At 65.4% G+C, this 55505-nt stretch carries 54 protein-coding genes (1 of these 54 running past the window's edge); 21 read left to right on the forward strand and 33 right to left on the reverse strand.

Going from position 1 to position 55505, the window contains the following annotated elements:
• The 9 genes from OIK44_RS23200 to OIK44_RS23240 all read right to left on the reverse strand — a co-directional run.
• The coding region (locus OIK44_RS23200; RefSeq protein ID WP_273674331.1) for a CheR family methyltransferase at positions 1-906 on the reverse strand (906 nt) is incomplete at its 3' end.
• Positions 903-1361: a chemotaxis protein CheW gene (locus OIK44_RS23205; RefSeq protein WP_273674333.1), complete on the reverse strand. Its 459-nt coding sequence runs from the start codon at positions 1359-1361 to the stop codon at positions 903-905. The genes OIK44_RS23200 and OIK44_RS23205, both read right to left, overlap by 4 nt.
• Positions 1362-1372: 11 nt before the next feature.
• Positions 1373-3184 (reverse strand): methyl-accepting chemotaxis protein, encoded by a 1812-nt coding sequence (locus OIK44_RS23210; RefSeq protein WP_273674335.1) that lies wholly within the window; start codon positions 3182-3184, stop codon positions 1373-1375.
• 162 nt (positions 3185-3346) lie between these two features.
• Positions 3347-4579 carry an argininosuccinate synthase gene (locus tag OIK44_RS23215; protein ID WP_273674337.1) on the reverse strand — a complete coding sequence of 411 codons (1233 nt, stop codon included), beginning with the start codon at positions 4577-4579 and terminating at the stop codon, positions 3347-3349.
• Between the two features lie 33 nt (positions 4580-4612).
• Positions 4613-5533, reverse strand: coding sequence for an ornithine carbamoyltransferase (argF, locus tag OIK44_RS23220; protein WP_273674338.1), 921 nt, complete (start codon positions 5531-5533; stop codon positions 4613-4615).
• Between the two features lie 228 nt (positions 5534-5761).
• Complete coding sequence (locus OIK44_RS23225) at positions 5762-8593, reverse strand: ATP-binding protein (RefSeq protein WP_273674339.1); 2832 nt, start codon at positions 8591-8593, stop codon at positions 5762-5764.
• Between the two features lie 121 nt (positions 8594-8714).
• Positions 8715-9605, reverse strand: a complete 891-nt coding sequence (gene rsgA / locus OIK44_RS23230) for a ribosome small subunit-dependent GTPase A (protein WP_273674340.1) — start codon at positions 9603-9605, stop codon at positions 8715-8717.
• Entirely contained in the window at positions 9602-9967 is a 366-nt protein-coding gene (locus OIK44_RS23235) for a 4a-hydroxytetrahydrobiopterin dehydratase (RefSeq protein ID WP_273674341.1), read from the reverse strand. The genes rsgA and OIK44_RS23235 overlap by 4 nt, the downstream gene beginning before the upstream one ends.
• 14 nt (positions 9968-9981) lie before the next feature.
• Positions 9982-11250 (reverse strand): M48 family metallopeptidase, encoded by a 1269-nt coding sequence (locus OIK44_RS23240; protein WP_273674343.1) that lies wholly within the window; start codon positions 11248-11250, stop codon positions 9982-9984.
• A 52-nt stretch (positions 11251-11302) separates the two neighbouring features.
• Between OIK44_RS23240 and orn the strand changes: the two genes are divergently transcribed.
• Positions 11303-11887, forward strand: coding sequence for an oligoribonuclease (orn, locus tag OIK44_RS23245; RefSeq protein ID WP_273674344.1), 585 nt, complete (start codon positions 11303-11305; stop codon positions 11885-11887).
• On the opposite strand, the gene gcvA is transcribed toward orn, so the two are convergent.
• The gene (gene gcvA / locus OIK44_RS23250) at positions 11877-12797 is read right to left on the reverse strand and encodes a transcriptional regulator GcvA (protein WP_273674345.1); all 921 of its coding nucleotides are present in this window, start codon (positions 12795-12797) and stop codon (positions 11877-11879) included. The two genes, orn and gcvA, sit on opposite strands and share 11 nt — an antisense overlap.
• 193 nt (positions 12798-12990) lie before the next feature.
• On the opposite strand from gcvA, the gene OIK44_RS23255 reads away from it, so the two are divergent.
• Positions 12991-13887 (forward strand): DMT family transporter, encoded by an 897-nt coding sequence (locus OIK44_RS23255; protein WP_273674346.1) that lies wholly within the window; start codon positions 12991-12993, stop codon positions 13885-13887.
• Positions 13888-13927: 40 nt separating this feature from the next.
• On the opposite strand, the gene OIK44_RS23260 is transcribed toward OIK44_RS23255, so the two are convergent.
• On the reverse strand, positions 13928-14668 hold the full coding sequence (locus OIK44_RS23260) for a substrate-binding periplasmic protein (protein WP_273674347.1): 741 nt from the start codon (positions 14666-14668) through the stop codon (positions 13928-13930).
• 116 nt (positions 14669-14784) lie between these two features.
• Here OIK44_RS23260 and OIK44_RS23265 point away from each other — a divergent pair, with 116 nt between their 5' ends.
• Both OIK44_RS23265 and OIK44_RS23275 read left to right on the forward strand, forming a co-directional pair.
• Positions 14785-15477: a hypothetical protein gene (locus tag OIK44_RS23265; RefSeq protein WP_273674444.1), complete on the forward strand. Its 693-nt coding sequence runs from the start codon at positions 14785-14787 to the stop codon at positions 15475-15477.
• A 379-nt stretch (positions 15478-15856) separates the two neighbouring features.
• Entirely contained in the window at positions 15857-16192 is a 336-nt protein-coding gene (locus tag OIK44_RS23275) for a hypothetical protein (protein ID WP_273674348.1), read from the forward strand.
• A gap of 125 nt (positions 16193-16317) precedes the next feature.
• On the opposite strand, the gene OIK44_RS23280 is transcribed toward OIK44_RS23275, so the two are convergent.
• Positions 16318-16776 (reverse strand): SRPBCC family protein, encoded by a 459-nt coding sequence (locus OIK44_RS23280; protein ID WP_273674349.1) that lies wholly within the window; start codon positions 16774-16776, stop codon positions 16318-16320.
• 380 nt (positions 16777-17156) lie between these two features.
• A complete protein-coding gene (locus OIK44_RS23285) occupies positions 17157-17669 on the reverse strand; it encodes a DUF4952 domain-containing protein (protein WP_273674350.1) in 513 nt (170 codons plus the stop codon).
• A gap of 189 nt (positions 17670-17858) precedes the next feature.
• Between OIK44_RS23285 and OIK44_RS23290 the strand changes: the two genes are divergently transcribed.
• The 5 genes from OIK44_RS23290 (at position 17859) to OIK44_RS23310 (ending at position 22443) form a co-directional block, all read left to right on the forward strand.
• Complete coding sequence (locus tag OIK44_RS23290; protein ID WP_273674351.1) at positions 17859-18071, forward strand: hypothetical protein; 213 nt, start codon at positions 17859-17861, stop codon at positions 18069-18071.
• A complete protein-coding gene (locus tag OIK44_RS23295) occupies positions 18055-19137 on the forward strand; it encodes a hemin-degrading factor (protein WP_273674352.1) in 1083 nt (360 codons plus the stop codon). Before OIK44_RS23290 ends, OIK44_RS23295 begins: the two co-directional genes overlap by 17 nt.
• Positions 19138-19201: 64 nt before the next feature.
• Entirely contained in the window at positions 19202-19588 is a 387-nt protein-coding gene (locus OIK44_RS23300) for a VOC family protein (RefSeq protein WP_273674353.1), read from the forward strand.
• A 56-nt stretch (positions 19589-19644) separates the two neighbouring features.
• Positions 19645-20292: a VOC family protein gene (locus OIK44_RS23305; protein WP_273674355.1), complete on the forward strand. Its 648-nt coding sequence runs from the start codon at positions 19645-19647 to the stop codon at positions 20290-20292.
• Positions 20293-20385: 93 nt separating this feature from the next.
• Positions 20386-22443: a M3 family metallopeptidase gene (locus OIK44_RS23310; protein WP_273674356.1), complete on the forward strand. Its 2058-nt coding sequence runs from the start codon at positions 20386-20388 to the stop codon at positions 22441-22443.
• Positions 22444-22479: 36 nt separating this feature from the next.
• Here OIK44_RS23310 and OIK44_RS23315 read toward each other — a convergent pair whose 3' ends face one another.
• Together OIK44_RS23315 and OIK44_RS23320 are read right to left on the reverse strand one after the other, a co-directional pair.
• Positions 22480-23124, reverse strand: coding sequence for a PEP-CTERM sorting domain-containing protein (locus OIK44_RS23315; protein WP_273674357.1), 645 nt, complete (start codon positions 23122-23124; stop codon positions 22480-22482).
• A gap of 211 nt (positions 23125-23335) precedes the next feature.
• A complete protein-coding gene (locus tag OIK44_RS23320; RefSeq protein WP_273674359.1) occupies positions 23336-24034 on the reverse strand; it encodes a UPF0149 family protein in 699 nt (232 codons plus the stop codon).
• A gap of 100 nt (positions 24035-24134) precedes the next feature.
• Between OIK44_RS23320 and OIK44_RS23325 the strand changes: the two genes are divergently transcribed.
• The gene (locus tag OIK44_RS23325) at positions 24135-25148 is read left to right on the forward strand and encodes a serine/threonine protein kinase (RefSeq protein WP_273674361.1); all 1014 of its coding nucleotides are present in this window, start codon (positions 24135-24137) and stop codon (positions 25146-25148) included.
• A gap of 193 nt (positions 25149-25341) precedes the next feature.
• Complete coding sequence (locus OIK44_RS23330) at positions 25342-27720, forward strand: hypothetical protein (RefSeq protein WP_273674363.1); 2379 nt, start codon at positions 25342-25344, stop codon at positions 27718-27720.
• A gap of 116 nt (positions 27721-27836) precedes the next feature.
• On the opposite strand, the gene OIK44_RS23335 is transcribed toward OIK44_RS23330, so the two are convergent.
• From OIK44_RS23335 to OIK44_RS23385, 11 genes are all read right to left on the reverse strand, one after another.
• Complete coding sequence (locus tag OIK44_RS23335; protein ID WP_273674364.1) at positions 27837-28862, reverse strand: hypothetical protein; 1026 nt, start codon at positions 28860-28862, stop codon at positions 27837-27839.
• A 151-nt stretch (positions 28863-29013) separates the two neighbouring features.
• On the reverse strand, positions 29014-29385 hold the full coding sequence (locus OIK44_RS23340; RefSeq protein WP_273674366.1) for a hypothetical protein: 372 nt from the start codon (positions 29383-29385) through the stop codon (positions 29014-29016).
• A gap of 16 nt (positions 29386-29401) precedes the next feature.
• Positions 29402-30646, reverse strand: a complete 1245-nt coding sequence (locus tag OIK44_RS23345) for a TerD family protein (RefSeq protein ID WP_273674368.1) — start codon at positions 30644-30646, stop codon at positions 29402-29404.
• Positions 30643-31665 (reverse strand): HpcH/HpaI aldolase/citrate lyase family protein, encoded by a 1023-nt coding sequence (locus tag OIK44_RS23350; RefSeq protein ID WP_273674369.1) that lies wholly within the window; start codon positions 31663-31665, stop codon positions 30643-30645. Before OIK44_RS23350 ends, OIK44_RS23345 begins: the two co-directional genes overlap by 4 nt.
• Positions 31658-32749, reverse strand: coding sequence for a cysteine protease StiP family protein (locus OIK44_RS23355; RefSeq protein ID WP_273674371.1), 1092 nt, complete (start codon positions 32747-32749; stop codon positions 31658-31660). Before OIK44_RS23355 ends, OIK44_RS23350 begins: the two co-directional genes overlap by 8 nt.
• The gene (locus OIK44_RS23360; RefSeq protein ID WP_273674373.1) at positions 32746-33498 is read right to left on the reverse strand and encodes an HAD family hydrolase; all 753 of its coding nucleotides are present in this window, start codon (positions 33496-33498) and stop codon (positions 32746-32748) included. Before OIK44_RS23360 ends, OIK44_RS23355 begins: the two co-directional genes overlap by 4 nt.
• A complete protein-coding gene (locus tag OIK44_RS23365; protein WP_273674375.1) occupies positions 33470-34633 on the reverse strand; it encodes a phosphoribosyltransferase domain-containing protein in 1164 nt (387 codons plus the stop codon). Before OIK44_RS23365 ends, OIK44_RS23360 begins: the two co-directional genes overlap by 29 nt.
• Positions 34630-35652 (reverse strand): ATP-grasp domain-containing protein, encoded by a 1023-nt coding sequence (locus tag OIK44_RS23370; protein ID WP_273674376.1) that lies wholly within the window; start codon positions 35650-35652, stop codon positions 34630-34632. The genes OIK44_RS23365 and OIK44_RS23370 overlap by 4 nt, the downstream gene beginning before the upstream one ends.
• 96 nt (positions 35653-35748) lie before the next feature.
• Positions 35749-36462, reverse strand: a complete 714-nt coding sequence (locus tag OIK44_RS23375; RefSeq protein ID WP_273674378.1) for a TIGR00266 family protein — start codon at positions 36460-36462, stop codon at positions 35749-35751.
• Positions 36463-36557: 95 nt separating this feature from the next.
• Positions 36558-37133 carry a TerD family protein gene (locus OIK44_RS23380; protein ID WP_273674380.1) on the reverse strand — a complete coding sequence of 192 codons (576 nt, stop codon included), beginning with the start codon at positions 37131-37133 and terminating at the stop codon, positions 36558-36560.
• A gap of 105 nt (positions 37134-37238) precedes the next feature.
• On the reverse strand, positions 37239-38273 hold the full coding sequence (locus OIK44_RS23385; RefSeq protein WP_273674381.1) for a DUF475 domain-containing protein: 1035 nt from the start codon (positions 38271-38273) through the stop codon (positions 37239-37241).
• A 236-nt stretch (positions 38274-38509) separates the two neighbouring features.
• Here OIK44_RS23385 and OIK44_RS23390 point away from each other — a divergent pair, with 236 nt between their 5' ends.
• The 3 genes from OIK44_RS23390 to OIK44_RS23400 all read left to right on the forward strand — a co-directional run bounded on the left by OIK44_RS23390 (position 38510) and on the right by OIK44_RS23400 (position 43544).
• Complete coding sequence (locus tag OIK44_RS23390; RefSeq protein WP_273674382.1) at positions 38510-38935, forward strand: divergent PAP2 family protein; 426 nt, start codon at positions 38510-38512, stop codon at positions 38933-38935.
• A gap of 250 nt (positions 38936-39185) precedes the next feature.
• Positions 39186-40337 carry an efflux RND transporter periplasmic adaptor subunit gene (locus OIK44_RS23395; RefSeq protein WP_273674383.1) on the forward strand — a complete coding sequence of 384 codons (1152 nt, stop codon included), beginning with the start codon at positions 39186-39188 and terminating at the stop codon, positions 40335-40337.
• A gap of 3 nt (positions 40338-40340) precedes the next feature.
• A complete protein-coding gene (locus OIK44_RS23400; protein WP_273674384.1) occupies positions 40341-43544 on the forward strand; it encodes an efflux RND transporter permease subunit in 3204 nt (1067 codons plus the stop codon).
• A gap of 69 nt (positions 43545-43613) precedes the next feature.
• On the opposite strand, the gene OIK44_RS23405 is transcribed toward OIK44_RS23400, so the two are convergent.
• From OIK44_RS23405 to OIK44_RS23420, 4 genes are all read right to left on the reverse strand, one after another.
• Entirely contained in the window at positions 43614-43922 is a 309-nt protein-coding gene (locus tag OIK44_RS23405; RefSeq protein WP_273674385.1) for a hypothetical protein, read from the reverse strand.
• 69 nt (positions 43923-43991) lie between these two features.
• Entirely contained in the window at positions 43992-44750 is a 759-nt protein-coding gene (locus OIK44_RS23410; protein ID WP_273674386.1) for a ferritin-like domain-containing protein, read from the reverse strand.
• 31 nt (positions 44751-44781) lie between these two features.
• Complete coding sequence (locus OIK44_RS23415; RefSeq protein WP_273674387.1) at positions 44782-45954, reverse strand: hypothetical protein; 1173 nt, start codon at positions 45952-45954, stop codon at positions 44782-44784.
• A 181-nt stretch (positions 45955-46135) separates the two neighbouring features.
• On the reverse strand, positions 46136-47533 hold the full coding sequence (locus OIK44_RS23420) for an L-cystine transporter (protein WP_420213886.1): 1398 nt from the start codon (positions 47531-47533) through the stop codon (positions 46136-46138).
• A 271-nt stretch (positions 47534-47804) separates the two neighbouring features.
• Between OIK44_RS23420 and OIK44_RS23425 the strand changes: the two genes are divergently transcribed.
• Complete coding sequence (locus OIK44_RS23425) at positions 47805-49376, forward strand: sensor histidine kinase (protein WP_273674390.1); 1572 nt, start codon at positions 47805-47807, stop codon at positions 49374-49376.
• Positions 49377-49404: 28 nt separating this feature from the next.
• Here the strand turns inward: OIK44_RS23425 and OIK44_RS23430 are convergent, their stop codons facing one another.
• Positions 49405-50217 carry a substrate-binding periplasmic protein gene (locus tag OIK44_RS23430; protein WP_273674391.1) on the reverse strand — a complete coding sequence of 271 codons (813 nt, stop codon included), beginning with the start codon at positions 50215-50217 and terminating at the stop codon, positions 49405-49407.
• A 264-nt stretch (positions 50218-50481) separates the two neighbouring features.
• Here OIK44_RS23430 and OIK44_RS23435 point away from each other — a divergent pair, with 264 nt between their 5' ends.
• Positions 50482-50802 carry a cupin domain-containing protein gene (locus OIK44_RS23435; protein ID WP_273674392.1) on the forward strand — a complete coding sequence of 107 codons (321 nt, stop codon included), beginning with the start codon at positions 50482-50484 and terminating at the stop codon, positions 50800-50802.
• Positions 50803-50807: 5 nt separating this feature from the next.
• Positions 50808-51413 carry a TetR/AcrR family transcriptional regulator gene (locus OIK44_RS23440; RefSeq protein ID WP_273674394.1) on the forward strand — a complete coding sequence of 202 codons (606 nt, stop codon included), beginning with the start codon at positions 50808-50810 and terminating at the stop codon, positions 51411-51413.
• Positions 51414-51569: 156 nt separating this feature from the next.
• On the opposite strand, the gene OIK44_RS23445 is transcribed toward OIK44_RS23440, so the two are convergent.
• Positions 51570-52061, reverse strand: coding sequence for an Hcp family type VI secretion system effector (locus OIK44_RS23445; protein ID WP_273674440.1), 492 nt, complete (start codon positions 52059-52061; stop codon positions 51570-51572).
• Positions 52062-52305: 244 nt separating this feature from the next.
• On the opposite strand from OIK44_RS23445, the gene OIK44_RS23450 reads away from it, so the two are divergent.
• Both OIK44_RS23450 and OIK44_RS23455 read left to right on the forward strand, forming a co-directional pair.
• The gene (locus tag OIK44_RS23450; RefSeq protein WP_273674395.1) at positions 52306-52815 is read left to right on the forward strand and encodes a lysozyme; all 510 of its coding nucleotides are present in this window, start codon (positions 52306-52308) and stop codon (positions 52813-52815) included.
• A gap of 3 nt (positions 52816-52818) precedes the next feature.
• Complete coding sequence (locus tag OIK44_RS23455; protein WP_273674397.1) at positions 52819-53295, forward strand: hypothetical protein; 477 nt, start codon at positions 52819-52821, stop codon at positions 53293-53295.
• Between the two features lie 94 nt (positions 53296-53389).
• Here OIK44_RS23455 and OIK44_RS23460 read toward each other — a convergent pair whose 3' ends face one another.
• The gene (locus OIK44_RS23460; protein WP_273674398.1) at positions 53390-54301 is read right to left on the reverse strand and encodes a LysR family transcriptional regulator; all 912 of its coding nucleotides are present in this window, start codon (positions 54299-54301) and stop codon (positions 53390-53392) included.
• A gap of 106 nt (positions 54302-54407) precedes the next feature.
• On the opposite strand from OIK44_RS23460, the gene OIK44_RS23465 reads away from it, so the two are divergent.
• Together OIK44_RS23465 and OIK44_RS23470 are read left to right on the forward strand one after the other, a co-directional pair.
• Positions 54408-55271, forward strand: a complete 864-nt coding sequence (locus OIK44_RS23465; RefSeq protein WP_273674442.1) for a pirin family protein — start codon at positions 54408-54410, stop codon at positions 55269-55271.
• A gap of 33 nt (positions 55272-55304) precedes the next feature.
• Positions 55305-55505, forward strand: the start of a protein-coding gene (locus tag OIK44_RS23470) for an isochorismatase family protein (RefSeq protein WP_273674399.1). It continues 489 nt past the right edge of the window; 201 of the gene's 690 nt are visible here — the first part of the coding sequence; the start codon lies at positions 55305-55307; its stop codon lies off the right edge, out of view.

Here is a 55505-nt window from a genome sequence, read left to right on the forward strand (position 1 = left end):
GGCGGGGGCCAGGCATGGCGCGCTGGCGCTGGCCGGCAGCGGCGCGCGCGGCGGCGCACGCGGCGCGGCGGCCGGTGGCGTCGAGGCGGCGAACAGCGAACGCGCCGGCCGGGGCGCCGTCGGCGCCGGCGGCGGCGCCGCCGGCCGCTTTCCCAGCGCGAACGCCTGCTTGTGCTGCAGCGGCGTAAAGCCGTGGCGGCAGAACGACGGCACCTCGGCGTAGCCGGCCAGCAGCATGCCGTCCTCGGCCAGCAGCGCCGCCAGCGTGGCGATGGCGGCCGCCGTCGTCGGCTTGTCGAAATAGATCAGCAGATTGCGGCAAAACACCACGTCGTAATAGCCGGCGTAGCTGGCCGTGTCGAAGCGCAGCAGATTGCCCTGGCTGAAATGGACCTGCGCGCGCAGCGCCTCGGCGATGCGGTACTCGTCCTCGCCGACGTGGCTGAAGTAGCGCTCGCGAAAGCCGGTGTCGCCGCCGCGGAAGGCGTTGCGCCCGTACACGCCGCGGCGCGCGCGGGCGATGCAGGCCGGGCTCAGGTCGACGGCGTCGATGCTGTAGGCGTCGTCGGGCACGCCGGCGTCGCGCAGCGCCATCGCCATCGAGTACGGCTCCTCGCCGGCGGCGCAGGGCAGCGACAGGATGCGCAGCGGCCGGCCGGCGCCGGCCATGCGCCGGCGCACGAAGGCGGTGGCGGCGTGGAAGGCTTGCGGATCGCGGAACAGCCAGGACTCCGGCACGACCACCAACTCGACCAGCTGCGCCAGCTCGTCGGCGCCGAGCTCGCGCAGATAGCTGTCGCTGTCGGTGCAGGCGCGCTCGGCCATGCGCTGGCGCACGGCCCGCTCGGCCGCCGCCTTCGACAGGTTCAGGCCGGTGGCCTGGCGCAGCAGGGCCTGGACGTTCATGCGCCGCCCCCGGGGCGCGGGAACAGCGCCGCGCGCAGCGCCTGCGGCAGCAACTGCGCCAGTTCGACGAGCTGGACGATGCCGGCGGCGTCGCTGGCGACCTGGCCGAGGAAGGGCGCGGCGGCGACGCCGCTGTCGCGCAGCGCCGCCGGCGCCACCTCCTGGACGCCGCGCACCTGCTGCGCCAGCAAGCCGAGCCAATGCGCGCCCCCGTCCGGCGCCGCGTAGTCGACCACGACGATGCGCGTGTCGACCTGCTCGGGCGCCGGCGCCAGCCCGGCCAGCACGCACAGCTCGACCACCGGCACCGGCGTGCCGTGGAAGTCCATCAGGCCGGCGACGGCGGCGGGCGCCTGCGGCAGCCGCTTCAGTTGCAGCAGCGGCAGCACGCGCACGACCGCGCCCAGCGGCAGCGCGTAGCGGTCCGCGCCGAGGTGGAAGATCAGCGCCTTCACGCGGCCCCCGCCTAGGTGGCGACGGCGAAGTTGGCGACGCTGGCCTGCAGGTCGCCGGCCGCGTACTGCAACTGGTGCACGGCCTCGCTGGTGGCCTTCAGCGATTCGACGGTTTGCTGGGTCGCGTCGTTCAACTGCATCATCGTGTCGGAAATCTGCGTGGCGCCGAGCGCCTGCGCCTGCATGCCCTGCAGCACGGCGTCGAACTGCGGCGTCAGCCTCTGCACCTGGTCCATCATCGACGACAATTGCTCGGCCACCTGGCGCACCTCGCCGACGCTGCGGCGGATCTCCTCGGAGAATTTGTCCATGCCCATGACGCTGGCCGAGACGGCCGACTGCATCTCCTTGAGCATCTGCTCGATGTCCCAGGTCGACACCGAGGTCTGGTCGGCCAGGCGGCGGATCTCGGTGGCGACGACGGAAAAGCCGCGGCCCGCCTCGCCGGCCTTTTCCGCCTCGATGGCGGCGTTCAGCGACAGGATGTTGGTCTGGTCGGCCACCTTGGTGATCGTCGTCAGCACGCTGTTGATGTTGCTGGCCTTTTCCGACAGGGCGGCCAGCTTGGCGTTGATCGAGTCGGTGGCCGCGACCATGTGCTGCATGGTCTGGTCCATGCGCTTCAGGTTGTTCTGCGCCTCGGCCGTGGCCGCCGTCGTGTAGTCGGCCACGGCGGTGGCGTCCTCCATGGTCTTGAGCAACTGGCCCGTGTTGGCGGAAATCTCCTTCGTCGTGCTGAGGATTTCGACGCTGGTCTGGGCCTGTTCGATGCCGGTGGCCTCCTGCTGCTTGGCCGAGGCGGCGATCTCGGTGGCCGAGGTGGTCACCTGGATGCCGGCCTTCTGCACATTGTTGAGCAGGCTGCGCAGGTTCTCGAACATCGTCGCCAGGCCGCCGCCGAGCTGGCCGATGGCGTCCTCGCCGCCGATGCCGACGCGGCCCGTCAAGTCGCCCGAGGCGGCCCGCGACACCACCGCCAGCAGCGCGTCGACCTTGGCCTTGAGCGTGTCCGTGGCCGCCTGCTCCCTGGCCTGGTTGTCCTGGATGGCTTGCGCCATGCGGTTGAAGGCCTGCGCCACCTGGCCCAGCTCGTCCTGCGACGTGGTGGCGGCGCGGGCCGCCTGCTCGCCGGCGGCGATGCGGCCGACGGCCTCGGTCAGGCTGTTCAGCGGGGCGAGGATGGCGCGCGCCAGCAGGAAGGCGATGGCCAGCGCCAGCAGCACGCACAGCAGGCCGCCCAGGGCCAGCACCAGCATCATGTTCTGCTGCAGCCGGGCCGAGGTGTGGCTGCGCTCCTGCAGCAGGCGCGCCTCCTCGGCGGCGGCGGCGTCGAGCAGCTTGTTGGCCTCCTTGACGGCGGAATAGCCGCCCTGCGGCAGCATGCGGCCGACGGTGTCGGCGGCGCCGGCCGTGTTGCCCAGCGCGCGGCGCCGCTCGATCAGCGGCGTGATCCACTCGCGGACCCAGGCCGTGCTCAACTCGGCGATTTTGCGCATGCGCTGGTTTTGCTGCGGATTGTCGGCCGTCAGCGCGATCAGCTTTTGCCCATGCACGCTCAAGATCGACGCCTCGTCCTTATCCGGCGTCAGCGAAACCGTGTCGCCGGTCAGGATGTAGCCGCGCGTCTCGGCCTGGATCTGCAGGATGGCGTTGTGGACCTCGCCGATTTCGATCTGCACCTCCATCGTGTGGCGGTCCCAGACGTTGGCGTCGGACAGGCGGGTGAAATTCAGGTAGGCGAGGCAGAGCAGGATCAGGATGATGGCGACGATGGCGCCGAAGCCAAGGTAAAGCTTTTTTTTGATACTCAAGTCTTTTAACATGGTGTCTCCAGGTCAGGACGAGTTCAGCTCCCATGCAATGTAGCATGTTGCCCCGTCCAGCGCGAGCGCGCCGCGCCACTTGCGTCAAAGCGGCCCCTGAAAACAAAACGGGCCGCCCGAAGGCGGCCCGCGCGGCGTCCCGGCCGCGGCCGGGAAGGCGGCTTACTGCCCGCGTTTTTCGCGGGCGACGGCGGCGATGCGCATGCGCAGCGCGTTGAGCTTGATGAAGCCGCCGGCGTCGGCCTGGTTGTAGGCGCCGCCGTCCTCGTCGAAGGTGGCGATGTTCATGTCGAACAGGGAGTCGGTCTGCGAATCGCGCGAGACGACGATGACATTGCCCTTGTACAGCTTCAGGCGCACCCAGCCGTTCACGCACTGCTGCGTGTGGTCGATCAGCGTCTGCAGCGCCAGGCGCTCCGGCGCCCACCAGTAGCCGTTGTAAATCATCGAGGCGTAGCGCGGCATCAAGTCGTCCTTCAGGTGGGCCACCTCGCGGTCCAGCGTGATCGACTCGATCGCGCGGTGGGCCTTGAGCATGATGGTGCCGCCCGGGGTTTCATAGCAGCCGCGCGACTTCATGCCGACATAGCGGTTCTCGACCAGGTCGAGGCGGCCGATGCCGTGCTTGCCGCCGACCCGGTTCAACTCCGCCAGCACGGCGGCCGGCGACAGGCGCACGCCGTTCAGCGCGACGATGTCGCCCTTCTCGTACTCGACGTCGAGGTATTCGGCCGCATCCGGCGCCGCCTCCGGGCTGACCGTCCAGCGCCACATCGACTCCTCCGCCTCGGCGCTGGGGTTTTCCAGGTGGCGCCCCTCGAAGCTGATGTGCAGCAGGTTCGCGTCCATCGAATACGGCGCGCCGCCGTTCTTGTGCTTCATGTCGATTTCGATGCCGGCGTCCTGGGCGTACTTCAGCAGCTTCTCGCGCGACAGCAGGTCCCACTCGCGCCACGGGGCGATGATCTTGACGTCCGGCTTCAAGGCGTAGGCGCCCAGCTCGAAACGCACCTGGTCGTTGCCCTTGCCGGTGGCGCCGTGCGAAATCGCGTCGGCGCCGGTGGCGCGGGTGATCTCGATCAAGCGCTTGGCGATCAGCGGACGGGCGATCGAGGTGCCCAGCAGGTACTCGCCCTCGTAGACGGTGTTGGCGCGGAACATGGGGAAGACGAAATCGCGGACGAACTCCTCGCGCACGTCGTCGATATAGATGTTTTCCGGCTTGATGCCGAACTTGATCGCCTTGGCGCGGGCCGGCTCCAGCTCCTCGCCCTGGCCGAGGTCGGCCGTGAAGGTGACGATCTCGCACTGATAGTTATCCTGCAACCACTTCAAGATCACCGAGGTGTCCAGTCCGCCCGAATAGGCCAGCACTACTTTTTTGATATCGCTCATCATGGTTCCAATTGTCGTTGATACGGGGGGTGTTCAGTTGATCTGGCCCAGCAGCAGATACTCGATCAGGGCTTTCTGCACATGCAGGCGGTTCTCCGCCTCGTCCCAGACGACCGACTGCGGGCCGTCGATGACCTCGGCGGCGACCTCCTCGCCGCGGTGGGCCGGCAGGCAATGCATGAACAGCGCGTCCGGGGCGGCGCGGGCCATCTTGGCGGCGTCGACGATCCAGCCGTCGAAGGCTTGCAGGCGGGCCGCGTTCTCGGCCTCGTACCCCATGCTGGTCCAGACGTCGGTGTTGACCAGGTGGGCGCCGGCGCAGGCGTCGGAGGGGCTGTCGAAGAAGGTGTAGCGGCGCGTCGCCACCTGGGACAGATCCATATCATAGCCCTTCGGCGTCGACACGTGGACGTGGAAGCCGAACACCTCGGCCGCCTGCAGCCACGAATACAACATATTATTGGCGTCGCCTATCCAGGCGACGACCTTGCCGGCGATCGAGCCGCGGTGCTCGATATAGGTGAAAATATCGGCCAGCACCTGGCAGGGGTGGTGCTCATTGGTCAAGCCGTTAATCACCGGCACGCGCGAATGGGCGGCGAAACGCTCGATGATATCCTGGCCGAAAGTGCGCACCATGATGATATCGCACATGCGCGACATCACCTGGCCGGCGTCCTCGACGGGCTCGCCGCGGCCCAGCTGGCTGTCGCGGGTATTCAAATAAATGGCGGCGCCGCCCAGCTGGTGCATGCCGGCCTCGAAGGACAGGCGGGTGCGCGTCGAATTCTTCTCAAACACCATCACCAGCGTGCGGTCGATCAGCGGATGGTAAATCTCATAGTTCTTGAACTTACGCTTAATCAGATGGGCGCGCTCGATCACGTATTCATATTCGGCCAACGTGAAGTCGGAAAACTGGAGGTAGTGCTTGATCGGTTTTTTGGTAGACATATAGACCACTTGAGGATGCGGAGGCCGCCGGCGGCGTGCCTTTCCCGCCGTTAAGCGGATCAATTATAAGGGTTTTGCTTTTGGAATGGGAAGGATGGCCGGCGCGGGCCGCCGCCGCCGCGTCGAATCTTTCCCGCCCGAAACAATGGGGTCAGGTCTAGACATGGCGGTTTGTCGCAGGCGCGCCACAAACCGCCATGTCTAGACCTGACCCCAGCTTGAGGCGGCTCAATAGATGGTGGCGGGGCGGGCCGGGTCGTGCTGCGGCGCCGTCAGCGGCAGGTCGACGGTGAAGGTGGTGCCGGCGTCGCCGCTGTGCACGCTGATGCTGCCGCCCAGCAGGGAGGTGACGATGTTGTAGCTGATCGATAGCCCCAGCCCGCTGCCGCCTTGCCCCAGTTTGGTGGTGAAGAAGGGGTCGAAGATGCGCTGGCGGTGTGCTTCGGCGATGCCGCCGCCGTCGTCGCGGAAGGTGATGTGGACGCGGCCGGGCGCGGCCAGCCGCGCCGACAGCCACATCTGTCCGCCCTCGACGCCGTCGAAGGCGTGCAGCAGGGCGTTGTTGATGAGGTTGGTGGCGACCTGGCCGAAGGGGCCGGGGTAGCTGTCCATCATGATCAGCGCCGGAATGTCGAAGGCGATCTGGTGGCCGCCGCCGCGGATGCGGTTCATCACCGTGGCGATGATTTCGTGCGCCACTTGCTGCAGGTCGAACAGGCGGCGCTGCTCGGTGGTGCGGTCGACGGCCACTTGCTTGAAGCTGTTGACGAGGTCGGCCGCGCTGTGCAGCCCGCGCATGACCAGCCCGGCCGCCTTCTTGGCGTCGCCGATGAAGGCGGCCAGGTCGGAGCGGCGCAGGCCCGGCCCGTCCATCAGGCGCGCCAGCTCCTCGGTTTTCTGCTGCATGGTGCTGGCGATCAGCAGGCTGTTGCCGATCGGCGTGTTGAGTTCGTGGGCGACGCCGGCCATCAGCGCGCCCAGCGCCGCCAGCTTTTCCTGCGACACCAGCTGGGTCTGCGCATCCTTCAGCTGGCGGTAGGCGTTGGCGTTGTCGAGGGCGATGGCGCCGTAGGCGCACAGGGTGCGGAAGATCAGCCGCTCGCGCTCGCCGTAGGCCTCGGCGTGGCGCGCCTGCACCGTCATCACGCCCATCACGCGCTCGCCGACGACCAGCGGCACGTACAGCACGCTGAGGTTGACCCGCGTGCCCGGCACGACCGTCGCGTGGCGCGCCCGCGGCACGCGCTCGACGTAGACTTCGCGCCGCTCCAGCAGGCAGCGCACCGAATAGGCCTGGCGCTCGGCGAGGGCGATGCTGTTGGTCGGCAGCGCCTGGCCCGCCTCGACGCCGTAGGCGCGCTGCAGCGCGCCGGCGGCCGGGTCGGTCAGATAGATGGCGAAGGTGGTGGTCGGCAGCAGCGCGTGGACGTGCCGGTCCAGCACGTCGAACACGGCGCGGGCGTCGAGGTGGGTGGTGATTTCCTGGCCAATCGCCGAGAGCCGCTCCAGCGTGGCGCTGGTCTGCTGCAGCACGGCGGCGCGCCTGGCCTCGGACTCGGCCAGTTCGCGGTGGTGGTAACCTTCGGCGCGGGCGTGCTCGGTCTGATGGTGGACCTGCATGGCGATGGCGCGGTTGGTGGCTTCCTGGCCGTGGGTTTTTTCGCGCGCGGCGCCGGCCTGCTGGGCGATCGCGTAGGCTTGCTCGTATTCGCCGGCCCGGGCGTATTCGCGCGCCAGCGCGTCGAGCAGGTCGCCCGGCAGGATGTAGCCGGGGATGCCGCCGGCCACGGCCAGCGCCTGGTGCAGATAGTGCAGCGCCGGGTTCAGCGCCTCCATCGGCTGCGGCGCCGGCAGCGCGTGGCGGGCGTGGAGCAGCGCCAGCACGCGCAGCGCGGCGATGTGGTTGTAGGCGTGGCCCTGGCGCGCCGCCAGCGCGGCGGCCGTCAGCGCCGCCTGCAGCGCCTCGTCCGGCCGCGCCAGCGACGACAGGGCGTGCGCCTGGCCGCGCCGCGCCGCGCTTTGGAAGTCGGCCTGGTCGAGCGCGTCGGCGCGCTGTCCGAGGCGCTCGAAGGCGTCCAGCGCGGCGCCGTAGTCGCCCTGGTCCAGTTTCAGGTCGCCCAGGTAGCGCAGCGCGATGGCGTAGCTGCGCGAGCCCGACAGCGGTGCCAGGATGCGCAGCGCCTCCTGCAGCAGCTCGGCGGCGGCGTCGAGCCGGCCCAGGCGGCGCATCGATTCGGCCGTGTGCATCAGGCAGGCGCCGACGCTGCGCGGCCAGCCGGTCGGGCGCGCCAGGTCGAGCGCGCACTGCTTCCATTCGAGCGCGGCCTGGTGGTCGTTGAGGCGGGTGAAGTAGCCGCCGATGTTGGCGGCGGCCGTGATGGCCTGGCGCAGCTGGCCCGTCTCCAGCGCCGTCTCGTAGCAGCGCATGTAGTGGCCGGCGGCCGCGCCCAGGTCGCGCGACTGGCTCGCCGCCAGGCCGTGGAAGTCGTTGACCCAGGCCGCCAGCGCGGCCGGCAAGGCGTCCGCGCTGTCGAAGCGGCCGCCCCAGCGGGCGCTGGCCGCGTGCAGGTCGCGCAGCACGGCCCAGCGCGCCGTGGCCGCCTCGGCGATGGCCACGCGCAGCGCGTCGCCGGCTTCGCGCGCGGCGTCGGCGGCGCGCAGCAGTTCGGCGTCGCAGCGGCCGTGTTCGCCGCGGTCGACGGCGATCCAGGCCCGCAGCCAGTGGGCGTCGGCGCGGCCGGTGGCGTCGCCCAGCGCGCTGAGCATGTCGAAGGCGGCGTCGGCCTGGGCGTCGGCGGCGTCCAGGGCGCCGTGCAACCAGGCCGTCTCGGCCTGCACCAGCAGCAGGCGGGCGGCGATGACGCGGTGGGCCGGCGGCGGCAGCGCCGCCGCCGCCAGCAGCGCCTGCGCCTCGGCCGCCAGCGCGGCGGCGCGCGCGCTGTCGCGCTGGCGCACGTGCCAGGCCAGCGGCACCAGCGCCGGCAAACGCGCCGCGCCGCGCAGCGGCAGCAGCGCCGCCTCCCATTGCGCGACCTGCTCGTCGAGCGCGAACATCTCCATCTGACTATCCCCTGAGCGTAGGTGGGCGCCGGCCCGTCGGGCCGGCTAAATAATGCTTGTCAGCATTGTATTCTGCATTTGACAAGATGCCCAGCGGGATAGCGCGCGGCGGCCGGGCGGCTCAGTACAGGGTTTGCGCCGATTCGTGCAGCAGCTGGCCGTACAGGGTGTGGCGCATGCGCGCGATCTTGCCCTCGGCGACGGCGGCCAGCACCGCGCACTGCGGCTCGATCAGGTGGCGGCAGTTGTAGAATTTGCAGCCGCCCAGGTAGGGCTGGAATTCGCGGAAGGCGCGCTCCAGCATGCCCTCGCTGAGGTGGTACAGGCCGAACTCCTGGAAGCCGGGCGAGTCGATGATGGCCGCCTCCCGGCCCAGCTGGTACAGGCGGGTGAAGGTCGTCGTGTGCTTGCCGGTGTCGAGCGCCGCCGAGATTTCGCGCACGGCGATGTCGGCGTCCGGCACCAGCAGGTTGATCAGCGAGGACTTGCCCATGCCGGACTGGCCGATGAGGATGGACGATTGCCCGGCCAGCAGGGGCCCCAGCGTGGCGACGGCGTGCTCGGGCTCGGCGCGGGCCGACACTTCGTGGATGGGGTAGCCCAGCGCCGCGTAGGGCTGCAGCCGCTCGCGCGTGCGCGCCAGCGAGGCCGTCACGTCGGTTTTGTTGAGGATGATGCGCGCCGCGATGCCGGCCGCGTCGGCCGCCACCAGCGAGCGCGAGATCAGGTCGTCGGCGAAGCCCGGTTCGGTGGCGACGACGATGAACAACTGCGTCAGGTTGGCCGCCAGCAGCTTCGACTTGTATTGGTCGGAGCGGTACAGCAGCGTCTTGCGCTCGGTGATCGCGTCGATCACGCCCTGGTCCGCCGACGTCATGCTGAGCTTGACGATGTCGCCGACGGCGACATTGGTCTTCTTGCCGCGCGTGACGCACTGCAGCTTGACGCCGTCGGCGTCGGCCAGGTAGTGGCGCCCGTGGGCGGCGATGATGGTGGCGAGCAGTTGGCTCATGCGGCCACCGCCGCGCCCGGCGTGCCGCTGCGGTAGATGGCGTCGGCCTTGGCGGCGCAGATGAAGTCGTTCTCGGACAGGCCGCCCTGGCCGGCGTTGACGGAGTGGGTGGCGTAGCGCACCGCGCACTCGCGGTAGCCGACCGTCAGCTCGGGATGGTGGTCCTGGGCGTGCGTCATATAGGCCAGCGCGTTGACGAAGGCCAGCGTCTGGTAATAGTCGCGGAAGGCGTAGCCCTTGCATAGCTGGCCGTGCTCGATGCGCCAGCCGGGCAGTTGCGCCAGCAGCGGCGCGATGGCGGCGTGGTCCAGCGCGTGCTGGCGGGGGGCGCACTGGCGCGCGCTCAATTCGGTGGTGTTCATGCTTGTCTCCTGACTCATTGCGTGGCCAGATTCAAATGGCGGATGCGCACGCTGGCCGGCGGATGCGAGTCGTAAAAGGCCGAGTGCAGCGGGTCCGGCGTCAGCGTCGCGGCATTGTCCTCGTACATCTTGACGAGGGCCGTGACGAGGTCGCGGGCGTCGGTGTGGCGGGCGGCGAAGGCGTCCGCCTCGAATTCGTGCTTGCGCGAGCTGAGCGAGGTCAGCGGCCCGAACAGGAAAGTGAACACGGGCAGCGCCAGCATGAACAGCAGCAGCGCCATGGCGTCGTTCGGCTGGCCGGCCAGCAGCAGCGGGTCGACCCCCAGGCCCGTGTAGAACCACAGCTGGTTCTTCAGGTAGCCGAGCAGCGCCAGCAGGGCCAGCGAGACGGCGAACATCATGGCGATGCGCTTGACGATGTGCTTGAGCTTGAAGTGGCCCAGCTCGTGCGCCAGCACGGCCTCGATTTCCTGCGGCGCCAGGCGCGCCAGCAGCGTGTCGAAGAAGACGATGCGCTTGTTGGCGCCGAAGCCGGAGAAGTAGGCGTTGCCGTGGGCGCTGCGCTTCGAGCCGTCCATGACGAACAAGCCTTTCGAGGCGAAGCCGACGCGCTGCATCAGGCCCTCGATGCGCGCCTTCAGCGCGGCGTCGGCCAGCGGCGTGAACTTGTTGAACAGCGGCGCGATAACGGTCGGGAACAGCACCATCATCAGCAGCTGGAAGCCGCTCCACACCAGCCAGGCGTAGAACCACCACAGGGCGCCGGTTTTTTCCATCAGCGTCAGCACCACCCAGGCCAGCGGCAGGCCGATGGCCGCGCCCAGCAGCAGGCCCTTGAACAGGTCGGCGAAGAACAGGCCGCGGCGCATCTTGTTGAAGCCGAAGCGCTGCTCGAGCGAGAATTGCCGGTAGTAGTCGAAGGGCAGGTCGATCAGGCCGGAGACGGCGGCGAAGGCGGCCAGCAGGCCGAGCTGGTAGAGCATGCCGGAGCCGGCCAGCTTGAACACTTCGAGCGACAGCCATTGCAGGCCGCCCAGCAGCGTGAAGCCGATCAGCACGGCGCTGTTGACGAGCAGGGTGAGCAGGCCGAATTTGGTCTTGGCCACCGTGTAGTCGGCCGCCTTCTGGTGCGCCGCCAGCGGGATCGTCGCGGCGAATTCGGCCGGGACCTGGGCGCGGTGGGTCAGCACATGGCGGATGTGGCGCGAAGCAAGCCAGAAGCGCACGACTAGCGTCAAAATGAGGAAAGATACAAACAAAATCGAAAACGCGAGTGAATACATTCTATGCCTGTGAGAAAATGGCGGATTGAATTGATTTGGCCAAGAGAGAATTATGTCACAAGCGACCGATGTAGCAGCACCCGCCACCCCAATCCGCCCAAATGAAATGAATTTGATCTGGGTCGACATGGAAATGACCGGCCTGGAGCCGGACACCGACCGCATCATCGAAGTGGCCGTGGTGGTCACCGACATGCACCTGAACCTGCTGGCCGAGGGCCCCGTGTTCGCCATCCACCAGTCCGACGAGACGCTGAACAAGATGGACGCCTGGAACAAGGGCACGCACGGCCGCTCCGGCTTGATCGAGCGCGTCAAGGCCTCCACCGTCACCGAAGAGCAGGCCGAGGCCGAGCTGATCGCGTTCCTGAAAAAATATGTGCCGGCCGGTAAATCGCCGATGTGCGGCAACACCATCGGCCAGGACCGCCGCTTCATGGTGCGCGGCATGCCGAAGCTGGAAGCGTTCTTCCACTACCGCAACCTCGACGTCTCGACCCTGAAAGAGCTGTGCAAGCGCTGGAAGCCGGAAATCGCCTCCGGCTTCAAGAAGCACCAGATGCACACGGCGATGGCCGACATCGTCGAGTCGATCGAAGAGTTGAAATACTACCGCGAGCACTTCATCAAGCTGTGAGCGCGGCGCCCGGCCCGCGCGCCTCGGCGATGAGCCAGTCGCAAAACGCGTGCAGCAGCGGATTGGTTTCCGCCTGCGCCGAGCGCAGCAAATAGTAGCAGTACGGCCCGCGCACGCGATGCTCCAGCGCGCGCACCAGCCGCCCCGACGCCAGGTCGGCGGCGATCAGCGGCTCGGCCGCCAGCGCCACGCCCTGGCCGGCGGCGGCCGCCTCCAGGCTCAGATACGTGTGCGAAAAGCGCGGCCCGGCGCCGCCGGGGTAGGGCACGCCGCAGTGCTGCATCCAGCGTCCCCAGTTCATCTCGGCGGGCAGGCGCGCCTCCGGCTCGTCGTGCAGCAGCGTGTAGCGGCGCAAATCGGCCGGGCCGCGCAAGTCGGCGGCGGCGGCCAGGAAGTCCGGGCTGCAGACGGCGACGAACCACTCCTCCATCAATAAATCCACCTTCAAGCCGGGATAATGCCCCGGCCCCAGGCGTATCGCCACGTCGACGCCGTCGCGCGCCAGGTCGACGGCGTTGGTCGAGGCCAGCACGCGCAGCTCGATCTGCGGGTGGCGGTCGCGCAGCCGGCCCAGGCGCGGCATCAGCCAGCGCGTCACCAGCGAGGTCGTCGCCGTCACCGTGATGACGCGCTCCTCGCCCTGCCGGCGGGCCGTTTCGGAGACGTCGGCCAGCCGGTCGAGGATGGGGCGCAGGGCCTCGGCGTAGCGCTGGCCGGCGCTGGTGAGCGCGACGCCGCGCGCCATGCGCTGGAACAAGGGCACGCCCAGCCAAGCCTCAAGCTGCTTGACGTGGTGGCCGATGGCGCCGGCCGACACGTGCAACTCCTCGCCGGCGCGCTGGAAACCCTGGTTGCGCGCGGCCGCCTCGAAGGCGTGCAGGGCGGCGAGCGGGGGAAGGTGGCGCGACATATAGCCTCAATAATATTTAGTCTTAGCGAAAAGAATATTGGTTTGTTCCGAACTGCGCAAGGGAATATCATGCCCTTGTTGGAAATTTACGACCCACAATTAAATTGACGCATCCCGCGTGGGGACAGACCACGATTTTCGGGAAATATTTCATCAACATGGCGGTCTGTCCCCGCTGTGCAAAGGATGCATCATGTCTCATCGGCGCTCGGTCGCTTTGGTATTGCTGTCGGCAATAGGTTTCGGCAGCATGGCCCTGTTCGCCAATGCGGCTTACGCGTCCGGCGTGACGCCGTCGACCCTGCTGGCGCTGCGCTTCCTGCTGGCGGCGCTGATGCTGGCGCCCGTCGTGTGGATGCGGGGCTGGCAGTTGCCGCGCGGCCGGGTGCTGGCCGGTTATATGCTGATGGGCTGCATGTATACGGCGCAGTCGCAAAGCTATTTCAACGCGCTGCTATACGCCAGCAGCGGCCTGGTCGGCATGCTGCTGTATGTGTATCCGGTGCTGGTGACGGCGCTGGCGCTGGCGCTCGGCTGGGAAAAGATGGACCGGCGCATGCTGGTGCTGATGCTGGTGGCCGTCGGCGGCATGGCCGTCACGCTGGGCGGCAAACTGCAGGGCCAGCCGATCGGCATCGCGCTGGCGCTGCTGGCGGCCGGCATTTACGCCTGCTACATCCTGATCGGCAACCGCTTGTCGCAGAGCCGCCAGGACACCCATCCCCTGGCCGCCTGCGTGGTCATCATGGCCACGGCGGCCGTCACCAACACCGGGCTGGCGCTGTGGCATGGCGTCGCCCTGCCGGCCAGCGCCAACGGCTGGCTGGCCGTGGCGGCCATCGCGTTGTTCTCGACGGCCGTGGCGATTGCCTGCTTCCTGGCCGGCGTGAACGCCATCGGCGCCGCGCAGGCATCGATCCTGTCGACGCTGGAGCCGGTGGTGACGCTGGGCCTGGGCGTGGCGATGCTGCATGAAACGGTCAGCGCCAGCCAATTGCTGGGCGGCGCGCTGGTGCTGACGGCGGTGGTGCTGCTGGCGCAGCGCGCGCCGGCCAGGCCGGCCGCCATCGCGGCGGCCAGCGGCGCCTAGGCCGCGGTTTTTATATCCGCGGCAAACGCCGCGGGCACGCTCATTCGTATTGCGCCAGCGCGCGCTTCCACTCGGGGTCGTCCTTGAGTTTGTTGATGACCGGGACCAGCTTGTCGAACACGGCTTGCTGCGCGCGCGGCGCCAGGAAGCGCCGGTCGGTGCCCGGGCCGGGCATGGCCGCGATCTTGAATTGCCCGTACAAATTATTCTTCTTGATGTAATAGCGCACCATCGATTCGACGACGGCGCTGCAGTCGACGCGGTTGCGCAGCAGCTTGTCGAGGTTTTTTTCCTCGCTGAGCGCGTCGTGGCGTATCAGGCCGTGGCGGCGTATCCATTCGTCGATGCCCGGATACACATAGCCCAGCGTCAAGCCTATCGTCGCGCCGGCCAGCGTGGCCGGCTCCTGCGGATTGAGCGGCCTGGCGGCCGTTGACACCAGCACGAAGCGGTCGTGGGCGAACGCCGTCGTCCACAGGTATTTGCTTTGCCCGGTGTCGTTGAGCCACTGCGGCATCATGCCGATGACGATGCCGTTCAGGCTGCCGTCTTCCAGTTTCACCTGCAGGCGTTTGCGCGGCAGGTAGACCAGCTTGAAGGTGTAGTCGGCGATTTTTTTCCGGTTCAGATAGCCGATCAGGTCCGGGTAGATGCCGCGTTCGCCGTCTATCATCAGCGGGGCAAAATTGGCGCTGGTGTAGACGATGACGGTGTCGGCGCGGCTGGCCCCGGCAAAGAGGCAGGCGCAGGCCAGCGCGATACCGGACAGGGAATTCTTCATCGGAAAATCATAACACGGGGGTGGGGATGGTGATGTTTTCCTTGATGTAAATAGTTTCTTTTGAGTAATATTTGTGCTAAGGTATATGTCTTTCCTATTTCGCGCAAAGGTAGTCCATGAAGCAGCAATCAGCATTTATTCTCGTATTCTCGGCCTTGCTCTTGAGCGCATGCGGCGGGTCGTCCGATCCCCAGTCTGGCACGACGGCCGTCCGGCCCGCCGTTCCGGCGGCGCCCACGTTCGGCGATTGCGCCGTGTATACCCCCGGCGTGAAATACCTGCGCTCGAACGGCGACAGGGTTGAAATCATTCAAGGGAAGTTCGAGGGCAGCGATGCGTTTGCGCTGGCCGAATTCCGCCCGAATAACACCCGATCCGTCGAGTTCTATCAGAAGATCGAGGGCGGCTATGTGCGTCCGCTTGGACAATATGAATATGACGCGGCCGGCGCATTCCTGGCCAAGTCGGTCGTTACCGGCGATACGGGCATACCGCTGAACATATTGCCGGGCAAGAGCGTGGAAATGAAATATGCCGTAATGAGTAATACCTCGACCGCCGGCGGCGCGCTGGTGCCGGAAAATTACGCGGAAACGTTCACCTTCATCGGTTTCGAGGACGTGGTGCTGGCAGGCCGCACCTTCGCCAATGTGTGCAAATACACGATCCGCCGTCCGGGGGAAACCACCCAGGAGGCATTCTGGCTGGCCAAGGGCTTCGGTCTGATCCGCTATGAAACGCTGGATGCGCAAGGCGCCGCCATGCCGGGCCGTCGCACTGAACTGACCAGCATCATAAGCGCGCCCTAAACCGCGCACCTGGCGGGAATGCCCGCCTCTGAAATAGTCGCGGTCTGCGATGAGGGTCAGTTGCTTGGCCACCATTGCAGATCGCGCCAGCCCGCTCATTGGCGATAGATGGCCGTGGTCCGTGCCGACATTTGTGACCTCGTGGGCCACGACCAGATGATGTGTCGCGTCCACGGCCGTTGTACCTTATAGCCGACGGCACTGACCTTCGACAAAGCGCTTCATCCTCGTCTTCTCTGGAAGCAATGAGATACATCCTCAACGGTTGGTGGCGAATCTCGTTTACACCGACGCAAAATTTTCCGCGATATTCAATAGCCAACGCTGGGGCGTTTTGACATAGTCTGGGCCACAAGCAAGCCCTTAATTTTTTATTACTATGTCTAAAATCCGTTTGTTAGTCCATCCCAATGGAAAAAGCCGCCGCATAAAGCGTGGTTTTTGCTGGCTAGGTTTCTTGCTCCCAACCCTTTGGGCAATCTCAGAAGGACTATGGCGTCCTTTTGCGTTTTCGCTGCTGGGATATTATTTATATACAAGGGCGTTCGATTTCGTAAATGACCTGCAAATCCCAGCATTAGCCCTCTTGTGGCCAAGCTACTTCGTGGTCATGGTGATTTTCGGCGCGTTCGGCAAGAAATGGCTTGTCAATGACCTCTTGGCACATGGCTATCGTGACGTGCCGCTAGAAGAAAAAACGAACACGCTCGTTTAGTTGAGTAGTCAGCAGTCGGCTAGAAGCGCTCGTTGATGATCCAGCGGAGCTTCATGTCGGTGAGCTGCTAAGCATTCAGCAGGGTCTAGTGCAATCGTGGCGATTCAGCAGTCCGCTGGGCTGAATCATTCGGCGTTATTGTTGAGGGTCTGGTGGCGTTTTTCAGCATAGGCTTTAAGTGAGCGCATCGTTATGGGAAGCCCCTCCCGAACTCGCTTAGCAACGCTTGGCCTAAACAGAAAGGCAAGGGCTCCAGTGAACCACACGCGATGAGTGACCGTCGATCCGCCATCTACCGTAGAAACCGTGTGCTCGAAGTGTATGCGGAATAGAGGAATGTAGCCCTCTACGGTGAACGAGCGACCTGCGGAGCGCTCTGTGACAGTCATCGGAATGCCCACCCCCTTGCTGGGAACTATCCGGCCATTTGTTCCAACTGCGAATGGCCCATTGAGCCGGGCTTGCTTTGTGTCCGGATCCCAAAGGTGCCATCGGTCGACCTCGCTCCAAATCTGGTCGACGACAGCGGACGGGACTGCAATGTGGATGCTTTCTTCGATATGCATAAACTGGGCGATCTCCATATCATTTTTATGAAAGTAACTGGGCCTTGTACCCCACGCCGCGAAGCGTCTGGATAAAATCGTTCAACTGCATAGCATTCATCATGCGGGCCATCCATGATAATTTTGATAATTAATGGACGCCCTATAGCAGGAGCAAACGCACGCGCTTTTCCTTTGCATCGGCCTAAGTATCCTTGCTGGGATTGCAGGATACACTGTAGTTTATTGCTTGCATAAATATAATTGCATTTTTCTTATACTTGCCATAGACGGGGGCGTGCCATGACTGCGAAAGCCGTTTGGAATGGCGAACCGTTGGCATGTACTCGTCAGGCTCGGTTCGGGGCTTGTCAATGATCGCAATCGGCCCAGAGCAGGCAATCGAGTCAATTGTCATCTCACGGATCTTCCGCGTAAGCGTCGACATTTACGTAAAAGGTGTCGATGGTGGGCCAGTCGGCGCGCTTCTTGCCTAGCTCTTCGCCCGTGGCCATGCTCAGCATGTAGCCGATGCCGGTGCGACGGTCGCGCCAGAAATGTGGCGTGCTGTCCCAGATGCAGCAATAGTGCTGGAGCTGCGGCAGACCGTAGTTGCGCCGCAGATACGCTTCCGCCTGGTACGCGTGCCGGCCATGCACCCAATAGCGTGCCGTGTAGGGCTCGCTTTGACGATTGCGGTCTTGCTTACAGCCTTGGTAGACCAGATAGGTGGGCTTCTTGCCCAACTGGGCCAGGAAATCGCCACATGCCAGTTCGGCTTTTGCGCCCGTCGTGGCAAGCAAGAGCAGCCAGGGCAGATAGCTATGCAGCCGCATGCTCGCCTGTCCGGCAATCGTCCATCGGCGGCCCCAGATGTCGCACCAGTTCTCTGCGTAACTGCATGTCTTTTTCTCATTAAAGTGCTTGGACATGGATTGTACTGCTTAAGTTTTTCCGGGCGACTGTTGTCATCGGATAGTAAAGTCCGTATTGGGTCCCATCACCATTGCCAGGAGCAAGGATATAAAACAAAGTGCTTGCATGAGAATGATTCTCATTTATAATTGATTCACCTACTAGCCAGCCCGCGCCAGCCAGTGTCTACTTCAAAGGAGTACACCGTGCTGAAAAAAACGCCTCCTGCGCTGGTGCTGCCATTGGCCTGGAACTACGCGCCCGCCGCCGCGCCGGAGTGCCACCCCTTGCCGGCCGCCGTCCCCCATCCCCATTTTCTTGCCCGCCTGCGCGCCGCGCCGGGGGTTTTCGCCGCGCTTACGCGCGCATTGTTGTCCGCTCTGACTGTCAAGGGAAAGCGCCATGCACACACACATTAATACCATCCAGGGCGCTTGCGCCGACCTGCGCCGCGAGAAGAAAATGCGCCACCGCGACATCGCCACCGAGCTGCACATGTCCGAGGGCGAGCTGGTGGATGCGCACGCGGGCGCCTTCATTTCGACCTTTGGCGCGGCCCTGTGCGCGACCCGCTTGCATCCCGACTGGCCCGGCATCGTCGAGGCGCTGGAGCCGCTCGGCGAGGTGATGGCGCGGACGCGCAACGCCAGTTGCGTGCATGAAAAACTGGGCGTCTACCGCAAGGCCAGCCATAGCCACGATGTCGGGCTGGTGCTGGGCGGCGCCATCGAGCTGCGCGTGTTTTACCGGCAATGGGCGCACGGTTTCGCCGTCAGCGAGCAGACCAGCAGGGGCTTGCAGCGCAGCCTGCAGTTTTTCGACGCTTCGGGCACGGCGATCCACAAGGTGTACTTGAAGGATAACAGCGACGTCGACGCGTATGAGCGGCTGGTGCAGCGCTTCGCCGCCGTCAGCCAGACGCCCGGCATCGAGGTGGCGCCGGCGCCATCCGCCGCCGCGGAGCTGGCCGACGAGGCGGTCGACGTGGCCGGCTTGCGCGCAGCCTGGGCCGGCCTGCGCGACAGCCACGATTTCTTCAGCATGCTCAAGCATTTTGCAGTTTCGCGCTTGCAGGGCCTGCGCCTGGCCGAGGCGCGCTTCGTGCAGCAGATCGACAGGGCTGGCGTGCTCGACCTGCTGAACGAGGCGGCGCTGGAGGGCGTCGCCATCACGGCCTTCGTCGGCAACGCCGGCATGATCCAGATCCACTCCGGCCCGGTGAAGAAGGTGGCCGCGATGGGGCCGTGGATCAATGTGCTCGATCCGGGTTTCAATCTGCGTCTGCGCGAGGAGGATATCGCCAGCGCCTGGGTGGTGAAGCAGCCGAGCGTCGACGGCCTGCTCACGTCGCTGGAATTGTTCGATGCGCGCGGCGACACGATTTTGATGCTGTTCGGCGAGCGCAAGCCCGGCAAGCAGGAGCTGTGCGCGTGGCGCGCGCTGATCGAGAACGTCTTGCGGGAGCATGAATTATGCGCCGCGTAAACCAGGCCGGCGAGGCGGCACATTCCTGTGCGGCGGCGCCGGCATCTCAATCAAAGGAGCGGGAATGAATATCTCGGGCGCGCTGGAAATCAAGGTTTTCGTGCCGGCGAAAAACTTCAAGTTGTCGATGGCCTTCTACGAGGCGCTGGGTTTCGAGGTCGTGTCGATACGGCACGGCGTCGCTTTGCTGAGCCTGGGCGAATGCAGTTTCCTGCTGCGCGACGGCGACGTCACGGAGCAGTCCGGCAACTGCATGATGCACCTGCTCGTCGACGACGTCGACGCCTGGTGGCAGTACCTGAGCGACGCGGAACTGGGCGCCCGCTTCGAGGTCCGGATGTCGCCCGTCGCCGACCAGCCCTGGGGCACGCGCGACTTCAAGCTGAACGACCCCTCGGGCGTGCTGTGGCATATCGGCCAGCACCCCGACACCGGCGCGGGCGCCGCTTAGCGGCGGCCGGCGATCGGTGCTAGCATACTTGTCCGTTTCATCATTGAGGATATGCAGTGGAAATCGACCATATCTTTATCCGCGTCCGGCGCGGCGCGCCGGAGGCGGAGGCGCTGCGGCAATTCGGCCTGGCGGAGGGTTCGGCGAATGTCCACACGGGGCAGGGCACGGCGAACCGCCGCTTCTTTTTCCACAACGCCTTTATCGAGCTGCTGTGGCTGGACGACGCGGCGCAGGCGCAAAGCGAATTGACCCGGCCGACGATGCTGTTTGAGCGCCTGGGCGGCGACGCGCCGCGCGTTTCGCCGTTCGGCCTGTGCTTCCGGCCCTCGGCGCCCGGCGACAAGGCGGCGCCATTTCCCAGTTGGCCGTACCGGCCCGTGTATCTGCCGCCGGGGCTGGCGGTCGACATCGCCGCCGCGCCGCTGAGCGAGCCGATGTGGTTCTTCCTGTCCTTCGGCGCGCGGCCGGACGCGGCGGCGCCGACCCGGCGCCAGCCGCTGCTGCACCGCGCCGGCTTGCGCGAGATCACCTCGCTGCGCCTGACCGCGCCGGCGGCCGGCGCGCCGTCGGCGGCCGCCGTTGCGGCCGGCATCGAGACGCGGGAGGGCGCCGCCCACCTGCTGGAAATCGGCTTCGACGGCGAGGGCGCCGGACGCGCCCACGACTTCCGGCCGGCGCTGCCTTTGCTGCTGCGCTGGTAGCGGCGCGCGCGCCCGCCGCGCCGTCCGCTGTGCTAGTCTTGGCGCTCGACCCGTCCTTGCCGTATCCGCCCACTCTTTGCCGATGGAGGCCGCATGCACGCTGAACGCCACCCTGTCCGATGGATATTGCCGCCGTTGCTGGCGCTGGCTTGCGCCGCGCTGCCCGCTGCGCCCGCGTTGGCCGCGGCGCCGGCCGATCCGCTCCACGCCTGGGTCGCCGGCGACGATACGGCCCGGCTGGAAAAGTGGGTCGATGGCCATCTGGCGGCGGCGCGGGTCAGCATCGCCAGGCTGCTGGCGGCGCGGGGGCCGCGTACCGTCGCCAATACGCTGCAACCCTACGACGAGGCGCAGAACCAGTTGAGTCTGGCCGGCAATCAAGCCTATCTGCTGTACTCGGTCGGGCGCAGCGCGGCGCTGCGCGACAAGGCGCAGGCGCTGAACCGGAAGGTGGCCAGCGCCAGCGCCGACCTGAATCTGAACCGCGGCGTCTACCAGGCGCTGGCGGCCGTGGCGGCGCCGGCCGGCGACGCGGCGACGCGGCGCTATCTGGAGCGCACGCTGCTGGTGTACCGGCTGGCCGGCGTCGACCAGGACGAGGCCACGCGCGCGCGCCTGCACGCGCTGCAGGACAAGATCACGGCGCTGTCGCTGACCTTCGGCCGCAACGTGCAGGACGGCACGCTGAAGGTGAGCGCGACGCGCGCCGAACTGGACGGCTTGCCGGACGATTACATCGCCCGCCACCAGCCGGACGCGGACGGCATGTACACGTTGACGACGGACGAGCCGGACACGGGGCCGGTGTTCGATTTCGCCCATAGCGCCGAGCTGCGCCGGCGCATGTACCTGGCCTATACGACGCGCGCCTATCCGGCCAACCGGGCGGTGCTGCTGGAGTTGCTGGCGGCGCGCCAGGAGCTGGCCGGCATCCTCGGCTTCGCCAACTATGCCGACTACGCGACGGCCGACCAGATGATGGGCAACGCCGCCAATGTGCGCAAGCTGTTCGAGGAGGTGGAACAGGCGTCGCGCGAGGCCCGGCAGCGGGAGTACGCGCAGTTGCTGGCCTTCGCCCAGCGCCGCGAGCCGACGCTGACGGCGATCGCCCAGTCCGACGCCAATTACTGGGTCGAGCAGTACCGGCGCGAGCGCTACGCTTTCGACGCCCAGTCGGTGCGGCCGTATTTCGCCTATGAGCGGGTGGAGGCCGGCATTCTCGACGCCGCCGCGAAAATTTTCCGCGTCCGCTTCCAGGCCGTCAAGGATGCCCGCGTGTGGCATCCCTCGGTGACGGTGTTCGACGTGTTCGACGGCGCGCGCAAGGTCGGCCGCGTCTATCTGGACATGCACCCGCGCGAGGGCAAGGACAAGTGGTTTTCCAGCTCGCCGGTGGTGCCCGGCATCCGCGGCCGGCAAGTGCCCGAGGGTATGCTGGTGTGTAATTTTTCCGGCGGCACGCCCGGCGACCCCGGCCTGATGCGCTACAACGAGGTGCTCACCTATTTCCACGAGTTCGGCCATTTGCTGCACCACATCCTGGGCAGCCAGAACCGCTGGTCCGGCCAGGGCGGCTTCAATGTCGAGGGCGATTTCGTCGAGGCGCCGTCGCAGATGCTGGAAGAGTTTTTCCGCAGCCACAAGGTGCTGGCGCCGTTCGCCCGCCACTACCAGAGCGGCGCCGTGCTGCCGGCCGAGACGATGGCGCGCATGAACGCGGCCAACGCCTTCGGCCGCGGCAACTGGGCGCAGCGGCAGTTGCTGTACGCCAGCCTGTCGCTGCACCTGCATGACAGGCCGGTGGCGGAAGTCGATCCGGACGCGCTGCTGCGCGCCTCCGCCACCCGCTATAGCCCGTACACCTTTGTCGAGGGCAACCGCCTGTATGCGAACTTCACCCATTTGACGGGTTATTCGTCGAATTACTACACCTATGTGCTGGACAAGGTGATCGCGATCGACTTCGCCAGCCGCTTCGACCGCGCCGATCCGCTGGCCGGCCCGGCCGCCGCGCAGTACCGCAAGGCCGTCATCGATCCCGGCGCCAGCAAGCCGGCCGCGCAACTGGTGCGCGACTTCCTCGGCCGGCCGCAGAATATGGATGCGTTCAAGGCTTGGTTGGGCGAGCAGTTCCAGGAGGCGGCGCGGTAGGCGTCCGCCCGGCCCGGGCGGCTGCGATGCCGCGCGTCAGGCTTTGCGGCGGCGCGCCAGGAAGCCCAGCACGCCCAGGCCGCCCAGCAGCATGCCGTAGGTGCCCGGCTCAGGCACGGCCGACACCGACAGGTGCAGATCGTTGACGGTGCCCCAGACGCCCGTTTGCGTTTCAGCCTTGAACGACACTTGCTTGAAGGCGTCGGTCGAGACGAAGCCGAGGAAGCTGCCGGTGGTCGGCAGGGTCAGCTTGTAGGTGACGACGTTGCCCAGCACGTCGACGGCCGACAGCTCGATGGCCTCGCTGTCCGTGTAGTTGCCGAACACGTTGGAGCCGAAGAAGAAGCCGCCGACCCCGCGCACCCCCTCGGAAAAGCCGGTCAGCGTAATGTTGTCGTGGCGGTTGTTGCCGGCCAGCCAATGGTCGCTGCCTTCGCCGGCGCCGTACAGATAGCGCGACTTGAAGGCGATTTGCGCTTCATAGCTGTAGGCGCCGGCCTGGCGCCGCAGCGGCGCGTCGATCAGGTTGATCGGCAGGTCGTCGTAGTTGTCGACGCCGGTGTTGCCGACGGCGGCCAGATAGGCGCCCTGGTCGGTGTAGATGAGGATGTCGGCTTGCGCCGCACTGGTAGCCAACAGCAACACAGCAAGGGTCAGGGACTTCATAGGCAGGGAAGACATATGCAAGATCAACTCCTTTAAGCGTGGATTGGACAGGCAAAGTTGTTTTAATTAATAAATTATTAAAACAATTAGAATGTACTGCCGGGCGAAAGGGGATGCAATAAATATATTATTATTTGCTAATGACTTGCGTGCCGGGCCGGTGCCGGCGAAGGGGGAGGTGTGCGGGGGACGGGCAGGGCGCCCGCCCCCGGATCAGGCGGGGAGATTACTCGGCGGCCGGCTCGGCGCCGCAGCATTTCTTGAACTTCTTGCCGCTGCCGCAAGGGCAGTCGTCGTTGCGGCCCACTTTCGGCTCTTCGCGCTTGAGCGTCTGCACGGCCGATTTGCGGCGCGGCACCCAGAAGCGGTAGATGTCGGGCAGGTTCGCTTCCAGTTCGACGGCCAGCTTGTGCGCCTTGACGGGATCGTCGACCAGTTGCAGCTCGTCTTCCTCGATCTCGTCGGCGCCCAGCAGATAGATCGGCTGCATCAGCGGCGCCACTTCGGAGTCCCAGATTTCGTCCCACGAGCCGGCGCGCAACTCCATGCCTTCCCAGAAGCCCCAGCACCAGGCTTCGGCGTCGATCAGGGTCTGGCCTTCGTGCTCGTGCTCGACGAAGAGGGGCTCGAATTCCTTCGGCGCCACTTCAAACGTCACCAGCACCTCGTTCATGAAGCGCATGATCAGGTTGACGATGCGCTCCTCTTCCTTGGCGTTCTTGAATTTCGGCGCGGCCTTGCCATCCTCGCCCCACACGCGCGGCAACCACTCGGCCGGCATGATGGTTTCCGGGCCGATCGCGATGGCGCTCAGGTAGCCGTGCAGGATGTCCATCGTCATCGCGTCTTCGGAGCTACGCTCGGACAACAGGAATTGGTCTAGTTCGTCGAATTCTTTTTCGGATAGGGGCTGGTCGAGTTGCATGGCGGTTCTTTCAGAGAGGAAGCCGACAGTATACGCGCTGTCACCGGCTTTCGCTCGGGAGTTTGCTCGCGCCGGCGCGCCGGGCCGTACAATGGCGCTTATGCACACCCAAAACCAGCCGCCCGGCGACGCCGCAGTCGCCCACCCCTTTTCCGAACTGAGCCCGGACTGCGTGCTCGACGCGCTCGACAGCGTCGGCCTGCGCGGCGACGGCCGCCTGCTGGCGCTGAACAGCTATGAAAACCGGGTCTACCAGGTCGGCATCGAAGACGGCCAGCCGCTGGTGGCCAAGTTCTACCGGCCGGCGCGCTGGAGCGACGCCGCCATCCTCGAAGAGCACGCCTTCGTGGCCGAGCTGGTCGAGCGCGAAATCCCCGTCGTGCCGGCGCTGGCGCTGGACGGCAAGACCCTGCACACCTTCGGCGGCTTCCGCTTCGCCGTGTTCGCCCGCCACGGCGGCCGCGCGCCCGAGCTGGACGACCCGCTGACGCGCGAGTGGATAGGGCGCTTCATCGGCCGCATCCACGCCGTCGGCGCGCTGGCGACCTTCCGCGAGCGCCCGGCGCTGGACCCGGCCAGCTTCGGCGTCGAGCCGCGCGACTACCTGCTGGCGCACAATTTCATCCCGCCCGAGCTGCTGGCCGCCTATACCAGCGTGGTGCAGCAGGCGCTCGACGGCGTGCGCCGCTGCTACGAGCGGGCCGGCCAGCTGGACCTGCTGCGCCTGCACGGCGATTGCCACGGCGGCAATGTGCTGTGGACCGACGCCGGGCCGCACTTCGTCGACTTCGACGACAGCCGCACGGGGCCGGCCGTGCAAGACCTGTGGATGATGCTGTCGGGCGAGCGCGCCGACATGGTGCGCCAGATGGGCGACATCCTGGCTGGCTACGAGGACTTCTGCGACTTCGAGCCGCGCCAGTTGTACCTCGTCGAGGCGCTGCGCACCTTGCGCCTGATCCACTACTCGGCGTGGCTGGCGCGGCGCTGGGACGATCCCGCCTTCCCCGTCGCCTTCCCGTGGTTTAACACCCAGCGCTACTGGCAGGACCGCATCCTCGAACTGCGCGAGCAGGTGGCGCTGATGGACGAGCCGCCCTTGTGGCCAGTGTAAGTCGTTTTTCGTATTGAAAACGCCCGGTGATACGCGCCCCGTATCACCGCGGCGGCCCCGTCGCCCCGCAAAGGGGGGAAAAGGACGGTAAATCCCCCTCTGCTTGCCGCTCGGTTTGTTGCCTCTCGCCCACATAATGGGTACTAAGAAATTCCGGTCGCACAACGGAACACACCAAACAAGCGAGAAACTTATGCAAGCACAACTGGCCACCCCCTCCACCGCCTACACGTCCGCCGACGAGCCGGACGACATGCCGGTCGACGCCATGCCAGAGCTGCACGAGCCCGACCTTGCCGCCGGCGCCCCCGTGCCGGGCCGCGCGCAAATGGAAATGAAGGCGATCCATGAAGCGATCGCCCGCGTCGAGGCGGAGGCGAAAGCGACCTGCGCGGCGGAAAGCCGGGCCATGGCCGAAGCGCGCGTGCGCCTGCTGGCCGAAGACCGCGCCGCCATCGACAGCGCCGCCGCCGCCGCCGCCCAGCAAAACGCCCAGGCCGCCGAAGACGCCATCGCCGCCAACCGCGACCGCCTGGAAACCATGCGCGCCGCCGCCCAGGCCAGCGTGGCCCGCCTCGAAGCGGTGAAACAGGAAACGGCCGAACTGCGCGCCCGCGTCGAATCGGACACGCAAATCCGCCTGGCCGCCGAACAGCGCGCCAAGGCCGAACAGGAAAACCGTAAGCGCGCCAGCGAGCAGATCGCCGCCGAATCCGAGCTGGCCGAGCAGGCCAGCCGCGCCGCCGAAGAACTGCAGCAGCAGACCGAGCAAACCCGTCTGCAGGCCGTCGAGCGGGTCGCCGCCGTCCAGGCCGCGAAAGAGGAAATGGTCGGCATCGCCTCGGCCGACGCCCGCCTGGCCGTGCTGGCCCGCGAGCGCGAGCGCCACGCCTACGGCGCGCGCCAGACGGCGCAGATGCTGGCGGAGGCGGAAAACGAGGCGCTCGACCTGACCATGCAGCGCGAACGGGCCGACCAGATCGCCCTCGAATCGGCCTTCAACCGCGCCGCCGCCGAAGTGCGCGCGCTGGAAGAGGCGCGCGCCCTGGCCCACCTGGAGCAGGAGCGCGAAGCCATCGCCCTGGCCCAGGCCGAATCGGAACGCCACGCCGCGCAATCGCTGCGCCTGCGCCTGCAAACGGAAAAAGAAGTGCGCGACGCGGCCATCCACCGCGAACGCCTGGAAATGGTCGCCGCCGCCAGCGCCGAAGCGCGCCGCGACGCCGACCTGCGCATCCTCGCCGCCACCGAGGCGCGTATCGAAGTGGACCGCCAGCTGCGCGCCGTCGCGCTGGCCCGCATCGAAGCGGAACAGGAAGCGGAAATCCAGGGCCACGCCAAGGTCGAGGCGGAAGCGGCCGCGATGGAACAGGCGCGCCAACTGCAGGCGGCCGAAGCGGCCGCGGCGAGCGCCGCCGCGCAACAACTGGAAGAGCAGCAGCGCGCGACGGAATTGGCGCAACAACGCGAAAACCTGGCGCGCGCCGCCGTCGAACTGGCGGCCAAGCAGAACGCGGCCGAACAGGCCGAAGTCGAGACGATGGCCGCGCAGGTCGCGGCGCACAGCGCGAACGCGGCGCTGGCCCAACAAAAAGCCGACGAGGCGGCATGCCTGCTGAGCGCCGAGCGCGAGCGCAGCGCCGCCGAACAACTGGCGCTGGCCAGCCTGAAAGAGCGGCTCGACGCCGAACAAGTGGCGGCCGCCGCGGCCCAGGCGCGCATCCAGGCCGAACAGACCCAGGCGCAGGCGCTGCGCGAACAGCGCGAAGCCGAACAGCGCCTGCAGCAGGCGGCCGAACAGGCCGCTGCGGCGGCGCGCACGCTGGCCGAACAGGCCGCGTTCGAAGGCGAACAAAAGGCCCTGGCGGCGCAGGCTGCGCAAGCCCAGGCGACGCTGGCCATCGAACTGGGCCAGGTGCACAGCGAGCGCGCCCGCGCCGAACAGGACAAAGCGCAGACGGCGGCGGCCCTGCTGGCGTCGGAACAAGCGCTGCTGGCATCGCAACAAGCCTTCGTCGCGGCCGAGCGGCAGACGCTGGCCATGAAAGAAGAACAACTGCTGCAACAACGCCAGACCAGCGCCGCCGAAGAGCGCGCGCTGCAAGCGATCGCCGGCCAGCTCGAAGCGGAAAAGAACGCCGCCGCCGAAGCGAGCGCGCGGGCCCAGGTCGAAGAAGAAAAAGCGCAAGCGATGCGCCAGCGCGAACAAGCCGAACAGGAGGCGCACCAAGCCAGCGCGGAAAAATGCGCGGCGCAAAAAGCGTTGCTGGCCAGCGCACAGGAACACGCGGCGCTGCAACGCAAAGCGGCCGAGACGACGCGCGCCATGGCGGCGGCGAAACAACAACTGCTGGCGCTGGAAAGCCGCCGCCTGCGAGCCGAAGAACAGGCGCTGGCCGAACTGCAAGAAAAACTGCAAGCCGAGCAAGCGGCCGGCCAGCGCGTCGAACGGGGCGACATCAGCGCCGCGCGCGCCAAAGCCGAGCAAGCGCAATCCGAAGTCATCGCCCGCGAAATGATCGCGCGCCTGACCCAATCGAGCGAAACGGCCGGAGACTGGGAAAACCGCTAAATTGCGGCAAGCGCGCCAGCGGCGAAAAAAGGCCCCCAATAACGCCGACCAGGGGTCTGACCCGTTTTTAGGGTCAGACCCCAGCTTTTAAAGTACGTGCACCCCGCCAACGCCTCCTAAAACGCCGCCCCCACCCCCAGCAGCAACACATCGGCATCATGGTGATAAGAGGTCACGACCCGGTTCCACGACAACTGCCCGACCCAGCGCCGATCAAAATGATAGCGGCCGACGATGGACACCAGCCCGGCCAGACGCTGGCGCTCGGCGGCGAGCACGGGCAAGTCATACGCCAGATACGGACCGGCGCCCATGCCCAGCTCGACATGCGTGCTCAGCGAACGTATCAGCCAAACCTGGCCGGCGACGCCGCTGCGGCGCGTGGCCGGCGCCGCCCCCTCCTTGAGCCAAGTCACAGTCCAATCGACATACGGCCCGGCGGCGCGGCGGTACTCAACACTGCTGGCGCGGGCGCGCTCCGAATTGAAACTATTGACGATAGTTTGCCCGCCCGACAGCGTCAGCGTATCGTCGCTGGACGGCCCATTCAAATGCAACTTATTCCCCGGCACGCCATCGAAACGAAAACCGGCGCCGACCAGCACCTGGGTGGTGGCATCCTTACCGCGCGGAACGACCCGGTTCGCCTGAACCTGCGCAAACCAATGATTGCCGAAATGCCAGTTGGCCTGGACGCTATACATGGGCGCCCAGCCGTGATCATTGCGATAGCCGGCGGCGGCCGTCCTGGCCGTATCGAAATAATAATAGGGACCGACGCCGACGCCGAACGACAGACCGCGCGGCCGCTGCATCGAGCGCAGCCATAACTGGCCGCTGACACCATCGCGGTGATGGTCGAGGGGATGGCCCTCGTTCAAATACGTGAGACTGAGCGCGGCGTAATCGCCGGCCGGATGCGCGTAACTGAGCGCGGCGGCGAAGCTGGACTCATCCTTATCGGGCACCTGCAACTGGCCGGCGAGCAGCGACACATTCTGGGCAAAAGAAGCGGTGGCGCACAACCACAGCGAAGCGGCGGCGAAGCGATGAAAGCGCATGCGGCGTGACAAACAAAGAGACATAAAAGGGCAGCATACCCGAATGGCGCCGCAGGCGGCGCGCCCTTTTTGTTGCTTCACCCCCTGGGGTCAGGTCTAGACATGGCGGTTTTCGGCTTAAAAACCACAATGCCCGGGCCGGAGCGTGTGGTTTTTCCGGCACAAACCGCCATGTCTAGACCTGACCCCAAAGTTGTTCATGTCTAGACCTGACCCCAAAGTTGTTCAGGGGTTATTGGACGGTTTGGACTTTTTCGGCGTAGTACTCGGTTTCGCCGAAGCAGGTGGTGGGCACGCCTTTGTGTTGGGCGTAGCTGAGCAGGACGCGTTTGCCCGTCGCGGCCATGAATTGTTTGGCCACGTCTTCGTCGCGCACGCTGAATTGGAATTTTTCCGGCACGGCCCCCGGCAGGGTCGTCAGCATGATTTCGCCTTCCCAGGTTTTGCAGACCCAGCCCCGTTTGGAAAATTTCTGCAGGTAGCCGGCCCGCTCGCCTTCGGAGTAGCTCAGGTGCAGCGTGATCCAGGCGTAGGCGAGGAAGAGCAGCACCGCAGCCACGACGGCGGCGATCAGGGCGAGCGTGATGCGTTTGCTTGTTATCATGGTTTTCTATGTGGGCTTAGTCTTTGCGGCCGGCCGACCAGTTCAGGCCGAAGCCGTAGCGTTCGTCCATCAGTTGGTGGGCCGTGGTTTTGCCTTGGCCGCCGAAGTATTCCACCAATTTGGTCACTTGTAAATTGCCGCTCTGGTTTTCCAGCATGGCGATGGCGCACATCATGTGCCGGCTGTCGCTGTCGAGCTTGACTTCGACCGAGGGCTGGCCCGGTATTTCGATGGTGACCATGCCGTCCGTCGCCGCCCAGTTCGGCACGCCTTCGTAGATGAAGGCGTAGACGAGCACACGTTTGATCTGGTCGAAGTGGACGCCGTTGATGTAGAGGTTTTCGCCGTCGTTGTTGGTGCCGGTGCGGTCGTCCGCTTCCAGGTGGATGTAGGGCGGCCGGTCGTAGGCGCCCCAGGTGTTGCCCAGCGCTTGCACTGCGCTTTTCGCGCCGTTGCTCATTTCGAACAGGCAGCCGATGTCGAGGTCGATGCCGCTGGCCGCGCCCGCCGTTTTGCCGAACAGTTTGCCCATGAAGCCGCCCGTTTCCGCCTTGGCCGCGGCCGGCGCGGCGCCGTTGCGGTTCCAGTTCAGGTTGACGCGGATGCGGCCGTAGCCCTGGCTGTCGCGTTTGTCGAGCGAGACTTTGTCGCCGCGCTTTTCCAGGCGGATTTTCGACAGTGAGATTTTTTTCGCTTCGGCGGCCGGCGCCGGCGCCGCGGGTGTCGCCGTCGGCGCCGGCGCGGGCGCCGCTGTCGCTTCGCTGCCGCCGAAGTGCTTCAGCAGCGCCGACAGGCCGCCGGCGAAGCCCTGGCCGACGGCGCCGAAGCGCCAGCTGCCATCGCGCCGATACAGTTCGCCGATGATGATGGCTTTTTCATCCTGGAAGTCGGCGCCGGAGAAGGCGAAGACGGCCGCGTCCGGACCCAGCGCCAGCCGCGACGGCCCCAGCCCGTGCATGCTGCCGCGGTCGTTGGCGGCGGTGAAGACGAGTTTGTCGATGCTGGCCGGCAGGCGCGCCAGGTCGATCTGGAACACGGCCTTGCCGGCGCCCAGTTCCAGCGTGACGGCCTGGTCCGGCGCGGCTTTCTGGTTGAAGAAGACCATGTAGCGGTCGTCCGACAGTTGGCCCTTGGCGTCCAGGCCGAAGCAGCTGACGTCGACGTCGAGGGCGCCGGCGGCGATTTCCAGCGTCGCCGTGAGTGTCGTGCCCAGGCCGAGGTCGGCCAGCTTGCCTTTTTGTCCGCGTGTGAAGTTGCTCATGTTTGTGCGCTCCCTTGTGTGCTCGGTGTCGGTGACTGGCTCGGGCCGTGCTGCGCGCCACCGCTGTGGGTGTCGGGGCTGGCGCCATTGCCAACATTGTTTATACTATCACTGCTGTGGCGGATTCCAAACAGCCGCGCCTGTTCGATGATTTGCTTGGCCCAGTTGCTGTGGGTGGCCACTTCGCACATCGATTCCTGCATGCGGAACACGGCCGGGCTGTCCGGGTCGATGATGCGCAGCGCCAGTTCGATGTCGGACTGCACCACCTGGTAGTGGCGTTCGATTTGCGGCACCTGGTCCGGGTGGATCGCGGTCTTGCCTATCATGCCGTGGGCCAGGTCTTGCGCCACTTCGGCGTCCAGCCAGGCGCGCTGCGACAGGTGTTCGAACACGGGCGCCGTCAGCGCAATGCCGTGCGGGCGGAATGTCGTGATCAGGCGGCCGATGACCTGGCCCAGCGGGGTCTGGTAGATGGTGCCGCTGGTGGGCCGGCGCAGCCCCAGCAGGGCCAGCAGGTCGTTGCCGCCTATGCGCAGGGCGAGGATGCGGGCGCGCACCTGCGGCGCGCACAGGCAGCGGCAGAATTGCCGCATTTCCTCGTCGTCGAAGACTTCGGCCGTTTCCAGCGTCGGCATCAGCAGGTGCTGGGTGTGGCGCACCTGGGCGAAGTAGGTGTCGAAGTTGTGGCGGGTGGTTTTCGGCAGCACGAAGCCGGTCAGCTTGTGCGCGCCCGGCATGGCCAGCACGCGCGTCATCACCTCGGCGTTGCGCACGCGCACGAAGCGCAGCGTGTCCGAGTCTTCGTCCATATTGCGCAGCGCCAGCGACAGGTTGAACAGCGCATAGCTGAGGTCGCGCTCGGCGACGGCGTCCTCGGTGCACAGGATCAGCGAGCGCAGGTGCGCCAGTTTGTCGCCGTTGGCGATGGCCAGCAGGTCCTTGTGGGTGGTCGGCACATACAGCGACGCGCCCAGCGCGGGCTTGTGCGCGCTGTGTTGGTAGCTCGGATTATCCATCGACTGCGCTCCTGATGAGGGCGACCGCCTGGTAGGGCAGCGCCGGTTCTATCGTTACCGGGATTGATTTTTCGGCGGCCAGCTGGCGCAGGTGGGCGACGTCCGGCGCGCCGGCGTCGCGCAGGATCAGGCGCTCGGGCACGCGCCGCAGCAGCACCCGGGTCGCTTCGCCGATGCCGGGTTTGATCAGGTTGACGTCGGCGATGCCGTAGCGTTGCCGCGCCTGCTCCATGTAGGCGGCCGAGCGGGCCGCCAGCGCGGCCGCGTCGACGGCTTGCGCGGCCGGGATGCCTTCGCCGGCGGCCAGCGCGACGGCGTCGGCGACCAGGCCGTCGGCGAATTGGCGCGACTGGTCGTGGGCGGCGAATTGTTCGTAGTAGACGCAGCCGTGGAAGTCGTCCGCGCCGATGGCCGCGTTGAGCACGGAGCGGCTGACCAGCCCGGAGACGGTGGCGTTGAGGATGCTCGACGGGATCAGGTAGTCCTCGCCGGAGGCGGCGCAGGCGGCGCTGCCGGCCAGGTCGGAGAGCACGTACAGGCCGGCGTCGATGGCCGTGCCGCGGGCGGCGTTGAAGGCGCCCACGGCGCGGCGCAGTTCGCGCGAGATGACGCCCTTGCCGGTCCAGCCGTCGACGAAGACGATCGATTCGGGCGCGTGGCCCTGGTCGAGGATGTGGCGCAGCGCCACCGCGTCGATGCCGCGGTCGCGGATGATCGACACCGAGTAGTGGCTGCAGTCGCGCGCGAAGACGCGGCGCAGCAGGTGGCCGAGGATGACGCCGACCGGGGTGCCGGCGCGCGCCAGCGACACCAGCGTGACGGCGCCGTCGCGGCGCGCCGCGATCAGCGCCGCCAGGCGCAGGCAGTCGCGCGCCATCTGCGCGCGGTTGGCGGCGAAGGCGCCGCGGAACAGCGCCAGGTAGGCCGCCGACGGCAGCGCTTCGGGCGACAGCATTTCGCTGTAGTGGCGCTGCCCGGACTGGATCAGGCGCTCCTTCTCGTCGAGGTCGAGGATGGGTTCGAGGCCGATCGGCTTCAGCAGGAAGCTGACGTCGCCGGCGCGGTAACTGCCGCTGAAGCTCATAGCGCCGCCACGGTCAGGGCCGCCAGCTGGGTGCCGTTCGGGACGATGGCGTAGTCGCAGGCGGCCATGAAGCGGGCGTCGGAGCGGCTGTCGCCCATGCCGAAGCTGAGTATCGGGCCGTGTTCGGCCTCCAGCTCGGCGCGCAGGTAGGCGACGGCGCGGGCCTTGTTCAGCGTCTGCGGCAGTACGGCCAGGTTGTTGCCGTTGCGGTGGATGAAGTAGTCGGCGCCGGGGCCGGCGATCCACGGCGCCAGCACTTGCCGTTCGATCTCGGCCAGGCGCGCGGCGTCGGCCTCGTGGTCCTTGATGACGATGTAGAAGGGCGTCGCGTAGTCCTCGATCAGGCGCGCCCGCGCCGGCCGTCCCAGGCTGAGCTGGAAGTCGTCGATGACGCGCATCGCTTCGCGCAGGCCGGGCAGGGCGGTGTGCATGTCGCCGCGCATCAGGTCGAGCCAGCCGGCGTCCAGCGCGCCGCCCGGCTGCAGCACGACGCCGCCGTAGTCGAGCACGGCGTAGCTGGAGAAGGGCAGGCCGACCCGGCCGAAGGCGTCGGCGTTGCGCGCCGTCGCCGGGATCAGGGTCATGTCGCGCCGGGCGAAGTCGAGGAAGGCGCGCTGGCGCGGCGTCGTGAACGAGCACGCCGCGCCGTCCTTCAGGTAGGCGGCCGGCTCCAGCGCCGTTTCGGCGGGGCATTTCTTCGGCGTTTGGAACAGGGTGTCGTCAAGGTCGACGAACAGATATTTCTTCAATTTGGGTCTCTGACTGGAAGTGGAACAGGCGGCCGTCAAGCTGGCCGGCCAATTGGTTGAGCGCCTCGCCGGGCGGGGTTTCGTGGCAGATGAAGACGTGCCGGTACTGGCCCGGCGCGACGTTGTACAGGTAGTTGGCGATGCCCTCGCCGTAGTTGTCCGGGCAACTGACGATGTGCCCGACGGCGCCCCAGGACAGGATGGGCGAGCGGGTGGTCGACTGCACCAGCACGCGCTTGCCCAGCGCCTCCAGCTCGCGCGCCAGCAGGAAGGCCGGGTGCATGAATTCGCCGGTGCCCAGCACCAGCACGGATTCGCCCTCGCCGATATCCTTGCCCAGGCGCGCGGCCAGGGCCTGCGGCGCGGCCAGCGCGCGCTCGACGCCGATGCGGCCGAACGCGGCGCTGGCGCCGCGCTCGGCGTCGGCCTCGAAGCGCTGCGCCGGCGCGGCCGCCGGCGCAGCCGCCGCGCCGGGGGCGAAGCGGTAGTGGCCCGACAGCGTGGCGCCGACCGTGGTCGGCACGCCGAAGCGCGGCGTCAGGCCGGCGTTGGCCGGCTCGCCCATGAAGTTGGTGATGACGGCCAGGTGGATGCGCTCGATGTTCGGGTTGCGCGCGCGGCAGACGGCGGCCAGGTTGACGAAGGTGTTGCCGGTGCTGGCCTCGTCGTCGACCAGCACCAGGCTGCGCGCCTGCGCGAACAGCGCGGCGGCGCGCTCGGAGAGCTGAAGGAACTGGCGCGGCGCGTGGCTGTGCGATTCCTCGAACTCGAAGAAGGGCACGTCGCCGACGCGGTAGCGCGAGCTGTGCAGGAACAGCGCCTGGCGCTCGGGGTGCTCGCGCAGGTAGGCTTCGAAGACGCCCTGGCCCAGTCCGATGGCCGTCTCCGCCATGGCGATGAAGACCACCGGCCCGGGCAGGCTGGGCGGAATCTGCCCGGCCAGGTCGGCGTGGATCATGTCCATCGCCCGCGGCGTGACGGGCCAGTGCTTGCCCAGCACCTTGGACAGGAACAGGAAGCCGCGCTTGGCGTTGGCGCGCGCGGCGAAGCCGATCAGCCAGTTCAGCGGGAAGCGCGCCTCGTCGACCTTGAGCGTCAGCTCGCCGGTCGGCATTTGCCGGGTGATGCGGTTCATGGCAGCTCCACCGTGACGGCCGCCTCGCCGACGCGCAGGCCGTCGCGCACGGGCGCCACCTGCAGGCCGGCGTAGCCGCGGTCGAAGCCGGCCAGCGCCAGATAGGGCAGGTTGGGGCCGGCCGCGCAAGCCATGCCGATGCCGCCCGACATGCGCGGATTGATCTCCAGCAGCGCCAGGCCGTTGCGGCCCTCGCGGAACTGGATGTTGAAGACGCCGTTCAACTGGTAGTCGCGGGCCAGTTGCGCGCAGGCTTGCAGGATGTCGGCGCGGGCGTCGATCAACTGGCCCTGGCCGCCCACGTGCGGCTTCTTGCGCGGCACGGCGCAGAGCAGGGCGCCGTGGTCGGCGACGCAGTCGGCGCTGTATTCGTGGCCGTCGAGGTATTCCATCAGCAGCAGCGGTTTGAAGGTGGCCATCTGCGCCAGGCCCTCGCGCAGCTCGGCGGCGTTGATCTGGTAGGCGGCGCCGGCCAGCAGCAGTTGCGCGCCGCTGCGCTCCTCGTCGAGCACGGCGAAGCCCAGGCCGTAGACGGATTCGGAGGGCTTGATGCACAGCTTGCGGTGCAGCGGACGCAGCTCGGCGTAGGCGGCGTCGTAGGCGGCGATGTTGTCGACGACGCGGAACTGCGCCGGCGGCGCCAGCGGCAGGTCCAGGCCGGCGCAGAAGCGCGCCTTATCGTGCATCAGCGCCAGTACTTCCGCGCTGGCGACGCTGAGCACGCGCGTGCCCAGCGCCGCGAAGCGGGCGCGCGCCGAGCCGATGGCGCCGGCTTCCTTGCCGGGCCAGAAAATCGTCACGCCGCGTTCGCGGCAGAAGTCCAGGCACCAGTCGACGTAGGCCTCGCCGCTCAGGCCGGCCGGCTCGATGGCGTGCTCGTGGGCGGCCAGGAAGGCGGCCGCGTGGGCATTGGTGTTGCTGCAGATGAGGTGGTAGCGGCCTGCGCCGTCCGCCTCGCGTATCAGCCTGATGGCGGTGCCGACCGAAGAGAATGTTTTATTGAACCAGACGCGTTGCATGTGAAACCTAAGAGTGTTCAGGGGGCCGGTGGCGGCTTGCGGCGTGCCGGCGGCGCCGCCGCCCCGGGGCGGCGCCGCCGCCGCGGGCGGGGCGGATTACGAGGCCTTGCCGGTCGCCGTCCATTTCAGGAAGGCGTCGCGGTTGCGCGAGCAGACGTAGACCTTGCCGCTGCCGGAAAAGCGCAGCACGATGCCTTCGCCGCTGGTGACGCTGTTGACGATGTTGCCGATGAAGCCGCCGATGCCGCCGCCGGCGGCGCCGCCGGTGGTGACCGACACCTCATAGTGCAGCGAGCTGTCCCAGCAGACCACGTGGGAATTGTCGATGACGACATCCTTGCCCTTTTCCACGTCGAGCTGGAACATCGAGCCGAAGCCCGACACGACGACCTGGCCGCTGCCCGAGGTTTCCATGACGAAGAGGCCGCCGGACTGGGCGAACAGGGCGTTGCCCAGGCTTTGCGTGCGCACCTTCATCTCGGTGCCGGAGGTGGCGGCGACGAAGGCGCCGTCGTTGAGCAGATACTGGCGGGCGCCGACGTCGACGACCTGGATGGCGCCGGGCAGCATCGGCGAGAGCAGGCAGTCGCCGTCGCCGCGCACGGCCTCGATATGCTGCTGGAAGAACGATTCGCCGTTGGCGAGGCGGCGCATGATGGCGCTGCCGATGCCGCCCGTCATGCGGCCGCGCAGGTCGAGCGCCGTCTCCATCATCACCATCGCGTCGGATTCGCAATAGATCTTTTCGCCCTGGCGCAGCGACACGTGGAGGAAGGGATCGACGTCCCCGGTGGCGGTAAATACTGGCATGTTGATACTCCCAAAAAAAGCCGGCGCCGTTTTCCGGCTCCAAAAAAAAGCCGCCTGAGCAAGGTCCAGGCGGCCGTGTTAGCGTGGCAGGCCGTTTATGCGTTGACGCCGTAGGAGCGCGCCAGCGGCCCCAGGCCGCCCTTGAAGCCCTGGCCGACGGCCTTGAATTTCCACTCGCCGTTGTTGCGGTAGACTTCGCCGAAGACCATCGCCGTTTCCGTCGAGCCGTCCTCGGACAGGTCGTAGCGGGCGATTTCCTTCTCGCCGTCGGCGTTCAGGCAGCGGATGAAGGCCTTGCCGACCATGCCGAAGTTCTGGTTGCGCGCCTCGGCTTCGTGGATCGTCACGCTGACGGTGATGCGCTCGATGTCGGCCGGCACCTTGTCGAGGTCGATGACGAGGCGCTCGTCGTCGCCCTCGCCGGCGCCGGTCTGGTTGTCGCCCGTGTGGGTGACGGAGCCGTCGGTCGATTTCAGGTTGTTGTAGAAGATGAAGTCGGCGTCGCCGCGCACCTTGCCGTCGGCCTTCAGCAGGAAGGCGCTGCCGTCGAGGTCGAAGGTGGCGCCGTCGGTGACGCGCGGGTCCCAGCCGAGGCCGATCACGACTTTCTTCAGGTTCGGCGCTTCCTTGCTCAGATTAACGTTGCCGCCTTTTTGCAGACTAATTGCCATGATTGAAGCTCCTTTTGATGAGTGATACCGCACTATAAATGCTGTGGGGCCATCGCGCCGCGCGGGCCGATGGTTTCCTGTTACATGGGGCCGGTGGGGCCGATTTCAATCCTGCGTCGCCTGTTCTTTTTTATAGCGCATCGACGACCACAGCGAGACGAGGATGAAGGCGACGCCGGACAGGCCGGTGAACCATTCCGGGATGTGGTATTTGACGCTGGCCAGCATGATCAGCGCCAGGATGCCGATGGCGTAATGGGCGCCGTGCTCCAGGTAGACGAATTCCTCCAGCGTGCCCTTGTGCACCAGGAAGACGGTCAGCGAGCGGACGAACATGGCGCCGATGGCCAGGCCCAGCATGATGATGACGACGTCGTTGGTGATGGCGAAGGCGCCGATGACGCCGTCGAAGCTGAACGAGGCGTCCAGTACTTCCAGGTAGAGGAAGCCGCCGATGCTGCCGCGCGAAATCATCTTGCCGATGGTCGGGTCGGCCTCCTCTTCCTCCAGCAAGCCGCTGATCCAGCCGACGGCGACGTAGACGGCGACGCCGATGACGCCGGCCGACAGCACGCTGAGCTTGCGCTCGGCCGGCACCATCGCGACGCAGGCGAAGGTGGCGCCCAGCGCCAGCAGCACGGCCAGGCCCTCGCTGCCGTGCTTGCCGACCTTCTCCTCGATCCAGCCCAGCCAGTGCAACTGCTTCTCGTCGTCGAACAGGAAGTTGAGGAAGACCAGCAGCAGGAAGGCGCCGCCGAAGGCGGCCACCTCGGCGTGGTTGTCGGTCAGGTGGCGGGCGTATTCGAGCGGCGTGGTGGTGGCCATCGTCCACACGTCGAGCAGGCCGAGGCCGGTGGCGAAGGCGACGATCAGCAGGGGGAACAGCAGGCGCATGCCGAACACGGCGACGAGGATGCCGACGGTGAGGAAGAGTTTTTGCCAGAAATCGTTCCAGTGGCGCAGCACGGAGGCGTTGACGACGGCGTTGTCGAACGAGAGCGACACTTCCATGATGCCCAGCACGCCGGCGATCCACAGCGCCTGCAGGGCGCCGGCGAAGCCGGCGTGGCTATAGCCCCACCAGCCGGCCAGCGCCATCAGAATGATTGTGACTATGAAAGAAAGCCGGAAATGCTGCATCAGTTACCCCCGCGAAAAAAGCGCATCGAAGGCCGCGCCGCGCCCGCGCCGGCAGAAGGGCGGGGCGGCGCTGGCGTATTGTTGTATGGAACATTGTGATTTTATATTACTTGTCCGGCGCCGCGCCAATTTGTCCGGCGCGCCCGCCGCGCGGGGGCCGGCGGGCCAGGCCGATCTGCGATAATGGCGCATGCCGCGCAAGCGCGCCGCCCCCTCACTCGAATAAAGGAATTGCTTTGGACATCGCCTACCTCGTCACCCCCCTGATTACCTGGACCCTGGTGGGCCCGATCAAATTCCTCATCAACAGCGCGCGCACGCGGCAATGGGCCTTCGGCCTGGTCGGCAACGGCGGCTTTCCCAGCAACCACAGCGCCGTCGTCTCCAGCATGGCCACGCTGATCGCGCTGCGCGAAGGCATGAGCTCGCCGGCCTTCGGCGTGGCCGTCACGCTGGCCTTCATCGTCATCATCGACGCCAACAGCCTGCGCCAGCACGTCGGCAAGCAGGCGGCGGCCATCAACCGCCTCGGCAAGGACAGCGCCGGCCACAGTTGGCTGCGCGAGCGCATGGGCCACACCCTCGTCGAAATCGCCGGCGGCCTGTGCACCGGCATCGCCATCGCCCACGCCATCAACGCCGTGCTCGGCCGCGGCTGGTGAGGCGCCGCCAAGTCCATTAGACTCTGCGCCGACGGCCCGGGGCGACCCCGGGCCGTCCTCCTGGCTGCCATTGCGCGGCGCCGGAAAACCACGCTTCACTCCCTCCAAACGGCGTTTCGCGCCGCCAAAATCGCCTTCTATCTTGTCGCCGATTGACAGCCCCCGGCGCGCTCCGTGATACTTTGCACCTTGCCGTTTTAGTAAATACTTCCGCTCGTACTACATACCAATAATTTCGGAGAATTAGCTTATGTTGCGCAAAACCATATTCGTGCTCGCGGTCGCTTCGGCCCTGGCAGCCTGTAGCAAGGGGACGCCGGAGCCAGGCAAGGCCGAGGCCGACAAGAAGGCCGCCGCGGCGCCGCGCAATTTACTGATCTCCCCCGAGGATTTGCTGACGATACAGAGCAACGCGCTGGCCTCCGGCCCCGTCATCACCGGCTCCGTGCAGCCGGAGCGGCGCGCCGACCTGCGCGCCGAGGTGTCGGCCGTGGTGCTGCAGGTGCTCAAGGAAAACGGCGAGAGCGTCAAGCGCGGCGACCTGCTGGTGCGCCTGGACGACACGGCCATCCGCGACAGCCTGCAATCGGCCGAGGCGGCCAGCCGCGCCGCCGGCCAGACCCTGGACCAGGCCGAGCGCACCTTCCAGCGCCTGAAGACCTTGCGCACCTCGGGCATGGCCTCGGCCCAGGCCCTGGACGACGCCGAGAGCCGGCGCAACAATGCGCAAAGCGATCTGGCCGCGGCCAAGGCCCGCGCCGTGCTGGCGCAGCAGCAGTTGCAGCGCACCGGCGTGCGCGCGCCCTTCGACGGCATCGTCAGCGAGCGCAAGGTGTCGAACGGCGACACGGCGCAGATCGGCAAGGAATTGATCAAGGTGATAGACCCGGCCAGCATGCGTTTCGAGGGCCTGGTGTCGGCCGACAAGATCGGCGTCGTCAAGGTCGGCCAGCCGGCCCGCTTCCGCGTCAACGGCTATCCGGACCAGGATTTCCTCGGCCAGGTCAAGCGCGTCGACCCGGCCGCCAACCCCGTCACGCGCCAGGTGGCCGTGCTGGTGGCGTTCGCCGACAAGACCCAGCCGCGCGTGGCCGGCCTGTATGCCGAGGGGCGCATCGAGGCGTCCACGGCGCCGGCGCTGATGATACCGGACGCGGCCCTGGTGCTGTCCGGCGACAAGGCCTACGCCTGGCGCCTCAAGGACAGGACGCTGAGCAAGGTGACGCTGCAACTGGGCGTGCGCGATGCGCGCACCGGCCAGCGCGAGGTGCGCGCCGGCCTGACGCTGGGCGAGCAGGTGATGCGCAGCCCGAGCGCCACCTTCAAGGACGGCCAGGTCGTCGAGCTGGCCGCGGCCAAGCCGGCGCCGGCCGCCGCGGCCATCGCCAGCAAGGGAAACTAAGCCATGTTCCTTTCCGATTTCAGCATCAAGAAGCCGATCGCGACGATCGTGCTGATCGTCGCGATGATGTGCCTGGGCCTGCTGGCGCTCAAGAAGCTGCGCGTCAACCAGAACCCGGACGTGGAGATTCCCACCATCGTCGTCAGCATTCCGTATCCGGGCGCCTCGCCCGAGACGGTCGAGCGGGAAATCGTCAACCGCCTGGAAAAATCGCTGCAGAGCATCAGCGGCGTCACCCGCGTCGGCAGCGACGCGAACGAGGGCGCGGCCGTCATCGAGATCGAGTTCAGCTTCAAGAAGAACTTGATCGAGGCTTCCGACGAGATCCGCAACGCCATCGGCGCGGTGCGCTACAAGCTGCCCGTCGAGATGCGCGAACCTATCCTGCGGCGCATCGACCCGGCGGCCCAGCCGGTGCTGCAAATGGCGCTGTCGTCGTCGAGCCAGAGCCACGCGGAGATTTCCCGCTACGCCGAGGACGTGCTGGCCGATAAATTCCGCGCCGTCGACGGCGTCTCCGTCGTCAACGTCGGCGGTTCCCTGAAGCGCGAGCTGAGCGTGCTGCTGCGCGCCGAGAAGCTGCGCGAATACAATGTCTCGGTGGGCGAGGTCGTGCAGGCCCTGCGCAACCAGAACACCAACGCGCCGGTCGGCAAGGTGCGCGGCCAGCTCGACGAGAAAAGCATACGCCTGGTCGGCCGCATCGAGACGCCGGCCGAGTTCGAGCAAGTCGTCATCAAGCGCAGCGGCGAGGAAATCGTCCGCCTGGCCCAGGTGGCGACGATCGCCGACGGCTTCGCCGAAATGAACAGCGTGAGCATCCGCAGCGGCAAGCCGAACGTCGGCATTTCCGTCACCCGCACGCGCGACGCCAGCGCCGTCAGCGTCGCCACCCGGCTGCGCGCCGCCGTCGAGGAAATCCGCAAGACCCTGCCCAAGGGCACCACGCTCGACATCACCCGCGACGGCGGCGAGGAGGCCCAGCACAGCCTGAACAACGTCATCGAGTCGCTCGTCTTCGGCGCCGTGCTGACCATCTTCGTCGTCTACGCCTTCCTGAACTCGTGGCGCTCGACGCTGATCACGGCGCTGAGCCTGCCCACCTCCGTCATCGCCGCCTTCATCGCCGTCTGGCTGTGCGGCTTCACGCTGAACTTCATGACGCTGCTCGGCCTGTCGCTGGCCATCGGCGTGCTGATCGACGACGCCATCGTCGTGCGCGAAAACATCGTGCGGCACATGCAGATGGGCTCGGACCGGCGCAAGGCCGCCCTGGAAGGCACGGCCGAGATCGGCATGGCCGTGGCGGCGACGACCTTCTCCATCATCGCCGTCTTCATCCCCGTGGCCTTCATGCCGGGCGTGTCGGGCGAATGGTTCCGGCCGTTCGCGCTGACGGTGACGTGTTCGGTGCTGGTCAGCCTGGCCATCTCATTCACGCTCGACCCGATGCTGTCGGCCTACTGGGGCGACCCGGCCGACCACCACACGGCGCCGAAATCCGGCCTGAGCCGCGTGCTGGCCCGCTTCAACGACTGGTTCGACCACCAGGCCGACCGCTACGGCCGCGTCATCGCCTGGGCGCTGCACCACCGCCGCTGGATGGCCGTGATCGCGCTGGGCAGCCTGGTCGGCGCCTTGGCGCTGCACCACTTCAAGGGCGGCTCCAGCTTCCTGCCGGCCTCCGACCAGGGCTTCCTGCTGATCGACGTGCGCACGCCGGCGTCGAGCAGCCTCGAATATGCGCGCCTGAAAATGGAAAAGGCCGCCGAGCTGGCCCGCACGCTGCCGGAAACGAAGGAAACCAACAGCCGCATCAGCGCCAGCGGCGGCAGCATCTACGTCGACATCGGCAAGCGCAACACGCGCCCCCGTTCCGCCAAGATGGTGGCCGTCGAGCTGCGCGAGAAGATGACCCGCCTGGTCGGCGCCGAGTACGTCGTGCTCGACGATTTGAACGGCGGCGCCCGCAAGCCCATCCAGGTGGAATTCACCGGCCCCGATTCGCGCAAGCTCATCGAGATCACCGCCGCGTATATGGAAAAGCTGCGCCAGGTGCCGGGTGCCGTCGACGTCGGCCTGTCCGAGCAGGACGCGAAGAACGAGTTGCAGATCGAACTCAACCGCGGCCTGGCGAACTCGATGGGCATTTCCGTCAACGACGCGGCGCAGTCGCTGCGCGTGGCCTTCGCCGGCGTCGAGGTGGGCGACTGGGTCGACCCGACGGGCGAGTCGCGCGACGTGGCCGTGCGCCTGCACCCGGACGACCGGGTCAGCGCGGAAAACATCGAGCGCCTGCCGATCGCCGTCAGCGGCACGAACCAGATGGTGCCGCTGGACCAGATCGCCGCGATCACGATGGGCAAGGGGCCGTCGTCGATCGAGCACAAGAACGGCAAGCGCACCGTCAGCGTGTCGGCCAACGCGCAGGGGCGCTCGAACGGCGAGGTGACGGCCGACGCCATGAAACTGGCGAAGGCGATCGACTTCCCGCCCGGCTACGGCCTGGCGCTGGGCGGCGCCGGCCAGGACCAGCAGGAATTGTTCGGCGAAATGTTCACGGCGCTGGTGATGGGCATCGGCCTGATGTACCTGATCCTGGTGATGCAGTTCGGCTCGTTCACGGCGCCGGTGGCGGTGATGCTGTCGCTGCCGCTGAGCCTGATCGGCGTCGTGCTGGCGCTGATGCTGACGAATAACACGCTGAACCTGATGAGCTTCATCGGCATCATCATGCTGATGGGCCTGGTGGCGAAGAACGCCATCCTGCTGCTGGACGCGGCGCGCAAGCGCGAGGCCGAGGGCTACGGCCGCGAGGACGCGCTGATGTACGCGGGCCGCATGCGCCTGCGGCCCATCCTGATGACGACGTTCGCCCTGATCGCCGGCATGTTCCCCGTCGCGCTGGGGCTGGGCGAGGGCGGCGAGTTCTACCGGCCGCTGGCGATCGCCATCATCGGCGGCACGATCACGTCGACGATCCTGACCTTGCTGGTGGTGCCGACTTTCTACGACAGCATAGAAATCGCCCGCGACGGCGCGCGCGCCAAGTTCCGCCGCCGCGCCGCGCGCTGGACGGCGGCGCCGGCCTTCGTGATGACCTTGGTCGAGGCCCTGCTGACGCTGGTGTTTGTGCGCCTGGTGTTCCGCGTGCTGGTAAAACTGCTGAAATTCGCCGCCGGACGGGGACGGGTGGCGGCGCGCTGACGCGGGCGCCGGCGCAGCACAAAAGAGCCTTCAACTGACTGAAGGCTCTTTTTTTTGGTTTGCTGTCGTTTAGCTGCCCGTGCTCGTGCCCGGAGCCGGCGGTGTCGGGGTGGCGGGCGTGGTGGTGTCGGGCGGCGTGGCCCCCGGGGTGGTGCTCGTGCCCGGCGCCGTGCTTGGTGTGCTCGTGTCCGGCGTTGTCGTGCCCGGGCTGGTGCCGGTGGCGCCGCTGGTGCCGCTGCTGCCCGAGGTGCTGCCGCCGGTCGTGGCCCCGGTGCCGGCTGCGCCCGTCTGGTCGGCCGGCTTGCGGCAACCGCCCAGGATGGCGCCCAGCACGGCCGCAGTCAAGATGATCTTGGAGGTTTTCGACAATGCAATCATGATCCTTCCTTTCTTTAAGTGGGTAACTGTTAGGCTTGCCAGCCGGGTAAAAGTTCAACCGGCGCCCGCTCAGAGCGGCAGTTCCACCAGATCGTCGTCGCCGTCGCGCCCGCCCATAATGCCGATGGCCTCCTCGTACCAGCTCTGCACCATCAGCAAGTGGCCGCGCTCCTCGTCGAGGGCGATGGTGAAGTCGCTGACCATGTCGAATTGCTCCTGCTCCTCGGCCAGCGCGATCAGCGATTCCCAGCCGACCTGGTCGGCCAGTTCGGCCGTCAGCAGCGCGTGCAGCGACTGGGCGATCGTCGTGCGCGGATCGTTAACCACTTGCACCAGGCCCATCGACTCCACCCCGACCAGGTCGGCGCTGGGGGTTTGCGAGGTGGCGTCGCCGCCCAGCGCCTCGATGGCCTGGGCCACCGTCAGGAAGTGGCGCGCCTCGTCGTCGCGGATTTCCTGCAAGTCGTCGATGCTCATGCTCAGCGAGCCGTCCAGCGTCGCCTCGCACTTGGTGATGAGGGCGTCGTACAGGCGCGTGCCGGTGCGCTCGAAGGCCAGGCGCTCGCCCAGCTTGTCGAGCAGGATGTGCGGGCGTTCGCCCCTGAGCGCGGCGGCGCCGGCCTTGGCCGCGCCCTTCAGCGTGACGGGCAGCGGCACCGAGCCGAGCAGGTCGGCGTCGAGGATATAGCCGTTGCGCAGATTGGCGATGCCGGCGTCGTCGAAGAAGACGTCGGGCGTGCCGCCCTCGTAGTCCTGCATGGCGCGGCTGTCGAGCGGCGACATGTGGATGCCGGTGCGGTTCAGGCCGATGTGTTCTGGCTGTGTCATCGTGGTGTCCTTCCAGTGGGGCCGCTGGCCGTCAGTCGACGGCGATCACGGTGCGGTTCAATTCCGTGCCCGGCACCCAGGCGTAGCCGGCGGCCACCGACTCGCTGGGCGAGCCGTCACGGTTCATTTGTTCGCGGTAGGCGCGCGAGGCGGCGCCTTCCCGCGGCTTGTCGACGAATTGCGTGCCCATGGCGCGCAGGTCGACTTCCTGCGTCAGCACCTGGCGCACAAACTCGCGGTGGCTTTTGAACTCGACCGGCTCGGGCAGGCCGGCCGGCAGGATGTCCGTCGGGTCGCGCCGCTCGTGCCGCTTGAACAGCTCGCTGACGAAGTGAAAGTGGCCCAGCTCGTAGTCGAGGAAGCGCTCCCAGATGGCCTTGACGTGGTGGTTGGTTTCCTGCTGCAGGCAGTTGTAATAGTTATAGACTTCGTTGGCCTCGTGCAGCAGCCACTGCTCCAGCCAGCTTTCGGAGGGATCGAGGATGGACGCGTACTGCGTCACATGCTGTTCCTCGACCGAGGCGATTTCCGCGTACAACTGGCGCGCCACCGGGTCGGAAAACTGCGGCCCCACGGTCATATAGTAGTCGTGGGTCTGGAACTTGGCGGCGCCGATGGTCAGCGCATGCAGCTTGGTCAGCGGCAGCGCCGTCGCGCGCTCGTAGGGGAGGCGTAAATCGTCCTGCGGCGCGCGGTGCTCCAGCAGCGTCGGGCGGCCGGGCAAGATGTCCGTGTAGCTTTGCAAAATATTATTGGCGTCCTTGCCTTCGAGCCGGTCCAGCAGCGCCGAATAGCGGTACAGGTGGTCGAAGTCTTCCAGCAGGCCGAAGCGGTAGACCTGGGCCAGGTAGGGGTCCGGCTCGCGCTGGGCGACGGCGGCCGTCACCTCGATGGCCAGCTGCTCGTAGGCGATGGTCGTTTCCAGCGGCGAATGGTCGGCGCCGAGCAGCCAGTTGACGGCCGTCGCCTGGTGCTGCTCGGCGCGGCGCACCTGGGCCAGCGGCAGGCGCAGCTCGGCGTTCATGCGCGCGGCCATGTGCTGGAAGCGGATCGCCTCCGTTTCGACGCCATTCATCAAGATGACGCGCACGCGCGTGAAGGCGTCGTCGTCGAGTTTGCTGATCGGTTTTTGCACCAACTCGCGCCAAGTGAAACGTTGCCGGTCCAGCGCGCAACCTTTCGCGTCGTATAAATTGAAAGCCATAGCGCTCCTCCCCGTTTTGTCATGGCTGGCATGTGCAAAATTTAGACTGGCGATCGGCGCGCCGGTTCGGGGCTAGGCAAAATATGGCTGATGCATGGGGACAGACCACGATTTCCAAGGAATATTTTCTTGAAAATATTCCTTGGAAATCGTGGTCTGTCCCCTGCTGTGCCTGCGGTGCTTAGGCCGCTTCGACTTCGTCCAGGTTGACTTCGGCGTCGCTGTTAAAGACGGCCAGGTCGGTTTCGCCCAGCACGCGGCTGGTGAGCGTGCCGGCGGTGATCGAGCCGCTGACGTTGAGCGCGGTGCGGCCCATGTCGATCAGCGGTTCGATCGAGATCAGCAGGCCGGCCAGCGCGACCGGCAAGTCCATCGCCGACAGTACGATCAGCGCGGCGAAGGTGGCGCCGCCGCCGACGCCGGCCACGCCGACCGAGCCGATCATGACGATCAGCAGCAGCGGCACGATGAAGGCGACGGTGAACGGGTCGACGCCGACGGTGGGGGCGATCATCACGGCCAGCATGGCCGGGTAGATGCCGGCGCAGCCGTTCTGCCCGATGGTCGAGCCGAACGAGGCGGCGAAGTTGGCGATGCCCTCCGGCGTGCCCAGGCGCTGGGTCTGGGTTTGCACGCTCATCGGTATCGAGCCGGCGCTGGTGCGCGAGGTGAACGCGAAGGCCAGCACGGGGAAGATTTTCTTGAGGTAGCGCAGCGGGTTCAGGCCGGCGCCGGCGATCAGGCCCAGGTGCACGCCGAACATCAGCAGCAGCGCGCTGTACGAGGCCAGCACGAAGCTGATCAGTTTGAGGATGTCGGCGTAGCTGGAGCTCGACACCACCTGCACCATCAGCGCGAAGACGCCGTAGGGGGTCAGGCGCAGCACCAGCGTGACCATGCGCATGACGATGGCGTGGGCGACCTTGACGAATTGCTCGAACGAGGCGAACAACTCCGGCTTCTTGCCGGCGATGCCGGTGGCGGAGATGCCGATGAAGATGGAGAAGACCACCACGGCGATGGTCGAGGTCTTGCGCGCGCCCGTCATGTCGAGGAAGGGATTGGACGGGATGAAGCTGATCAGCATGCTCGGCAGCGAAATCGCCTTGGCGCTGGCCAGCGTGCCCTGCAGATACTGGCCGCGCGCCACTTCGGCGGCGCTGGACGTCAGGCCGATGGCGCTCAGGTCGAACAGCTTGGCCATCAGGATGCCGATGGCGGCGGCCACCAGCGTCGTCGCCATCAGCGTGCCGATGGTCAGCGCGCTGATCTTGCCGAGCGAGTTGGCGTCTTTCAGCTTGAGGATGGCGGCGACGATGGACACCATAATCAGCGGCATGATGATCATTTGCAGCAGCTTGACGTAGCCGGTGCCGATGATGTCGAGGTAGCCGTTGGTGCCGGCGACGACGGGCGAGTCGGCGCCGAACAGGGCCTGCAGCGCGGCGCCGAGGACGATGCCCAGGCCCAGCGCGGTGAAGACGCGCACGGTGAACGAGGCGTGGCGGCTTTGCTGGCGGTACAGGAAGGCGCAGGCGGCCAGCGCGACGGCCAGGTTGATCAGGATGCTCATTGCCATTGATAGCCCTTGTGTTGGTTTTTTTAGGGGGAGGTTGCTTTACGAATGCGTTATATTTTAACCAGGCTTGCCGCTTGCCACAGCGGCCGCCGGTCAGCCACTGTACAGGAAAGTGCCGGCGGCGCGGCAAAAGCGCTTAGGAATATTTCCTTATATACATATGTGCCGCCCCCGGCTGCGTTGCCCCTGCCGTCGCGCCGGCCGCAAGTCGGCGCTTCGACCTCAGCCATTCTGTTGTATTCTGTAGCAAACGTACTCAGGATGCTCCTCCATGCGCATGCCCGCCGGCGCGGTTCCGCCCCGCGCCCCCTCGACACTTTCGCTGCGCGTCGTCATCGGACTCACGGTCGTGGTCGGCATTGCGCTGGCCTCGGCGCTGGTCTACGCCGAGGCCGCGTTGCGCCTGCGCGACGACTACACGGCCGAAATCCGCGTCGAACTGGAGCGCCTGGCGGCCCTGACGGCGCTGGCGCTGCGCGAGCCGATCTGGCGCTACGAACCGGAGCAGGCCGACTCCATCATCGAGGCGGCCTTCGTCAACCCGGCCGTGCAAAGCATCACCGCCGTCGACAACAAGGGCGTGCCCTTCGCCTCGCGCAGCCGGTCGCATCCGGAACAAAGCCATCTGCTCGTGCTCGAACGCGACATCGTGCGCGGCGGCGCCGTGCTGGGGCGGCTGAACATCCAGATGTCGACGGCCGGCTACCAGGTGCGGCAGGACGCGGTGGCCAAGCAATACCTGCGCGCCGGGTTGCTGACCATGCTCGGCTCGCTGCTCTTCATCCTCGCCGTCATGCACTGGCGCTTCGCCCGGCCGGTGGCGCGCCTGCTGGCCGCCTCGCGCCACCTGTCGGCGGGCCGGCTCGACGTGCCCATCGTCGCCGTGCGCGACGACGAACTGGGCGCGCTCGCCCACAGTCTCGATGAAACGCGCAAGTCGCTGCTGGACCTGTTCGGCAAGGTCGAACAGCGCAACGTCGAACTGGGCGACGCCAATGAGCACCTGGAACAGCGCGTGGCCAACCGCACCCGCTCGCTGGAAGAGGCGCTGGCCACCCTCAGCCGGGCGCAGGAGGAAATCATCCAGGTGGAAAAGCTGGCCTCGCTGGGGCGCGTCGTGGCCGGCGTCGCCCACGAGTTGAACACGCCGCTGGGCAACGCGCTGACGGTGGCGTGCACCATCGCCGACCTGCACAAGGAATTGCGCGCCGAGGACCTTGCCGGCAAGCTGCGCCGCAGCACGCTGCTGAATTTGCTCGACCGCGCCGACAGCGGCTTCGACATCCTGCTGCGCAACCTGGACCGCGCCGCCGCCATCGTCCACGATTTCAAGCAAGTGGCGGTGGACCAGACCAGCAACCAGCGCCGCAGCTTCGATCTAGCCAGCGTCAGCAACGAAGTGCTGACCCTGCTCAGTCCGGCCCTGCGGCGCGCCAACTGCAGCGTCGCGCTGACGGCGGCGCCCGGGCTGTACTGCGACAGCTTTCCCGGCCCCTACGGCCAGGTGTTGAGCAACCTGATCATGAACGCCGTGCTGCACGGCTATGCGGAGCGGCCCGAGGGCGGCGTCGTCGCCGTCGTCATCGCCCGCGCCGAGGCCCAGCAACTGACGCTGACGGTGCGCGACGATGGCTGCGGCATGAGCGAGGACGTGTGCAAGAAAATCTTCGACCCCTTCTTCACCACCAAGATGGGGCGCGGCGGCACCGGGCTGGGCATGAATATCGTGCAGGGCATCATCGTGCGCATACTAGGCGGCAGCATCGCCGTCAGCAGCGAGCCGGAGCGGGGCACGACGGTGCTCGTCACGCTGCCCGTCAGCGCGCCCAGCATCAAGGCTTGAACTTGAAAATCGTGGTCTGTCCCCAGCGCTAAGGCAGCGGCGCATCCAGTAATTTTTGCAACTGGCCGGATTTTTCCATCAGCAGCAGCTCGCGGTCGATCAACTCCTTCAAGGCCGCGCCGACCGGGCTGGCCTTGGTGAACATCATGTGAAAGGCGTTGGCGCTCACGCCGGGCAGGGGCGCGTGGCCGAGTTCCGGGTCGTTGGCGAAGTCGTAGGCGCCCAGCCTGGACATGCCCTCTATCACCTCGATGTCCTCGGCGAAGACCTCGATGCGGCCCAGGTGCAGCATCTTGACCAGCGACACATAGTTGCCGGTGCGCGTCATCGCTTCCTTGTTGACTTCACCCAGCAGGGAGTAGGCGTAGCCGTAGATGCCGCCCAGGGTGTAGCGGTTCAAGTCGGCTTGGCGGCGCACGTCCAGGCCGTTCGGGTGGGTGCGGCGCGAATAAAAGTAATGGTAATGGGTTTGGTAGTAGGGGAGCGACAGGTGGTAGGCGGCGAGGCGCTCGGGGTTGCTGCTGGCGCTGAGCAGCATCTGGTACTGCGTGCCGCTGGCCAGCTCCTGCAGGCAGCGCTTCCACGGTAGCAGCCGGATGGTATGGCGGATGCCGTGGCGCGCGAAAATGGCCGCCACCACGTCCAGGGAATTGCCCCGCACCTCGGCGGTTTTGCCCCCGGCCTCGCGGCGGTAGTAGATATAGGGCGGCCATTCGGCGGCGTCGTCGCAGATGCCGATTGTGCCGCCGACCAGCGCGGCGGGCGTTTGCGCCTGTGCCGGCAGGGCGGCGAGCATGCCCGGCGCCAGCGTCAGCCAGGCTGTCAAGAATATGCATCGCATCGCTATCCTTTCGCTTCCGCTAGTTGGAATGGCATCTGATTGCACCACTACACAGCCATCCTTGCCGGAAGGGCTGAAAGAAGGGGATGTTGTCGCTAGTATAGGCCAAACGGGGCCTGCCAACGCCCCCGCCATATCGATGTGGCGAGGCTGAAGCCCTTGCGCGTCTTTTCCGGCGACTGGGAGAAGGGCGGGCGTTGGATTGACATCCTAACGAACGTTAGTTAGAATGAATTTCTATTTCAACTTCTAGGAGTCTTCATCATGATTTTGGTCCGGAAAGATGAGCGTAATTGGTCTAATGCGGGAATCCCTGGGGTGCAAACCTGCCAGACATGGGAGGGCAAAGACGGTGGTGGCGGTTACTTCGCCAAGTTCCAGGCAGGGGCGGGTTTCCCCAAACATGCTCATCATGGAATGTGGGAGCAGATCATTGTTTTGTCAGGCGCACTCCGATTTAATCACGATGAAATGCGGGCTGGCGATGTGCTGCAAGTTCAAGGTATCGAGGAGCACGAAGTTCTTGCGCTGGAAGATTCGGTGGTGTTCGTGGCGCATCACAAAAACGATAAGAATGCGGAGTAGTCATTATGGCGGCAGCATCTAAAAACAGTTCGACGCTCACGCGTGAATCAATCTTGGATGCCGCTATTCGCCTGTTTCAAAGTCATGGATTTAATGGGCTGGGAATGCGGCAAATAGCGGACAACTTGAATATCAAGGCTCCTAGCCTTTATCACCATTTTCCTTCAAAGGAGGTGCTGGCTCAACAAGCGCTGCTCCAATATCGCGAGAATCAAATGATTCGCTTGCGCCTCATTGAAGAGAAGGTGCTATTGGCCGATAGGCTGTATGGGTATGTAGAGCTGTTCGCTGAAATGCTGAGCGATGGAAGGCGCCCGTGCATGTACCTGGCGATGATGAATGAATCTACTTACAAAGAGGATTTTTGTGCTGAAGAGCTCAAATTGTTTGCCAAGCAGAATATTGATTGGCTCGAAAACGTGCTGAGAGAGGCACAGTATGGCGCCAACTCAAGAGCAGCGATTTCCGAGCGGAACATGGCGGAGATTATTTTTTCTTCTCTTGAGGGCGTGACGGTTATTTCCCTGGCGGACGAAAATCCATCTGAGGCTTTTCGCGAAAGGGCCGCTAATTTCCTGAAACTGGTAATCGGTGTGGCTGAGTCGCCATGAGTTCGCTAGATATGGAAAGGGTGTTAGTAAGCAGTTGACCCTAAGAGGACGGAATCGACAGCAAACTGGAAGTCGCGTGCTGCAAACCGGGTAACTGTGAGATCGGATCGCGACTACTACATTTTAGTCATAACGCTGGGGGCTTCCACTCTTGCACTAACAGATCCGATTTGATGCAAGATCCCAGCCCCCGGCCGTGTTCCCGCAGACGCCGCCCGCGATTCGCTGTTGAGTGTATTTCCACTTGGCTTTCGAATACTTGAGGCCCACGTGTTCAGAGAGCAACTCACCTTCGTGGATGGAAGGGCATACGCCACCGATGAGTACATTTTCCAGTTCAATTTCGAAATACTTGACCCGCGTACCATTACCGTCAGCACGCATGAATTCCAATTTTGCCTTCGGGATTGTGCGCCCCATCGAACAATTTTGTAGCAATATCGGTGACGCAAGGTCGGCGATTTTTGTAATGACGACCTCGCCATGCTGGCAACGCTCAGCCGTGTGTCCGCCGCTAGTCGATGCTGTTGCTGATTTTGGTTGTGCGACTGACCAAGTCGCACTTTTGCATTCGATCCAGTCCTTGTGACCGTCATCGGCTGATTCACCTTTGATGCCGTCGATCTGAAGATAGACGTCTATTGCCATGTCGCCTCCGATAGTGACTTCTGCACGTTGCAGGCCATAAGTTCCATTATTGACGCGAATTTCTCTGGGAATATTGGGGTGGGTCAACCAGGAATTTAGGAAGGTCCAGTGTGCGGCATCCCTGCTAAGTGCAGCAGGACAAGTTGAGTCTTGCGTGAGATCATCGCTGCTCAGATGCTTCGCTGCTAGTGTTGAGCTTCCATAGGTAATGCCCAGTACCGCCCCCACCAGCCAGGAGGAATTTATGGCCACTTCTGCTGTTCAAACGAATCCCAATGCAACGCTGTCGCTCAGTCCCGAGGCCCGTCGCCGAATGCGAACTCAACGCGAAGGCGTCGTTCGTGGCTATTACAATGACGGTCACGGCAACCGTGGACATTGTAGTTACGGTATCGGCATCTTGGTACATCGTGGCCCCTGCACTGCGGAAGAGTTGGGCAGGCCGCTGACGAGTGCTCAGATCGAATCCTCGTTTGCAAATGCGATCCGTGAGGCTGAGCATGCCGTCCGGCGAAACGTCACCAATCAGGCACTGACACAAGCGCAATTTGACGCTTTGGTGAGCTATTCGTACAACACTGGTGCTCGTGGAGCACATGACACGTTTCAGCGTGTTGATCGCGGTGATTTGCGAGGTGCTGGGCGTTTAATTATGAGCAACACGTATTCAACTCAGCGTGGTCGCCGCGTTTTGATGCCGGGCTTGGTGCAGCGACGGGTAGAAGAAAGTGCCCCATTTTTGGAAGGGCAATAGTTTATGGCGCGCAAATGGATCTCAGCGGTTATTCTGGGTCTTGTCAGTGCCTCATGCTTGGCAGGCGATGGGGCACGTTCAGCCCTGTTTGGGCGTTGGGTGGTAACAGGGACAGCTGATGCCCAAGAAACCACATCACTTTCCAGTGACGATGCGGACAAGTTGACTGGCACCGATTTCATCGTCACGGCCGAGTCAGTGCGATTTTCAGATGAAATATGCGATAAGCCAAAGTTTAAGCAGGCTAGCTATGGCACGGCTGTTTTTTTTCGGCGAGAGTACAAACTCGACCCAAGAAAATTACGCCTGCCTGATCCTGTGACGGAAATTACTATTGATTGTCTGGCACCGTCACCAATCAGTTTCGTCTACATTAAGGATAAGCGACACATCGTCTTTTTCTGGAAAGGCTTCTTCCTGAATGCGAAAATAGGTCGTGCGGGATTCGAACCTGCGACCGACGGATTAAAAGCCCGCTAGGCTAACTGTTTAGTCGCGTGCTTCAAACCGGGTAACTGTCAGATCAGATCGCGACTGCTACAACTTGGAGTGCGTCAGCGTCATCCAATCGTATTCAGTCCTCGACCAGGTTGTCGAATTTCCCGACAAGAAAGTCAATCAGAAGTCGTACAGCTGGCAACTGACCACGACGAGATGCAAAGACTGCATGGATGATCTCTCGCCGTGGCGTCCAGTCTGCCAATACTTGAACGAGCTCATTGTGTTCGAATTGCTCGGTCATCATCATGCGCGGCAGTTGGACAATCCCTACACCGGCGACTGCAGCAGCTCGCAGCGCCAGCATGGACCGCGTGACATAGCGCGGCTGATGTTTTACTTCCGCGTGCATATCGCCAGGACCAGTCAAGAGCCAGCGATGATCATCTTGAGGTTGTCCCAAGTCCATGCTTGGCAAGCGGGAGAGATCGGTAGGCCCTGCCGGTATCCCAAACTTTCTGAGCAAATCTGGACTGGCGACCAGACACTGCCCGCGATCTGAAAGTACGCGCATCACCAAATCGCTGTCCTCCAGTGGCGGCGGACGCACGCGGATGGCCAGGTCGATACCTTCTGCCACCAGATCCACCTTTCGATTGGTTTCTTCGAGATGCAGCTCAACCCGAGGATGTAGCGCCATGAAGTCGGCGACCATTTCGCCCACTCGGGTCGATAGCAGGGCCACAGGGCAAGTCATGCGAATCACGCCTCGTGGTTCTGAATGGGTCAGGGCGATAGACTCTTCCGCGGCCTCGGCTTCGGTCAGCATGGCCCTGCAATGCATGTGATAACCGCGTCCCGCCTCGGTGACGCCGAAACTTCGCGTAGTCCGCAAAAGCAGTTTGGTGCCCAGGCGCTCTTCCAGCTTTGCAATGCGGCGGCTGAGCTTGGACTTCGGAATACCCAGTGCCCTGCCGGCCGAGGCAAAGCCGCCATGCTCAACCACTTGGGCGAAGTAATACAGGTCGTTCAGGTCAAGCCGATTCATTGTTCTACCCATGGAACGCTTTGGGCGATTATTGCACACTACCGGCCTCGTTGTTCCCTCGCTATGCTTCTCTATACCAAACTTACCAGGTAAGGAGAAGCAAATGTTGAAGAAGATTCAAGGCATTTATACGGCGCCCCGCCCCCACTGGGTTGGCAACGGCTTTCCGGTACGTTCGCTATTCAGCTACAGCAGCCTCGGTGCGCAGTTAAGCCCTTTCCTGCTGCTGGATTACGCTGGGCCGGTACGTTTCGAACCATCCGAGCAGCGTCGTGGCGTTGGCGTGCATCCGCATCGTGGCTTTGAGACAGTCACGATTGTTTATGACGGCGAAGTCGAACATCGCGATTCGACCGGTTCAGGCGGTGTGATCGGCCCTGGCGACGTGCAATGGATGACGGCAGCTTCCGGCATCCTGCATGAGGAGTTTCATTCTGAAGAGTTCACCCGGCGTGGCGGCCAGCTGGAGATGGTGCAGCTTTGGGTCAATCTGCCCGCGAGCGACAAAATGAGCCGGCCAGGTTACCAGTCGTTGCTGGATGCGCAGATCCCCAGCATCCCTTTGTCCGACGGAGCGGGGCGGGTGCGAGTGATCGCGGGCGAATTCGATGGCCACAAGGGACCAGCCAGTACGCACACGCCCATCAATGTGTGGGACATTCGGCTTGAACAAGGTGGCCGCACCAGCCTTCGCCTGCCCGTTGGGCACACCGCTGCGCTGGTGGTGCTGCATGGCGTAGTGCAGGTCAATGCTCAGGTGCTGCACCAGGCACAAATGGCGCATCTGGACCGAAGCGGCGATGAATTGGAGCTCACGGCTGATACCGATGCCGTGCTGCTGTTTCTTGGCGGCGAAGCGATTGATGAACCTATCGCCGGACACGGGCCTTTTGTGATGAACACACAGGCCGAAATTAGCCAGGCTTTCGAAGATCTCGAAAGTGGCCGATTCGGGCGTATTGCCGCCTGACTAACTTTGCTAGTTCAAAACCAGGAGAATGAGATGTCACTGACTCAAAACATTGCCAACTTTAACGGCTCCCGTCCCGTCATCGACCCCGATGATGCGGTGATGCTGTTGATCGATCATCAAAGCGGCCTGTTCCAGACCGTTAACGACATGCCCATGCCGAAGTTGCGCGCGCACGCTGCCGCATTGGCGAAGATGGCCACGCTGGCAAAAATGCCGGTCATCACTACCGCG

The sequence above is a fragment of the Janthinobacterium fluminis genome, assembly GCF_028595325.1.
In the GTDB taxonomy this organism is placed as follows: domain Bacteria; phylum Pseudomonadota; class Gammaproteobacteria; order Burkholderiales; family Burkholderiaceae_D; genus Janthinobacterium; species Janthinobacterium fluminis.

Coding starts and splice junctions, on each gene's coding strand:
- OIK44_RS23420 (WP_420213886.1), bottom strand. CDS start 47,533: ATGGCAATGAGCATCCTGATCAACCTGGCCGTCGCGCTGGCCGCCTGC.
- OIK44_RS23320 (WP_273674359.1), bottom strand. CDS start 24,034: ATGCAACTCGACCAGCCCCTATCCGAAAAAGAATTCGACGAACTAGAC.
- OIK44_RS23300 (WP_273674353.1), top strand. CDS start 19,202: ATGAATATCTCGGGCGCGCTGGAAATCAAGGTTTTCGTGCCGGCGAAA.
- OIK44_RS23455 (WP_273674397.1), top strand. CDS start 52,819: ATGGCGCGCAAATGGATCTCAGCGGTTATTCTGGGTCTTGTCAGTGCC.
- OIK44_RS23215 (WP_273674337.1), bottom strand. CDS start 4,579: ATGAGCGATATCAAAAAAGTAGTGCTGGCCTATTCGGGCGGACTGGAC.
- OIK44_RS23345 (WP_273674368.1), bottom strand. CDS start 30,646: ATGAGCAACTTCACACGCGGACAAAAAGGCAAGCTGGCCGACCTCGGC.
- OIK44_RS23405 (WP_273674385.1), bottom strand. CDS start 43,922: ATGATTGCATTGTCGAAAACCTCCAAGATCATCTTGACTGCGGCCGTG.
- OIK44_RS23385 (WP_273674381.1), bottom strand. CDS start 38,273: ATGCAGCATTTCCGGCTTTCTTTCATAGTCACAATCATTCTGATGGCG.
- OIK44_RS23435 (WP_273674392.1), top strand. CDS start 50,482: ATGATTTTGGTCCGGAAAGATGAGCGTAATTGGTCTAATGCGGGAATC.
- OIK44_RS23375 (WP_273674378.1), bottom strand. CDS start 36,462: ATGCCAGTATTTACCGCCACCGGGGACGTCGATCCCTTCCTCCACGTG.
- gcvA (WP_273674345.1), bottom strand. CDS start 12,797: ATGTCGCGCCACCTTCCCCCGCTCGCCGCCCTGCACGCCTTCGAGGCG.
- OIK44_RS23395 (WP_273674383.1), top strand. CDS start 39,186: ATGTTGCGCAAAACCATATTCGTGCTCGCGGTCGCTTCGGCCCTGGCA.
- OIK44_RS23355 (WP_273674371.1), bottom strand. CDS start 32,749: ATGAGCTTCAGCGGCAGTTACCGCGCCGGCGACGTCAGCTTCCTGCTG.
- OIK44_RS23400 (WP_273674384.1), top strand. CDS start 40,341: ATGTTCCTTTCCGATTTCAGCATCAAGAAGCCGATCGCGACGATCGTG.
- OIK44_RS23310 (WP_273674356.1), top strand. CDS start 20,386: ATGCACGCTGAACGCCACCCTGTCCGATGGATATTGCCGCCGTTGCTG.
- OIK44_RS23365 (WP_273674375.1), bottom strand. CDS start 34,633: ATGAACCGCATCACCCGGCAAATGCCGACCGGCGAGCTGACGCTCAAG.
- OIK44_RS23440 (WP_273674394.1), top strand. CDS start 50,808: ATGGCGGCAGCATCTAAAAACAGTTCGACGCTCACGCGTGAATCAATC.
- OIK44_RS23260 (WP_273674347.1), bottom strand. CDS start 14,668: ATGAAGAATTCCCTGTCCGGTATCGCGCTGGCCTGCGCCTGCCTCTTT.
- OIK44_RS23410 (WP_273674386.1), bottom strand. CDS start 44,750: ATGACACAGCCAGAACACATCGGCCTGAACCGCACCGGCATCCACATG.
- OIK44_RS23425 (WP_273674390.1), top strand. CDS start 47,805: ATGCGCATGCCCGCCGGCGCGGTTCCGCCCCGCGCCCCCTCGACACTT.
- OIK44_RS23460 (WP_273674398.1), bottom strand. CDS start 54,301: ATGAATCGGCTTGACCTGAACGACCTGTATTACTTCGCCCAAGTGGTT.
- OIK44_RS23275 (WP_273674348.1), top strand. CDS start 15,857: ATGTCTAAAATCCGTTTGTTAGTCCATCCCAATGGAAAAAGCCGCCGC.
- OIK44_RS23225 (WP_273674339.1), bottom strand. CDS start 8,593: ATGGAGATGTTCGCGCTCGACGAGCAGGTCGCGCAATGGGAGGCGGCG.
- OIK44_RS23325 (WP_273674361.1), top strand. CDS start 24,135: ATGCACACCCAAAACCAGCCGCCCGGCGACGCCGCAGTCGCCCACCCC.
- OIK44_RS23240 (WP_273674343.1), bottom strand. CDS start 11,250: ATGTATTCACTCGCGTTTTCGATTTTGTTTGTATCTTTCCTCATTTTG.
- OIK44_RS23430 (WP_273674391.1), bottom strand. CDS start 50,217: ATGCGATGCATATTCTTGACAGCCTGGCTGACGCTGGCGCCGGGCATG.
- OIK44_RS23295 (WP_273674352.1), top strand. CDS start 18,055: ATGCACACACACATTAATACCATCCAGGGCGCTTGCGCCGACCTGCGC.
- OIK44_RS23415 (WP_273674387.1), bottom strand. CDS start 45,954: ATGGCTTTCAATTTATACGACGCGAAAGGTTGCGCGCTGGACCGGCAA.
- OIK44_RS23350 (WP_273674369.1), bottom strand. CDS start 31,665: ATGGATAATCCGAGCTACCAACACAGCGCGCACAAGCCCGCGCTGGGC.
- OIK44_RS23330 (WP_273674363.1), top strand. CDS start 25,342: ATGCAAGCACAACTGGCCACCCCCTCCACCGCCTACACGTCCGCCGAC.
- OIK44_RS23235 (WP_273674341.1), bottom strand. CDS start 9,967: ATGAACACCACCGAATTGAGCGCGCGCCAGTGCGCCCCCCGCCAGCAC.
- OIK44_RS23340 (WP_273674366.1), bottom strand. CDS start 29,385: ATGATAACAAGCAAACGCATCACGCTCGCCCTGATCGCCGCCGTCGTG.
- OIK44_RS23380 (WP_273674380.1), bottom strand. CDS start 37,133: ATGGCAATTAGTCTGCAAAAAGGCGGCAACGTTAATCTGAGCAAGGAA.
- OIK44_RS23370 (WP_273674376.1), bottom strand. CDS start 35,652: ATGCAACGCGTCTGGTTCAATAAAACATTCTCTTCGGTCGGCACCGCC.
- OIK44_RS23255 (WP_273674346.1), top strand. CDS start 12,991: ATGTCTCATCGGCGCTCGGTCGCTTTGGTATTGCTGTCGGCAATAGGT.
- OIK44_RS23265 (WP_273674444.1), top strand. CDS start 14,785: ATGAAGCAGCAATCAGCATTTATTCTCGTATTCTCGGCCTTGCTCTTG.
- OIK44_RS23285 (WP_273674350.1), bottom strand. CDS start 17,669: ATGTCCAAGCACTTTAATGAGAAAAAGACATGCAGTTACGCAGAGAAC.
- argF (WP_273674338.1), bottom strand. CDS start 5,533: ATGTCTACCAAAAAACCGATCAAGCACTACCTCCAGTTTTCCGACTTC.
- OIK44_RS23280 (WP_273674349.1), bottom strand. CDS start 16,776: ATGGAGATCGCCCAGTTTATGCATATCGAAGAAAGCATCCACATTGCA.
- OIK44_RS23210 (WP_273674335.1), bottom strand. CDS start 3,184: ATGTTAAAAGACTTGAGTATCAAAAAAAAGCTTTACCTTGGCTTCGGC.
- OIK44_RS23445 (WP_273674440.1), bottom strand. CDS start 52,061: ATGGCAATAGACGTCTATCTTCAGATCGACGGCATCAAAGGTGAATCA.
- orn (WP_273674344.1), top strand. CDS start 11,303: ATGTCACAAGCGACCGATGTAGCAGCACCCGCCACCCCAATCCGCCCA.
- OIK44_RS23315 (WP_273674357.1), bottom strand. CDS start 23,124: ATGTCTTCCCTGCCTATGAAGTCCCTGACCCTTGCTGTGTTGCTGTTG.
- rsgA (WP_273674340.1), bottom strand. CDS start 9,605: ATGAGCCAACTGCTCGCCACCATCATCGCCGCCCACGGGCGCCACTAC.
- OIK44_RS23450 (WP_273674395.1), top strand. CDS start 52,306: ATGGCCACTTCTGCTGTTCAAACGAATCCCAATGCAACGCTGTCGCTC.